Origin of the sequence: Aquidulcibacter paucihalophilus (assembly GCA_030285985.1) — a bacterium.
In the GTDB taxonomy this organism is placed as follows: domain Bacteria; phylum Pseudomonadota; class Alphaproteobacteria; order Caulobacterales; family Caulobacteraceae; genus Brevundimonas.
Window position 1 is genome coordinate 2,393,093 of the sequence record CP127384.1, and the last position, 57,671, is coordinate 2,450,763.

The following is a 57,671-nucleotide window of genomic DNA, read 5'->3' on the forward strand; positions in this document are numbered from 1 at the left end:
TGGCTGAGGTCGGTCTCATAGCGCGAGGCGCGGTCCACGACATCGCCTTCCATACGCGACACCCCGGCCGCGCCGCCGAAGCTCCACGGTCCGTTGGACACGCCATAGCCGCCGGCGAAGCCGCTGTGGCGGCTGTCGACGGTGGCCTGGCCGGGCTTCTTGCCTTCCAGTTCCTGGTCGCCGGTGAAGACCGACACCCAGCCCCCGCTCGCGCCGTTCATGGACGCGCCCGGATCATAGGCATTGAGCACGCCGGCCAGCTGGCTGGCCGGGCTGGCACGGTCGGCGGTCAACGACAGCTGGCTGGCGAAGCTGAGCGAGCCCGCGTTGTTGTCGCCGCGACCGCCCGAGGATTGAACGGTCTGCATGAAGTGGTCGTTGGCGGAGAACAGCGAGGTGGTCATGTCCGCCAGCGCCTCGCCGGAGACGCTGTCGAAGGCTGTGTTGCGTTCGGCATCGGACAGGCCCGAAAGGATCGAAAGGACTCCGGCGTAGTCGTCGGAGGCTTCGAGCTGGCCGCCGCTGAACGCGACGCCGACCGCACCCTGGTTGGCCGTCCCCGACTGGCCCGGATCGAAGTCCGTCAACTGACGCAGCTCGAGGACCGCGCTGTTGGGGGCGAGATCGTAGCGAACCCGCCAGAACAGGCCGTCCTGGGCTGCAGCCGTAAACGCCGAACCGTTGGAGAAGGTGCCCACCAAGCGGTTGGCCTGCAGGAAGAGATAGCGGGTCGAGAAGTCGAAGCCCGAGGCCGGCCCCTGGAAGAGCGGCGAGACCGTGCCGCCGGTCAGGGTGGCGGTGCCGAGCACCCGGATCTGGTCGATCAGGCTGCCGGCGGCTGTGCCGGTGACGTCAAGGTTCAGGCGACCGCCCGTGAGGTTGAGGCCGCCGACCGTGAAGCCGCCGATCCCGTTCAACTGACCCGCCAGACCCGGCGACAGAACGGCGCCATTCGACACCGTCAGGGCTCCGCCGATGGTGCCGGCACCCGTCAGGGTTCCACCGGTCACCGAAACAGCACCGGTTGTGGAGCCGAGGAAGCGCAGTTCACCCGACTGGTTGATGATGTTTGCGATCGTGTGGTCGCCGAGGAGGGTGAACAGGCCGCCGGCGTGCGCCAGCGTGCCCGCGCCGCTCAGCCGCCCGCCGAAGCCGGACTCGGCTCCGCCCAGCGTCAGGCGGCCGGTCGAGCCGATGCTCACATCGCCCATGCCATACAGGGAGCCGATCCGCTCCTGCCAGGCACCGACCGCCAGGGTCGCACCGGACGAGACCGAAACCGTCGCCGTGTCGGACAGTCGTTCGGAGGCACCCAGGCGAAGCGTCCCGCCCTGGACCGAAACCAGGTTCTGGGCCGCCGTTCCGTTCAGGATCGACTCCCCGGCCAGGTTGAAGAGACGCGCGCCTGCGAGATTGGCGTTTACCGTCGCGCCGCTCAGCTGGGTTTCCGCGGCCGTGAGCGTGCCGGTGCCGTTCAGCGTACCCGACAGACCGAACAGGCCGACGGTGTCGTTGAAGGCGTTCAGGTTCAGCACCGCACCACTGCCGACCACCACCGTGGCGGTGTCCGACAGACGGTTCGAAGCACCGAGGTCCAGCGTGCCGCCGACGATGCTGACCATCTGTGACCCCGAGGTCCCGTTCAGCGTCGAGACGCCGGAGATCTGGATCAGGTCCCCCGCGCCGAGGTTGGCGTTCACTGTCGCGCCGGTGAGCTGGTACGCGCCGGCGGTCAGCGTGCCGGTGCCGTTCAGCGTACCCGACAGACCGAACAGGCCGACGGTGTCGTTGAAGGCATTCAGGTTCAGCACCGCACCACTGCCGACCACCACCGTGGCGGTGTCCGACAGACGGTTCGAGGCACCGAGGGCCAAAGTGCCGCCTGCCATGGTCACCGCTTCAGAAGCGGCGGTGCCGTTCAGCGTCGAGATGCCCGAGATCTGGAACAGGTTTCCTGCGCCCAGGTTGGCGTTCACCGTCGCGGCGTTGAGCTGGTACTCGCTCGCCGTCAGCGTCCCCGTGCCGTTGAGCGTGCCGTTCAGTCCGGCCAGGCCGACCGTTTCATCGAAGGCCCCCAGGTCGAGCGTTCCGCCGGTGCCGATCAGGAGCGTGGCGGTATCGGACAGCCGATCCGCCGCGCCGAGGGACAACGTGCCACCGGCCACGGTCACGGCTTCCGAAGCCGAAGTCCCGTTCAGCGTGGAGACGCCCGAGACCTGGAACAGGTTTCCCGCGCCCAGGTTGGCGTTCAGCGTCGCGGCATTGAGCTGATACTCGCTCGCCGTCAGGGTACCCGTGCCGTTCAGCGTGCCGGACAGTCCGGCGATGCCGACCGCTTCATCGAAAGCACCGATATCCAGCGTGCCATCCGCACCGACCACGAGCGTGGCGGTATCGGACAAACGGTCAGCGGCACCGAGAGTCAGCGTGCCGCCGGCGATGGTGACCGCTTCGGACGCGGACGTGCCGTTCAGCCTCGAGACGCCCGAGACCTGGAACAGGTTTCCGGCACCGAGGTTGGCATTCACGGTCGCGCCGTTGAGCTGGTACTCGCCCGCGGTCAGTGTGCCGATTCCGTCCAGCGTGCCGGACAGTCCGGCGATGCCGACCGTTTCGTCGAAGGCACCGAGGTCCAGAACCCCGCTCGCACCGACCATCAGCGTAGCTGTGTCGGACAGACGGTCAGCGGCACCGAGAGTCAGCGTGCCGCCGGCGACGGTCACGGCTTCCGAGGCCGAGGTCCCGTTCAGCGTCGACATGCCCGAGACCTGGAACAGGTTTCCGGCACCGAGGTTGGCATTCACGGTCGCGCCGTTGAGCTGGTATTCGCCCGCGGTCAGCGTTCCCGTGCCGTTCAGCGTCCCCGACAGGCCGAGCAGGCCGATGGTGTCGTCGAAGGCGTTCAGGTTCAGGTCGGCGCCGCTGGCGACCACCACCGTGGCGGTGTCGGACAGACGGTCCGCGGTGCCGAGCGACAGCGTGCCGCCTGTGATGGCGACGGCTTCCGAGGCCGAAGCCCCGTTCAGCGTCGAGACGCCCGAGACCTGGAAGAGGTTTCCGGCGCCGAGGTTGGCGTTCACGGTCGCGGCGTTGAGCTGGTACTCGCCCGCCGTCAGCGTGCCCGTGCCGTTCAGCGTGCCCGACAGGGCCAGAATGCCGACCGTGTCATTGAAGGCGCCGAGGTCCAGGATCGCACCGGTCGCGACGTTGACGCCGGTCAGGTCCGACAGGACATCGGATGCGCCGAGAACCAGAGCGCCGCCCTCGATGGCGGTCACGCCCGTGTAGGTGTTGGTGCCGGACAGGGTGAGCGTGCCGCCGAGCAGGGTCAGACCGCCGGAGCCGCCGATGACGCCGGCATAGGCGCCGCCGTTCACGACACCGAGGGTATTGGCGCCGAGATCGACCTGGCCAGCACCGACCAGCGAGCCGATGGCTTCGTCGGACAGGAGCGCCAGAATGCCGTTTGCGCCGACCGTCACGGTGACATCATCGCCGATCGCCAGACCGCCAGAGGCCGTCAGGACACCGGCGTTGATCGTCCAGCCCGCGCTGGATGTGTCCGCCCCGGTCAGGGCGAAGACGCCCGCGCCCTGCATGGTGCGGCTCTCGAAATTCACGACGGTCCCGATATCGACCGTACCGACGCCACCGCCGTCCAGCACGAAGGCATCGAAGCCGTCGCCGCCGTCGAGGATGCCGCTGAAGCTGCCGGTGTCGAACAGGGTCACGGTGTCCGTCCCCGCGCCCGCGCCGACAGAGCCGGTGAGCAGGCCCGCCAGGGAGATCAGATCGTCGCCGCCGTCGGACAGCACCGAGCCCGTGGTCGTCGAACCGGTGAGGAAGGTCAGGGTGTCGTTGAACGCGCCGACGCTTTCAACGGCATTGCCGCCGCCGGAGATCGAACCCGAACTGGTCAGGTTGAGGCCCGCCAGCGAGCGAACCCCGACCAGGGCACCGGAGATGGAGCCGCTGTTGTCGACCAGGCCGCCGGCGTTGAGGTTCACGCCATGCGCCGTCGTGCCGACGATGGACCCGGCGTTGTTCACCGAGCCGGCCGCCGCAACGAAGGTGGCTCCGCTGAGTTGACCGGTGATCGAGCCACCGGCGAGGTTGGTCACCACGCCGCCGTTGCCCACGACGCCGGAGCCGACCAGGCCGATCAGGGTTCCGCTGTTGGTCAGCGCGCCGCCACTGCCGACAAGGCTCACGGCATTCGCGCCCCGGATCGTGCCGGCGTTCAGCACCGTGGAGCCGGTGCCGTCCAGATAGACGCCCGTGCCCGTTCCTGAGGTGTTGATCTCGCCGCCGGCCTGGTTGGTCACGATCGAGTTCGCGCCGAACAGCCGGATCGTCGAGGCGGCTCCACCGCCCCGGATCAGACCGCTGTTGGTCACCGAGCCCGTGCCCTGGGTGTAGATCGCGTTCGTGCCCGAGGTAATCGAGCCCGTGTTCAGGATCGTCCCGGTCCCGCCGGCATAGATGCCCGAGCTGTTGAAGTTGGCGACGGTCGCATCGATCGAACCGTTGTTCGTCAGATTCAGGTTCTGCAGCGCGCTGATTGCGAACAGACCGGTGATGCTGCCCGACGCACCGTTGGTCAGGGTCAGGTCCGCATTGGCGAACACGGCGGTAGCGGTGCCGCTGATCGTGCCCAGATTGTCGACGAAGCCATTGGCGGCCGTGACGAAGACCCCGGTGCCGTTCAGGCTCTGAACCACGCCGCCGCTCGCGACGTTCACGGTGGCATTCGCGCCGCTCATGACCACCGCATTGCCCGCCGTCAGGCTGACGTTCGACAGCGTCGCAACCGAACCGGCACCGACGTTCACCCCGTTCGTGGCGGTGATCGGGCCCGTCAAGGTCACGACGCCATTGATCACCACCGTGCCCGTGCCGCTCACGGCATTGTTGAACACCTGGTTGTCGCTACGCGCGAAGGCCAGGGTTCCGCCGTTGGCCAGCGTCACCGCTCCGAGGATCGAGCCGGTCGTTCCACCGGCACCGATCTGGAGACGGCCGGTGTCGATGGAAGTACCGCCGGTATAGGTGTTCCCGGCCGTCAGGATCAGCGTGCCGAGGTCGGTCCGCGCCAGCTGGCCTGCGCCCGTCAGTTCCGATCCGATCGTGGTCGTCCAGCCGGCACCCGCCAGGGTGCCGTTGCCGACGCGGATCGTCGTGGTCGCCGCCGCCAGGTTGATCGAGTCGCCCTGGATCGAATAGCCGTCGGCCGCGAACTGCATGCCCGTGACGCCGACTGCGCCGGCCACGTCATCGACCGTGATCAGGCCGCCCGTGCCCTGGAAGATGGCGAAGCCGGGTTGCGGCTCCATGGCACCGTTGAACAGACCGTTGGCATCGGTCCATTCCGAACCGGCCGCCGTCCAGACGCCCGCGCCGCCGTTGACGGCACCGTTGTCGTGCTGACCGCCGTTTCCGCCGTCCCAGAACAACAGGGTGGTCGGCGCGTGAATCACATTGATCTGGCCCGCGACGGAGGTCTGCACCGACACGCGCTGCGTGCCGCCCGGCGTGGTGCCGACGGTGAGGCCGTTGTCGGTCAGGACACCGCCGTAGGTCATCAGGCCGTAGACGCCGAAGCCATAGGCACCGCTGCTTGCGACGTTGAGCGTGCCGTCCAGCGTCAGGTCGTCGGAGATCGCGAACAGCGCGGGCCCACCGGCACCGCTGAAGGTCGCATTGATGATCGAGCCGGACGACAGGTTGAGCGCGCCGATGGCGAGGTCACTGCCTTGAGCGCCCGTCAGGATGCCGCCGTCGGCGATGGTAAGAGCACCGTTGATCGTGCCCGAGCCGCCCAGGGTGGCACCGCTGTTGACGAGGGTGTCAGCCGCGAGCGTGCCGTTAACCAGCAGCGTTCCGCCGTTGACGGTCGCGCCGTTCGTGAAGCCGCCCGCGCCGGTCAGGGTCAGCTGACCCGAGTTGTGCGCGAAGGTCTCGAAACCGGTGATTGCCGAAAGCGAGAGCGTCGCCACGCCGGCACCGCCGAGGGTCGAAGCGAAGCTGTCCGTACCGGTCCCGCCGTCCAGGACGCCGCTGACGCTGCCCCCCTGATAGGTGAACATGTCGGCGCCTGCGCCAAGGTTGGCCGAGGTCATGGACCCCGTGCTGGCCAGGGTCAGGATGTCGATGCCTGAGGTCGACCCAGCGTTGTAGGCACCGTTCAGCGTTCCGGCGATGGTCGCCGTGACGCCGCCGGCGGCGGCGACGCGGATATCGCCGTTGGTGGTCGAGCCCGCCTGCAGGTTGATGGTGGTCGCGCTTGAGCCGTCGATCAGGATCGAGCCCGCGCCGCCGATGACGCCGCCCGACTGGTTGGTGATGGTGACGGTGCCGGTGTTGGTGGCGTTCTGGATGCCATAGAAGCCGTTGCCGGTAATCGTGCCGGAGTTCGTCACCGAACCGCCGCCCCGGATCGCTACGCCCGCGTAGTTGGTGCCACTGATCGTGCCCGAGTTGGTCAGGATCAGACCCGCGGTCGAGGAGATGCCGTCGCCCAGACCGGAGATCGTGCCGGCATTGCCCAGCGTCAGCGCGCTTCCGGTGTTGCGGATACCCCAGCCATTGGTGCCGAGGCCGCTGATCGTGCCGCCCAGCGCATTGGTGAAGCTGCCGCCGTTGGACAGGTTCAGGCCGTCGCCACTGGATCCCGAAATGGTCCCCGCATTGGATCCGCTGATCGCGCCGACCGAGCGGACACCGAAGGTCGCGCCGGAAATGGAACCGCCGACCTGGTTGCTGAGCGCCAGCGCGCCGCCCCCCGCCTGGATGGCGGCCCCGGTCTGGGCCGTGATCGTCCCGGCGTTGACAATGGATGTCGAGCCGCCGTTCGCGAGGATACCGATCGCGCCTCCGGTGACCTGGCCGCCGGCCTGGTTGGCCAGGATCAGGGTGCCACCGGCGCTGGTGATGCCGTTGCCCGAGGCATCCGTCGATGAAATCACACCGGCGTTGGTGAAGTTCATGACGCCGCCGCCGACGATCCCGGTATACCGCCCCCGGATCAGGCCGGCCGCAAAGTTGTTGACCGTCAGGTTGCCGGCGCTGTTCTCGATCCCGTTATACAGGTTGCCGATCACGTTGCCGTAGTTGTTGACGACCAGGGTGTCCGTGCCGCCCTGGTGCCGGATGCCGGCGTTGCTGCCCTGGATCAATGAGCCCGCACCGGTGTCGGTCAGCGACCCGTTGTTGATCGTGGTGGTGCCGGAAGCACTCGAGACATAGACCGCCGCGCCGATCGTCCCATCAGCGCCCGTGCCGACATTGGTGATCGAGCCGAGGTTGTTCAGCGTCGAGCCCGTGCTCGCCAGACGCACCGCTATGAACTGTCCGCCCTGGATCGAGCCGGTGTTTGCGACCGAGAGATTGCCGGAATTGACCGTCACCGCGCTTGCGTTCGCACCGCTGACGGCGCCGCCCAGGGTAACGCTTGTGCCGACGCCCTGGACAACCACGCCCGAACCGGTGATCGACCCGTTGAGGGTCAGGGTACCGGCCAGGAACACCTGGGAGCCGCTGTTTCCGGTGATGTTGCTGCTGTTCACATAGCCGTCGTTCCGGTTGAACCAGACGTTGCTGTTGACCAGTGAGATCGGGCCAGTGATCGAGCCGGTCGTCCCGCCATTGCCGATCAGCAGATTGGAGAAGCCGTCGACCGTCGTCCCGCCGGTGAAGGTGTTGGTCCCCAGCAAGGTGACGGCGCCGCCGGACGTCATGCGCAACGAGCCTGTGCCGGATATGGCGGACGCAAAATTCCCCGCGCTACCCTGGCTGAATACCAGGGCACCGTTGTTGAGGACGCTGCCACCCGAAATGGTGGTCGTCAGGCCCTGAAGCGTCGTGCCGGAGTTGATCCGCGTCTGTCCGGTCCAGCTGTTCCCTGTGTTGGTGAGAACGAACGTCCCGGCATTGGCTACGCCATTCGCGTCCACGCTGCTGAAGACCAGCGGCTGGCCGGCGGTCGCCTGGGTGATGGCACCGCTGAGCGTGGCAATGATCCCGGTGCCGAAGGTCTGCAGATTGGTCGGATCGTTGACCGTGTCCGAGGCTGCCAGCGAGATCGCGTTCGTATAGGTTCCGCTCGCTCCGAACTGCAGCGTCGGATTGATCATGGTGATCAGGCCCGTGCCCAGGGCGGCGGCGTTCATGGCGCGAACGGTCGCGCCGTTGATGGTGATGCCGGCCGTCAGGCCGGTACCGTTCAGGATCAGCAGCCCGTCATTGCCGCCGCCGTCGCCGGCGTTGATCGTGGTGATGCCCGCGCCGTCGCCGGTCAGGGTCCAGGCGCCGAGGTCCAGCTTGTTCAGGATCGACGCGCCGGTGACCGAGCCGCCGCTGAGGTCATAGGTTCCGGCCGTTCCGTTGGCTGCCGTTCCGTCGCCAAGGCCCCGCAGTTGCAGCGTGTTGGTTCCGCCGCCCAGATCCGCCGTGCCGAATATGGCCGCGCCGAGGGTTCCGGCGTTCTGCAGGGTGATGCCCGAGGTCCCGTCGGTCGTCGCCAGACCGGCCGTGCCCCGCCCGCTGTAGACCGACAGGCTGTCATCGCCCGCTCCCGTCAGGATCGAGCCGGTCGTCGAGCCGGCATGCAGGTTGATGGTGGTCGCTGCGTCGGAGAACTGGCGGAAGCCTCCACCGACGGCCGCCCCGCCGATGGCGGTTCCGTAATTGTTGAACGTGGTGACACCGAATGTCTGGATCGCGTTGCCGAACGCGACGTCCGTGCCGCCCTCCAGCAGGCCGCCCGCAGCATTCGAGACCGTGCTGGCGCCACTGCTCAGGTTAATCGCCGCATAGGTCGGTTCGATACCCGTCCCTGCCCGGTCGGTGACGGTGATCGAGCCCGAGTTCAGGATCGTCGCGCCGAGCGCCCAGATGGCGTCCTGGGTGTTGGGGGCATAGCCCTGGCCGCCCCGGATCGCGCCGGTGTTGGTCAGGTTCAGCGTGCCGGCGTTGGAGAAGATCGCAGCGCCGCCGCCGCGGATCGTGCCGCTGTTGTTGATCGTGCCGCCGTTGGCGAGGTTGATCGCATAGCCGGTGCCGCCGAACGTGTAGACGCCCGCGCCGTCGACCGAGCCCGTGCCGATCAGACCGGCGTTGGTGATGATGGTCGTGCCAATGGTTGAGATCGCGGCGTCGCTGCCAACAATCTGACCCGAGAGATTGTTGGTGATCGAGACCGCGCCGCTGCCCGCCGCGACGATGCCGCCATTGGCGCCGCCTAGGATGCGGCCACTGTTGTTGAGCGTCAGACGCGACGAGCCGCCCGTAGCGATTGCGACAGCGCCGCTGATCTCAGCGCCCGCGGCGTTGGTCACCGAGAGCAGCCCGCCATAGTTCGTTGCGCCCTGCAGCGAACCGCTGATGATGCCACCGGCTCCACCGCTGATCGTGCCGGCGTTGTTGGTGACGGTGACGCCCGCGAGCCGCGACAGCACGCCGAAGCCCGTGGTGGCATTGTTGCCGCCCGTCAGGATGCCGGAGTTCGTGATCGTCGAAACGCCAAAGCCCGTGCCGAAGGCCGCGTCCGTGCCCGCCGTGATTGTACCGGTGTTCGTCGCCGTCAGCCCGCCGTTGGTGAGGAGACCGGTGTTCGAGCCGGTCACCGTGCCGGCGTTGCTGAAGGTGTGCCCGCCCCCGGTGTTAAACCAGACGCCCACAAAGGCGTTGAGCGTTGAACCGGTCAGGATCGACACCGTCGCCGGCGAACCATTGCCGTTCATGGTGATGCCGTACCCCGTCCCGGTCGTCACGGTGAGCGACCCGTCCAGCGTGAGGCTGGATCCGGGAACGAGAGTCCAGCCCGGGCCGGTAGCGCGGCTGCCCGTCAGGGTCAGGTTGCCCGACTGGTGGTTGTAGCTGTCGAAATTGCTGAGGTTTGAGAGGTTCAGCGAACCGCTGACTCCCTCGCCGAGGGCGCTGTTGAAGACGTCGCTAGAACCCGTGCCGGCGTTGATGACGCCACCGATCGTGCCGCCCTGCCAGTTGAACGTGTCATTGGCCGAACCAAAGGTCGCAGCCAGCATCGAACCGGTTGATGCAAGCGTGAAAGTCATCGCCCCTAGAGCAGAGGAGCCGTTGTAGTTACCCGTCATCGCCCCGGCGAGGGAGACCGTCGTGGTGCCGCTACCGTTGATCACGTTCACGCCGCCGGTGGTCGATCCTTCGCGCAGATCGAGAATATTGGCGCCGCTGCCCTGGTTGAACAGAGCGATCGCAGGCGTGCCGTTACCCCCGCCATTGCCGGTGATTGAGCCGCCGGACAGGTTGGTGATCGACGTCACATAGGCGCCGTTGCCCCCGGAGTAGATGCCAGCGCCGCCCGCCGCGATCGTACCGGAGTTGGTGATTGTCAGACCCGTATTGGCGGAAATGCCGATTGCGCTGCCGACGGTCGTGATCGAGCCGAAATTGGTGACGTTGCCCGCCTGCGCAAACTGGATGGCCGAGTTCGCGTTCGTGGTGGAATTGCTGATCGTGCCGTTGTTGACGACCACGCCATCGCCGGACTGCATCAGAATAGTGCGACCGTTGGTGCCACTGGCTGCGATCGTCGCGCCCGCCCCGACATTGATGGTGTAGCCTTGGCCGACCGTATTCACCGCAGCCAGCCCGCCGCCCGTAATGTCGGCGTTCAGGTTCAGGACGTTGCCGGTGGTCGCAGCACTGGACGAATAGATTGCGCTGCCGGTCGCGGTGATCGCCGCAGTGTTGGTCACCGAAACGATGCCGGCGCCGGCATTCGTCGCGCTCACGCCGGTCGCGAAGGCGGTCAGGTTGCCGATCGCGGCCCCCACCGTGACATTGACGGCGGCCGTTCCACCCGAACTGGACGCAATTATCCCGGTTCCGTTGCCCGCTACGTTGCTGTTGATCGTGCCGGCACCGCTGGTAGTGACATCCGCCCCGTCCGTGTTGGTGGTGTGGATGCCCGTCGGCGCGACGATCGCCGCCTGGGACTGGATGTTGCTGCGGCCGCCCGTGGCGTCCGCGCGGATCCCGGTCACCAGGGCATTGATCGACCCACCGGTCATCTCAATGAAGCTGCCGTAGAAATTGCTGGCGTTGATGCCGGTGTCGAAGCCCGAGATCGTGGACGTACCGAGCTGAATACCGGCGTTGACGCCGCTGACGGCATTGAATCCCGCGACATGGGTGCCGTTGGCCACGAACGACAGGCTCTGGCCGGACGCGTCGAACGATATGAAGCCCGACGGCGCCTGCAGGTTTATGCCGTAGCTGCCGGTGAAGGTGGACCCACTGGAGGTAATACCGACGCCCAGGTTGGCGTTGGTCGTGACGAACAGGGCAGAGCCGCCGTTGACCGTCGTCGTCAGGGTGCTCACGCCGGACAGGGTTACACCGGTCGAGTTCAGGCCACTGGTCGAGCCCACGACGCGCAAGGCGTCTGAAGTGGGCGAACCCGTCGTATTGTTGATGGTGACGCCGATGACGTTGGTCAGCGTCGACTGGGTCACATTGGTCAGCTGGACGCCGCCGCCAGACCCCGACTGGTCACTGACCGTAGGATTGCTACCGCCGGTCCGGCCGATGGTCCCTCCCCCGGCCGGGCTGGCGACCGTCGTCTGGGCGAAGGCACCGGACGCCGCCAGCGACGCCGCGACCAGTGCCGTCGAGGCCAGAAGGCCTGCGCGGACGCGGCGACGCGTGCGCTCGGAGGCTGCGTTGGACGACTGGGCGGCCGCGCCGGCGGCGCGTTTCGAGATCTTGCTGGTCATGTCGCCCACCTACCCGACCCCGTCCATCGGACAGGGTCGCCAAAAAACGGCGGACCAACGCGGACATGCCGTGGGGACCTACAACTCCCCAGTGCGGAACTAACACCGGTCTCCAAGGTGAGGAATGTCTGGGAATCTCAATGACTGAGACGTTCAGGCAAGGTTTCAGTAACCATGTCCGGTTGACATTTCCAGCTTCCGCCCGTCAGTGCCCCAGATGCTATCCAGGGCCAGAAACAGCCGATCGATCAGCGGCGTTGCCAGACGAAGTTCCGGAAATAGTTGAGTTTGTTGGGCCGTGGGACGGCACTCCATCCCTTGCGCGCATCATCGGGCCAAACGGCAGGGCCCGTCCTGCCCCCGGACTCGCAGGCATGCAGGCTTGCCGGGCACGGCACGAGCGACGAGTTGGTTACGCCGCCGGATCATCAACTATTACGTGCGATCCGTCAGCGGCAGACCCGCCATCACACCACTTAGCTTTCCGCACCTCAGCGCCGGCCAGGGCCGCCCGTGGAGGCGAGCGCGCGGCCCTGGCCGGCAACGCCGTCTCTGTGACCTGTCCTGAAAGACAGGCCATCGACCCCCGTTCTTGTCTGCCCGTCTCACCCCTTGAGACTCACAGGCAATATTTTGTATTCCTTGGCAGTTCGTTGGCAATTCAACGCGCACTAGGCCAATCGAACCCCTGTAGTCGTGTGAGGACCGTCCGACATTCCGGCGGTTGTATAGGGTTCTTGAGTTGCCGAGTTCGCGTACGCTTTCCTGGGATGTTTCGACCCGCACACTGCCCGACGCCTTTGAGCGCTATCTCGCGGGAATAGCGGACCTGTATGACGTTGCGGACGTCAGCGAGACAGATCGTCGGAACTTCTTCAACACCACAACGGCCACGCTGTCCCCCTCAGGCTCTATCGGCCAGGGCCGGTCCGTGCGCCAGACACTTGCCCGGGGTCCCACCACGCTGCGGCGGTCTGATGTCGACGGTCTCAACATATTCATCAACCGCACCGCCCTGATCGGGGACTGCGACGGCAGGCCGGTGGACGCCCAGCCTGGCGCCCTGCAGTTCCGTGACATGAGCCGACCATCCACCTCCCGCTTTGATTCCGTCGACGTCATGACCGTCCTGGTCCCGCGCCACATCGTCCCGCTGGTGTTGTTGAGACCCGACATTCATGGACTCGTCATCCCGCCAGAAAGTCCCGGGGTCCGACTGATCCAGGCCCAGATGATCACCTTGCTCGACCTGGCTGATGACCTCGGCGAGGCCGAACTGGAGACAGCAGTGCAAGCGCTTTTGCTCGTTGCGTCCCATATTGCGGGTGCCAGGGTCTCGGTCGGGGGACCCGAGCTTGCAGCGCTGCAAGGCGCTGTTCGCCGGGCCGCCGCCGAATACGTGGAGGGGCGCATCGACGCCCTGGACCTGCCCATCAACATCGATGCCGTCGCCCATGCCGGCGGCGTCTCACGCGCGACGCTCTATCGAGCCTTCGACGGCGAGGGTGGGGTCAACCGGTACATCCAGGATCGCCGCCTGCACCAGGCCCGGAGCGCCCTGCGCCGCCGCCGGGGGGCGAGCCCCACGATCGCGGAAATTTCCCACGACTACGGCTTCGCTTCCCCAAATCACTTCAGTCGGCTGTTCCGGACCCGCTACGGCTATTCACCGAGCGAGGTCAGCGGCCCGGAAGCGTCACCCGGCATCTCGATGTCGAGCGGGCCCATGCGGCACGACATCCTCGGCGCCTGGCTCAGGGACCCGCGCAAGGGTGACGGCCTCTGACGACAGGCCAGGGTGCCGGCCGGGCCTCAGGGCCCGGAACGCCACCGTGGCGAGCCCCCTTCCCTCGGCCTCAGAGCAACCGGAGGGCCGGCGTCAGCAGATGGAATTCGTGCAGGGCTGCAATCCCCCGGAACAGGGGGATGGCCAGAAGCATCACCGAACTGTCACGCAGGGTGGTCAGGAAATACTCGGGTGCCATCACCAGCGCAGGCTCGTCACGCCAGCCGGACCAGCGCGGCCAGAACCGCGGCGTCCTGTCGTGATAGCGTCGGTAGTCTTCGCCGAACGTCCCCGTCAGCCAAGCTTCCTCCCGCCGCACCGTGGCGAAAAACACGGTCATCGCGATGGCTGTGAACAGGCCAGCAAGTGTCAGGCTTCCGGTCTGCGCGCCCATGCCGAAGGCACCCAGGAAGCTGAAGACATAGAGGGGGTTCCGGGAGACTGAATACGGCCCCCGATCGACGATCTCCGCCTTCTTGCGGCCGCCGATATAGAGCGAGCACCAGGCGCGACCGACGATGGCCACCACAAGCACCATCACGCCGATACCGAGGATGATCGCGTGGGTGGCCGTCCCGGTGAGGACGGGGGCCGTCACCAGGGACAGGCCGATGACCGCGAGGATCGCGACCAGCAGCACCGCCTTGCGGATCCGCTGGACGCGCTGGATGGCACCGGGATCGGGCCGAACGTCGTTTGGCAGCACGGCCTCGATCACAGCCTTCTCTGCCGTTCCGGGTTCGGCGAGCAAGTCAGTCACAGGTGAGTCCTGACCTGGGCGAGGAGGGTACGGGCCTCGGCCTTCCGGCCGCGGTCGGCGGCCGCCCGGCCCGGGCGGGCCGGCGCTGCCAGCGCCCGTTCCAGCGAGCGCGCTGCGCCCGCGTAGTCATGCTCACGGTTGAGCAGATCTCCCATGAAGTAGTTGGCGTCGACGTCATTGGGGGCGATCGTCAGGGCGCGCTGGAGATAGGTGCGCGCCCGCGTACGATTGCCGAAGCCGATCGGCGCGCCGGGCACCTGCGCATAAAGCGATCCCAGCGAGGTGAGGGCGGCCCCGTTGAGCGCCCGCGGATTGATCGCCTCGGCGCGTTCCAGCAGGGTTCGGGCTTCCCGCGCGAGGCCGAGCCCGCCCAGACCGCCCCGCAGACCGGCTTCGGAGGCAGTGATGATGGCACTCCAGATCAGGGGCTCGGCGCGCCCCGGAGAGGCGGCGACGACGGCATCCGCCTGGGTGTTCAGCCGGGCCATCTCGGCCAGCCGCGTCCCCTGCGGAACCTCGTAATTGATGTGGTCCCAGCTTCGCTGAAGCACGGCGACACGGTCGTCCACCGCGTCGGCGCGAGCTGGCTGGACAGCGGCGAACGTCAGGACCGAGGTGAGGCCCAGGGCCAGGATCAGGCGTTTCATGGCGGTCTCCTTCAATGCGATTGTGAGGGGGTGAACAGGGCCCGGGCCTTCAGGTCATTGGCGCGCAGGGCACCGTCGATCAGACCGGGCGCGAAGCCGTTGAGGCGCACGAAGAGCGCCTCGGGGAAGCCGAGGTAGACGTCCTTGCGCCCGTCGCGGATGGCGCGGACGATGCGCCGGGCGATCGCTTCGGGTTCGTCCATCGTCATCCCGGTGAGCTTCGCCCAGGCATTGACGGCGTCACTGTTCAGGGGCGTCCGCACGGCGCGTGGGGCGACGTAGGTGACGCCAACCCCTGTCTGGATCAGTTCGCGGCGAAGCGCCTGGCTGAGCGCGCGAAGGCCCGCCTTGGAGCTGGAATAGGTCGCGAAATGGGCGAAGTTGATGGAGCCGAAGATCGAGCCGACATTGGCGATCTGTCCCCTGCCCCGCGCCTTCATGCCCGGCAGAACGGCCTGTGCCAGCCGCGCCGGCGCGACCAGATTGACCATATAGGTGGCGTGGAGATGCGCGGGGGTCTGGGCCTCGAGCGGCCCGAAATGCTGGATGCCCGCCAGATTGATCAGAATGTCCCAGGGCTCGGCGGCAACCCGGGCGCAGAGCGCATCCAGGCCCGCGGCGGTCGACAGGTCGCCGGCGATGAAGGTGCCGCCATCTTCCGGCGGATTGAGATCGACGATCGTGAGCTGTCCGCCTGCCTTGCGGATGTCGCGCGCGATCAGACGTCCCATGACGCCGGACCCGCCCGTCAGCAGCACGCGCCTGTCCTTAAACCGCATGGGACAGCTCCCGCGCGGCCGGGGCTTCGACGTAGTGGGGGATTGAGCGGAACAGGTCCCCGAAGAGACCGAACATGCGCCGTGCCATGTGGGTGATCGCCGCCCGGTCCTGGTCCGACGTCACCCCGTCCAGAACGGTCCTGAGGAAGGCGATGTGGTCCTGGTCGAGGGCCCCGTGCGACACCAGATAGGTAAAGGCCGCCGGCGGCAGGCCCAGCGAGCCGCGGACCGCATCCGCGCCTATGCTGGCCAGCTGGATGCTGACGCTCTCCAGCACGAACACCATACCGAAGAAGCCCATCGGCGAGACCCGGGTCACATAGTCATAGGCATAGGCGACCATCATTTCGGTCGCGGCGTTGGGGCCGTCCTGCACGGTCCTGTCGGGGTCACCGCCGGCGGCCCGGATGTCGTTCAGGATCCACTGCTCGTGACCCGTTTCCTCGGCGATATAGTCGTCGAGCACCTGCCGGTAGGCCTGATGACTGTCACCCAACCGGGCCTTGGTCGCCTGCATCAGCGGAACGGTGTGGCGGACATGGTGGTAGGCCTGGGCCAGATAGGCGACATAGGTCTCGCGGGAGATGCGCCCCTGAAGGCCGTCCCGGATCTGGGGGACGGCCGCGAAGGCGGCGCGCTCGGTCGCGGTGTCAGCCGCCAGCTGGTCGAAGAATGACATCGCGGGTCCTGTGGAAGGGATGGGATCGGGTTCGGCGACAAAATCGGCATAGGCGCTGAGCAGCGTGGCGCGGCGGGGCCGGCCGTTGGCGGTCACCTGGCCCGCGCGCGGATCGAACGGCGCTGTCAGGCGCCACCGGATGACGTGGGCATAGTCGGGCAGGCGCGCGTTGATCCGGGTCACGGCGTCCCTGATTTGCGCCTCGGTTCGGCCGGGCAGCGGGACGATCAGGGCCCCCAGACCGGCCTGGGCCTCACCGAACACCATGGCCTGCAGGATGTCCGGGTGAGCCAGCAGCTCGCTCTCGATCCATTCCGGCGAGATGTTCCGGCCAAAGGCGGTGATGATCAGGTTCGACTTGCGACCCTCGATCCGCAGGCGGCCGGCCTCGTCGAAGGAGCCGAGATCGCCGGTCCTGACCGGGCCGTCGTTGAAAGGGCCGCCGACATAGCCGAGGAAAGGCGATGGCCCGACGATGATCTCGCCATCATCCGCCACGCTGACATCGAGATGCGGCAGCGGCAGGCCGACGGTTCCGGGCGCGGCGTCGCCGGGCCGGTTCATCGCCACGACCGACGCGCATTCACTCAGACCGTAGCCCTCGACGACGGGGATCCCGGCGTCGGCCGCGGCGGACAGCAAGGCCGGCGAGACGCGGGCACCGCCGACAGCCACCAGATCAAGGGCGGGCGTGGCCGCGCCGGACATGATCTTGGCCGCGACCAGACCGCGGAGAAGCTCGGGGACCAGAATGAGGCTGGTCGCCTCGCTCGCGACCACCTCCGCCAGAAGCTGGCCGACATCCGGCAGGAAGGGGTTGGCGAAGCCGATCTCCGCCAGGCCGGGCGCGTGATAGCGGCCTCCCGCCAGCAGGATGGGATACAGGCCGGCGACATTCTCAAGCAGCACCGCCAGCGGCAGGACGGCCATGTGTACGCCGGCCCGCTCGCGTCCGAGGACCGCGACCAGGGCTTGGGCGACGGCCTCCATCTGTTGCAGCGACAGACACACGCCCTTGGGCTGGCCGGTCGAGCCCGAGGTGTAGGTGATCTTGGCGGTCCCGGGATGCAGCGGCCGTCGCGGCAGACCCGTCGGATCGAGCCGCACCCCGGCGTCGCCGGCCGAGATCAGCAGGCCGGCTCCGGCGTCAGCAAGGGCGTGCTGCCGCTGTTCCGCGGTGAAGAAGGGCGGGATGGGCACCGACACGCGGCCGGCCGCGATCAGGGCCAGATCGGCCACCACCCAGTCCGGGCCGTTGTCGAGTGCCACACCGACGGGGCTGTCATCACCCGTGAGCCTCGACGCCAACAGGTCGACCTGGGCCTCAAGGTCGGCCCAGCTCAGGGCGTCCCCGGCGGAGGTCACGACAATCCGTTGCGGCGTCTCGCGGGCCGCCCGCCGGACAGCGGCAAGCACCGCGCTCACGGACGCCCCCGGAAATGAAGCCGGGTCCGGACCGCGCGCGCGACCTCGGTTTCGTCGGCGAACCGTTCGAGGGGATCGCAGGCGGCGCGGATCGAACCCGCCAGAACCTCGGGATTGGCCTGGTAATAGGCACCCCAACTGAGGCCGTGATCGCCGAGGCGGTCCGGATTGGCTGTCGCCAGCTTGAGTGATCCCAGCCCCGCGCGATGAAAGATCCCGCGCAAGGCGTCCGTGGCTGTCGCGACCGCAAACTCCGCCCCGGACGCGAGGAGGTGACGAGCCAGGGCCGCGAACAGGAAGATCGTGGCACCGCGTCCGTTGGAGGCGAGGTTGCCGATCTCGACGACCGCGCCTCGACCGACAGACGCGCCGAGCAGGGTCGTCAGGGCGCTCTCAACCGGGGCATCGAGGTACTGCTCGAGAAAGAGGGGCTCCTCAGCGGCGCTACGGAAGCCGACGACGGCGTAGATTTCGCCACTCTCGTCCTGAACGCTCATCAGCGTGGGATAGTGGACGGTGATCCGGCTGCCGTAGGCGCTCGCATAGCTGTCCTCGATGAACGCCTCGACCCGCCGCCGTTCGGCTTGGTGGGGATCATCGAAGCGGATCACGCAGGGCAACAGGGCTCGTGGCCGGCGGGTCGTGCCCTTGGGCTCGGACGGAGGACTCACAACAGACGCAGAGGACAAGGCGACGTTTCCCGACAGGTGTTCGACAGTGAGACGTCGCGGACGCGCTCCCCTCTCAATCGAAGCCGAACTTTTTTTCGCCGCCCGTCTCCGCGCCGGTTGCCGCCAAACGCGACGCGGCCGACAACCGGAACAGGTCCGCCCCAAGGGGCCCGTCAGGTCAGAGGTTCGTCCGCGATGCAGCCGGACGCGAAAGCGGCGCTGTTGGAAATCTATCTCGAGCGGCGCGACGCCCTCGTGCGCTTCTTCGCACTCAGAACCGGGTCGGACGCCCAGGGCGAGGATGTGGTTCAGGACATCTGGCTGCGGCTGGAAGCGATGGCCCCCGAGGCAGCGGCGGAGGTCAGAAGTCCGGCGGCCTTCCTCTACCGGCTCGGCTCGAACCTGATGCTCGACCGGGTCCGGAGCCGCCGGCGGGGCAGCCAGCGCGACGACGCCTGGGCGCAGTCGCAGGTGGGGACCGTGGGCGGCGAGGTTGTGACGGAACAGCCGTCCGCAGAGGACGCGGTCTGGGCACGGCTCAAGCTGGGGCGCGTCATCGTCGCGCTGGAAAGCCTTCCGGAGAAGACGCGTGAGGCCTTCCGCCTGCACAAGCTGGAGGGGCTGAGCCACGCGGAGACGGCGGAGGCCATGGGCGTGTCCCGCAGCGCCGTCGAAAAATACGTCAGCGCCACCCTGAAGCACCTGCTGCGGGAGGTCGGTTGGCCATGATGCCCGGATTCCGCCATTTTCTCTTGAGGGGCTGCGCCGTCGGCGACGTCTCTCCCTCGAAGCGGCTCCTGCGCCGCCGCCACGAACCGTCATGACCCAGAACCCGCCGCACCCCGACGAACCGATGATCGAACAGGCCGCCGCCTGGGTCGCGCGTCTGCACGCCGATGACGTGTCGGAGGCAGACTGGCTTCGACTGGAAGCCTGGCTGGCCGCGGATGCCCGGCACCTCGCGGCCTATGAGGAAGCTGAAGGTCTCTGGTCGGCCCTGGGCAGCCAGCGCGAGGCGATCCGGCTTCGCCTCGAGGCCGGGCCGGTCGACAATCTGGTTGAGCTTGGAGCCCGCCGTGGGCCGCGTCGCACCTGGCGGCCCTGGGCGCTGGCGGCGGCGCCGTTGGCCGCAGCGGTGGCGGCCGGCCTTCTGCTGATCGGCCCGGCGCTGGACCAGCGCGTGGTCACCTACCAGACGGCACCGGGTGAAACCCGGGACGTGGTGCTGAAGGACGGCACCCGGATCGCGATGAACGGCGGCTCGCGCCTGACCGTTCAACTGACCGGCGATGTGCGCCAGGTGAAGATGGATCAGGCGCAGGCGGCCTTCGACGTCGCCCACGACAGCGACCGTCCGTTCCTCATCGATGTCGGCGAGAGTCAGGTCCGGGTGATCGGTACGGCGTTCGACATCCGCCGGGACGAAACCACGACGCGCGTCAGCGTCAGCCGGGGCGTGGTTCAGGTCTCCGACCTGCAAACCCCGTCGAGGGCCGTGCGGCTGACCGTGGGCCAGAGCGTGGCGCGCGACGATGCGACGGACACCGCCGTGGTCTCTTCGGTCGATCCTGGCGCGGCTGACGGATGGCGGCATGGCCGCCTGACCTATCAGGACCGGCCGCTGGCGGAGGTCGCCACGGATCTGGGCCGCGCGTTCGGCACGCCCGTCGTCGTCTCCGCAAGCGCCGCTGACCTGCGGTTTACGGGCGTGCTGGAACTGGATGACGAGCGCCGCGTCATCGCCCGGCTGGAAGCCTTCCTTCCCGTCACCGCCACTCGTGCGAACGGTCAGGTTAGGCTAGACAGGCGTCCGGGTTGATCGGATCGGGACAGGCGCGTGTATCGAGGTGTGGCGTGCGTCGGCCTGATCTGGGGCCTTTGCGGACCCGCCGCGGCTGAGCCGACCGTCTTTTCGATCCCGTCCCAGCCCCTGCCCCAGGCGGTCGTCGCCTTCGGCCTCCAGTCCGGCGTCTCCATCGGATCCGGCGCGGCGGCTTCATGCGGTCGTTCGCGCGCATTGCGGGGACGGTTCGAGACAGAAGCCGGCCTGACGCGACTGCTCGCCGGAACCGGCTGCACCTGGCGGCGGATCGACGGCCGGGCCTATGTGATCGAGCGTGCCGCCCGGCCTGCGCGACCCGTGGTCACCCGCCCCCGCGCTGTCCCCCGGCCGACAGGATCCGGCGATCCGGGACCCGAGGTGCTGGACGAGGTCATTGTCACGGCGACCCGGCGCGACATCACCCTCGCCGAAGCGCCCTATGCCCTGACGGCGATCGACGGCGCCGTCTTCGATCAGGCGACCCGGCGCGACACCGCGGATCTTGCGTCCCGCGTCGCCGGCCTGACCGTCACCAACCTTGGCCCCGGTCGCAACAAGCTGTTCGTGCGCGGCCTGGCCGACAGCCCCCTGACGGGGCAGACCCAGGCGGTGGTCGGTCAGTATCTCGATGACACCCGACTGACCTATGACGCCCCGGATCCTGACCTGCGGCTGGTGGATATCGCCCACATCGAGCTGCTGCGTGGGCCGCAGGGCACGCTGTATGGCGCAGGGTCGATCGGCGGAATCCTCAAGCTGGTGACCACGCCGCCCGACCTGAGCACCTATGGCACCGAGGTCTTCGCCGGCCTCAACGCCACCGAAGGTGCCGGCACGGGCCGCTCGGTCGATCTGGTGCTCAATGCGCCCATCCTCCGCGATCGCCTCGGCGTCCGACTGGTCGCCTATAGCGAGGTCGTCGCGGGGTCGATCGACGACCCTGCGCTGGGGATCGTCAACACCGGCGACACCGTGCGCGAGGGCGCGCGGCTGGGTCTGGCGTGGAACATCCGGCCCGGATGGGACCTCCGGCTCGGCTATATCGCCCAGACCCTGAACTCGGACGACAGCCAGTACGGCTTCTCCCGGCTCGGCGGTGACCGGCGCGCCCTTGCGCTGCGCGAACCTAGCCGCAACGATTTCGACGGTCTGTCGGCGACGCTTTCGGGCGATCTGGGGTGGGGGCGGCTGAGGCTGACCACCGCCATGCAGAGCCATGGGCTGGACCGGCGGTATGACGCGACCGTGGCCGCAGGCCGTTTCGGCGGCATTGGGCCCACCGCCTATGACGAAAGCGACCGGATCGACGGCCTGATCACCGAGGCGACCCTGACCTCGCCCTCCGGTGGCCGGCTCAACTGGCTGATCGGTGCCTTTGCCACAGAGTACAGCCACGACCGCACCGGCGTGATCACCCAACGCGATCCGCAGGACATCCTCTACGCCGCCGGCCGGCGTGACCACACGGACGAGACCGCCCTCTACGGCGAAGCCGCCTGGGCCTTCACGGACCGGCTTCGTGTGACGGCGGGCGCACGGCTGTTCCGGCTGGGCGTTGAAACGGAAGCGACCGCCCGATCCCACGGCGTGATCTCGGACGCGTTCGAGGGAGACCGAAGCGACAGCGGCTTCGCGCCGAAACTGGTCATCGAATACGATCTGACCGACACCGTCCTGATCTATGCCCAGGCGAGTGAAGGCTACCGGGCGGGCGGCTTCAATACCGGTGCACGCCCCGGCCAGAGCTATGGCGTCTCGGCGGGCGACCCTCAGCCCCGGCGCGCTTTCCGCTCCGATGAGCTTCTGAGCTATGAGGCCGGTGCCCGCATTCGCGGCTGGGACGACCGGCTGAGCCTCCGACTGGCCGCCTTCGCTATCGACTGGCGCAACATCCAGTCTGACCGGGTCGCGGACGACGGTCTGCCGTTCACCGCCAATATCGGAGACGGGACCAATTTCGGACTGGAGGCCGAAGGCGTCTGGTCGGACGGTCCCTGGCGGATCGACGCCAATCTGCTGTTGAACGACCCTGAGATATCGGAACCGGATCCCGGCTTCCCCCTGCCCGACGACCGCCATCTGCCGGGTGTGCCAGACGCCATCGGCAACCTGTCCATCCACCGTGATCTCGTCATCTGGAGGGAGGCGGGCTGGATCAGCGGCAGCCTCGGCTACGTCGGTCGCTCCGACCTCACACCGTCTGGCGGTGTTTCGGCGGCCATGGGCGGTTATTTCACCTCGGATCTGGCGGCGGGCGTCGAACTCGGTGACTGGCGCGCGACCGTGAGGCTCGACAATGTTCTCGGACAGCACGGCGACACCTTCGCCTATGGCAATCCATTCCTGGTCGGTGTCGAGGATGTCGAAACCCCGCAGCGGCCGCGCTCGCTGTCTTTCGCGCTAAGCCGGACGTTCTGACCGTCGTCCAAACGGGCGGGGCGAGCACAGACGCAACCAGCCTGCCATCTGCTCTCAGGCCGCCCACCCTCCGGCGCGCGTGGATGACACTGTCTTCCCTGGAGCCCCGCAGCAGAAAGCCGGCGGTAACATGGGTCCCGCCGGATACCTTGTCAGTCAGTGGTGATCCTGTCCGGGGCCCTGGTCCCGGGGCTATCAAGGTCCTCGTCGTCGATCAGGATGCGCTCGGCCGCGCCCTTGATGTCCTCGTACTGACCCGCACGCAGGGTCCAGACGAAGGCACCGACGGCCAGCAGACCAAGGGCAACGGAAAAGGGGGCCAGCAGGAAGATGATGTTCATCGCCGGTTCCTCACACGCAGCGCATTGAGCGTCACGACCAGCGAAGAGCCGGACATCGCCAGGGCGGCGACGAAGGGGTTCACCAGACCAAGCATGGCGGCGGGCGCAGCGACCAGATTATAGAGCGCCGCAAAGCTGAAATTCTCGAGTGCGCGATGGCGGGCGGAACGCGCCACATCGATGGCTTCAACGACCGCCATCAGGGCGTCGCCGGTGAGCACGAGATCGGCGGCGTTCTGGCTGGCCGCCAGCGCCGTACCGGGGGCGATCGCCGCATGGGCGCGCGCGAGGGCCGCGGCGTCATTCAGCCCGTCGCCGATCATCAGGACCTTCCGCCCGGCAGCGGCGAGGCTGTCGATCGCCCCGGATTTCTCCTCGGGCAGGAGGCCGGCACGCCAGTCGTCGACCCCGAGCGTTTTGGCCACGGACCGGACCGCGCCGGACTGATCGCCGGACAGGATACTGACGGTCATGCCCCGCGCCTTGAGCGCCGCGATCGTTTCCCCGGCGTCGGGCCGCAGAACGTCCGAGAACTGCAGCCGAACCTTGGACTCGCCTTCAAATCCGAACCAGAGTTCCGTTTCGCCGGAGCGCTCGGTCGGGACACCGACGAATGCCGCGCGGCCCAGCCGGGCGCGGCGGCCGTCGATCAGCCCCTCCACCCCCAGCCCGGGGTGTTCGGTGACCTCGGTGGCGAGAGGCCCCTCTCCTGCCGCACGGGCGACGGCGCGGGCCATCGGGTGGCTGGAGGTCCGTGCCAGCGGCGCCGCGAGGGCGATGATCGTCGGCGATGCCCCGACCAGGGCGGGCCGGCCTTCGGTCAGGACGCCGGTTTTGTCGAAGACGACATGATCGATCTCGGCCAGCCGTTCGAGCGCCGCGCCCGATTTGACGAGGACGCCCCGCCTGAAGAGCCGGGCCGAGGCGACGACCTGCACCGCGGGAACGGCCAGTCCGAGGGCGCAGGGGCAGGTTACGATCAGCACCGCGACGGCGCGGATGAGCGCCTCACGCGGGTCGAGGCCGAGGGCCCAGCCGCCGGCGAAGGTCGCCAGGGCGGCCGCATGGACCACGGGGACGTAGAGCGCCGCCGCACGATCGGCGAGGCGGACATAGCGCGAGCGGGACTGGGTCCCGGCGTCCACGAGGCGGGCGATGGCCGCGAGGCTCGAGTCTTCGGATCGGGCGCGGGCCCTGAGCGTCAGCAGTCCCGAGGTGTTGACCGCGCCCGCGCGGCACAGTTGGCCCGGACCGACCCGTTCGGGTGCGCTCTCGCCGGTCAGCAGGCTGTTGTCGAGCAAGGCCTCGCCGGCCTCGAGGGTGGCGTCGACCGGGATGCGGTCGCCCGGCCGGACGCGCAGGACATCACCGGGCTGGACATCCGAAAGCGGGATGGACCGCTCACGGCAGGCCGAGTCGATCACGCAGACCGCCGGGGCCTGGAGCGCCAGCAGATCGCCTGCGGCGCTGCGCGCCTTGGCCCGCAGGACATGGTCCAGCCAACGCCCGATCAGCAGCAGGAACAGCAGCGAGACGGCGGCGTCGAAATAGGCGTCGCGACCGTTCAGGATGGTCTCCGAGAAGCTGATCGCCAGCGTCAGGATCACCCCGATCGAGATCGGAACGTCCATGTTCGCCCGCCCTGCCCGCAGCGACCGCCAGGCCGACTGGAAGAAGGTCATCCCGGCGAAGATGGCGCAGGGCGCGCCGACGGCGGCCGACATCCACATCATCATCGAACGGGTCGCGGGCCCGAGTTCCTGATCGAACAGTCCGGCCCAGATCGGGACGGAGAACATCATGGCGTTCATCGCGCCGAAGCCGGCGACCGCCAGGGCGAGGATCAGCCGACGTCCCTCGCGGTCCCGCTGCACGAATGCGGTGCCAGGGTCGTACGGGGTGGCCGGATAGCCGAGCCGCTCGAGGGCGGCGATGATGCGGCCCGGATCGACGCCCGCATTCTCAAGCCCAAGCGAGAGGCGGCCGGTGGACAGGTTCAGACGCGCCGACCCCACACCCGGAAGAGCCCCCATCTCGCGCTCGATCTTCGAAATGCAACCGGCGCAGCGCGCGCCGGTCACCAGCAGATCGAGCCGCGCCTGGCCGTCGTCCGTCCTGCGCAGGAAGGCGGACATGTCGGGCTGGCTGGCCGCCTCGAAGGTCACGGCCACGTCAGCCTCCGCTCTGCGACAAACGAGGGGCCGGAGCCCAGGGCTTCGACACGGGCGTCCCACGCGCCGGACAGGCCGGGCCTGGCACCGACGTACTGGCCCGGACCGGCTTCCGTCAGGGTCACGACCGTGCGTCCCTGTTCGGTTGCCGGTCGCAACAGGGTGGCCGTGACCCTGAGGCCGCTCAACGGTTTGCCGTCGCGATCCTGAAGCAGGACCGCCACGCCATCCGCCCGGGCCTCGACCGCCGCGCGCCAGCCCAGGCCCTCCTGCGCCCGCTGGCGCTCAAGCTCCGCGTTGTAGATCAGGCCCGCCTCATAGGGCCGCGCCGCGACCTGCCCCGGGTGGGTGCGATAGGCCAGGGTAAGGAAGACCCCATCGACCCCGATCACGATGGCGAAAAAGGCCACCACGCCGGCCGCGACGTGCCAGCCCTTGACCGTGAACGGAACGCGCGGCGGAGACGAGGACGCGGTCATCAGCGGAGTTCTCCATACTCAAAGGCCGTCCGGACCGTCTGCCGCTCATCGCCCGAGCGGACATCGAAAGACGCAGGCCGGCTGCCTTCGGCGACATCGGACGCGGGGGCGGTGACGAACACCCGGACCGACGTCACCCGGTTCGGGTCGACCCGCAGGGTCAGCGGATCAGACGCCGGCCGCCCGGGACTCCTCAGGGTCGCGCCGGGAACGCCGTCGTAACGGACTTCCACGGTCGCCGCTTCAAAGCCGTGGTTGGCGATCTTCAGGGTGTAACCGTTGCGGACGGCCCCGTCGTGGAGCCGCACGGACGCCGGATTCCGGTCGCGCAGGGCATGGACGTCGAGCGTCTTGCGGGTGCTGAAGCCCCAGATCATCAGCCCACTGACGATGAGCAGGGCGACGCCGTAGTACAGCGTCCGCGGTCGGATCATGCGGTGTTGCGGCTTCTGACCACAGCTTCGCGCGGCCACGGCTGAATCGGTGTCATAGGCGATCAGCCCGCGCGGGCGGCCGACCTTTTCCATGACCTCGTTGCAGGCGTCGATGCACAGGCCGCAGTTGATGCATTCCAGCTGGGCTCCGTCGCGAATGTCGATGCCCATCGGGCAGACCACAACACACTGGTTGCAGTCGATACAGTCGCCCCGGCCTTCCCAGGACTCCGTCTTCTTGTGCGGCCCGCGCGGCTCGCCGCGGTCGTAGCGATAGGTGACCTGGAAGGACTGATCGTCCAGCATCGCGCCCTGGATGCGCGGCCACGGGCACATATAGGTGCAGACCTGCTCGCGCATGTGGCCGGCGAAGACATAGGTGGTGAAGGTCAGGATGGCGCAGGAGACATAGGCCGTCATCGGCGCCGTCCCGACCCAGAAGGTGCGGATCAGCTGGGGCGCATCATGGAAATAGAAGATCCACGCGCCGCCGGTGCCAAAGGCGACGCCGATCCAGACCGCGTGCTTGCCCGCCTTGCGCCAGAGCTTGTTGAATGACGTCGGCGCTGCGTCGAGACGCATCCGCGCATTGCGGTCGCCCTCGAACATCCGTTCGACGTAGATATAGAGATCGGTCCACACCGTCTGGGGACAGGCGTAGCCGCACCAGAGCCGGCCGAACAGCGACGTCACAAGGAACAGGGCCAGCGCGGAAAGCACCAGCAGGCCGGTGATGAAATACACCTCCTGCGGCCACAGCTGGATCATGAAGAAGTAGAACCGGCCGCCGTCGAAATCGACGAGAACCGCCTGGTCCGGCAGCGCGCCCGGCCGGTCCCAGCGGATCCACGGGGTGATGTAATAGATCGCCAGCATGACGATCAGCAGCGCCCATTTGATCCACCGCCACTGGCCATGGACCAGTTTGGGATAGATCGGCACGCGCGCCTTGTAGAGACCTTGCGGGCGGTCCTTTTCCCGCTGCTTTTCGGCGATCGAGACCGGTCCGGTCGCCTTGGAGCGATCGCGGCTACGGTCGATGATGATGGTCATGGCGCGACTGTGACGGCTCCGGACGCCTCGCCGCCCCCGGCGTTGACGTGGATGTAGACGGCGAGCGCCTTGATGACGCCGGGCGAGAAGCGGCCCTCCCAGGTCGGCATGACGCCGTTGCGGCCGTTGTGAATCTGGCCGCGGATGGACTCGCGGTCGGACCCGTAGAGCCACTCCCGATCCGTCAGGTTGGGCGCCCCGACCGCACGATCGCCGACGCCGGTCGGCGTATGACAGGCTGCGCAGTTATCAGCATAGAGCTGCTGCGCACGGCCCACCGCCGCGGCGTTCGCGGGACGGCCCGAAAGCCTCACGACGTATTCGGTCAGGTCGGACACCTGGGCGGCTGTGAGCATGTTCTCACGACCGAAGGCCGGCATCTGCGAGGTACGGGTCTCGGGATGGGCCGAGCGGACACCGACGCGCAGGGTGTGCTCGATCTCCTCGAGTGCGCCGCCCCACAGCCAGACGTCGTCGCGCAGGTTGGGATAGCCGCGGTTCCCGCCACCCCCGGCACCGTGGCAGGTGGCGCAGTTGTCGCCGAAGACCGATTGCCCGACCGAAAGCGCATGCGCCTGGAGAGCCGGATCCGCCTCGATCTGCTGCAGGCTGGCCGTGGCCAGCATCGCCTCACCGCGGCCGCGCTGGGCCTGCAGCGCCTGCAGGTCCTGAGCCACGGCGGCGCGGTCCGACTGTTTTAGAATGCCGGGCGTATAGCCGTTCAGACCAGGCCAGGCGGGCATCAGCACCCAGTAGACGATGGCCACCACGATACAGCCGTAGAAGATCCACAGCCACCAGCGCGGGAGCGGGTTGTCCAGCTCGCGGATACCGTCCCAGACATGCCCGGTCGTCTCGACGCCGGAATGTTCGTCGCGCTCGGGTTCAGACATGCTCGTCCTCGTCGTTTTCGAGCGGAAGATGTGAAAGGCGCTTGAACGCCTCGCGGTTTTTCGGCCACAGCGCGTAGACGACACCGGCGATGAAGACGGCGCCGAAGTAGAGGGTGCCGCCCTGCTGGGCGAACTTCGCCACGGTTTCGTAGTCGAGGCCGCTCATCGCATGTTCTCCGGGTCTTCAGCCTGGTAGGTGCGGAAGTCGACCTGGGTGCCGAGCTGCTGCAGATAGGCGATCAGCGCGTCCATCTTGGTCAGCCGGTCGGGGTTGCCGTCGAAGTCGCCCTGGGCGATCCGCGGGCCGTATCGGCTGCGAAGGTCCGAGGTCGCGCTGGCGAAGGGATCAACCTGGGCGTTCAGGTCCGCCGCGGCATTCTCGATCTGGTCCGCGGTATAGGGAACGCCGACCGCTACCATGGTCCTCAGCTTGGCCTGGATGGCATGCTGGTCGAGATCCTGGTCCGCGAGGAAGCGGTAGGGAGGCATGTTGGACTCTGGCACCACCGAGCGGGGGTCTGTCAGGTGCTCGACGTGCCAGTCGTTCGAGTATTTGCCGCCGACACGGGCCAGGTCGGGCCCCGTCCGCTTCGATCCCCACTGGAACGGGTGGTCGTACATACTCTCGGCGGCAAGGCTGTAGTGGCCATAGCGCTCGACCTCGTCACGAAGGGGGCGGACCATCTGCGAGTGGCAGCCGTAGCAACCCTCGCCGATATAGATGTCGCGCCCGGCCAGCTCGAGCGGGGTGTAGGGACGCACGCCCTCGACCTCCTCGATCGTGCTCTCGACCCAGAACAGGGGGGCGATCTCGACGATGCCGCCGATAGACACCACCCCGATGATGCCGAGGACGAGAACGAGCGAATGGCGCTCGAACCTGTGATGCTGCTTCCACATGATCTGATCCTCACTCGGCCGGCAGGAGTTGCGGCTGGATCGTCGTCGCCGGTAGGGCCGAGCTGTTCGGCACGGACGGCATGCGGATCGTTCGCCACAGGTTGTAGGACATGATGAGCGTGCCGCTCAGGAACATCAGGCCGCCGACTGTGCGGATGACGTTCTGGATGTGTTTGGCGGACACGGTCTCGATGAAGCTGTTCGCGAGGAAGCCGTCGGGCGTGTATTCGCGCCACATCAGGCCTTCCATGATGCCGGAGACCCACATCGCGGTGATGTAGAGAACGATGCCGGTCGTCGCGATCCAGAAATGCCACTCGACGAGGGCGTTCGAATACAGCCGCTCCTTCTTCCACAGCCAGGGCACCAGGCAGTAGATGGCCCCAAAGCTGATGAAGCCGACCCAGCCGAGGGCACCGGAGTGGACGTGGCCGATGGTCCAGTCGGTGTAGTGCGACAGGGCGTTGACCGTCCGGATGGACATCAGCGGGCCTTCGAAGGTCGACATGCCGTAGAAGGCGATGGCCACCACCATCATGCGAACGACCGGGTCGGTCCGCAGCTTGTCCCACGCCCCCGACAGGGTCATCAGGCCGTTGATCATCCCGCCCCAGGACGGCATCCACAGCATGATCGAGAACGTCATGCCGAGCGTCTGCGCCCACTGCGGGAGGGCCGTGTAGTGCAGATGGTGCGGACCGGCCCAGATGTAGATGAAGATCAGCGACCAGAAGTGGACGATCGACAGACGGTAGGAATAGACCGGCCGCTCAACCCGCTTCGGCACGAAATAGTACATGATCGCCAGGAAGCCGGCGGTCAGGAAGAAGCCCACGGCGTTGTGACCGTACCACCACTGGACCAGCGCATCCTGCACCCCGCCGAAGGCCGAATAGCTGCGCGCTTCCAGCAGGCCCACCGGCACCGCGGCGTTGTTGACCAGGTGCAGCAGGGCGACGGTGACGATGAAGGCCAGGTAGAACCAGTTGGCCACGTAGATGTGGGGTTCCTTGCGCTTCCAGATCGTGCCGAGGAAGACCAGCAGATAGGCGACCCAGACGATGGTCAGCCAGATATCGACGTACCATTCGGGCTCGGCGTACTCGCGCGACTGGGTGATGCCCGAGACATAGCCCGTCGCGGCCAGGACGATGAACAGCTGGTAGCCCCAGAACACGAACCAGGGCCAGATCCCGCCGGCCAGCCGCGCCTTGCAGGTGCGCTGCACCACCCAGAAGGAGGTGCAGATCAGGGCGTTGCCGCCAAAGGCGAATATCACACCCGAGGTATGCAGGGGCCGCAATCGGCCGAAGTTCAGCCAGCCGTGCTCAGGGAAGTAGAAGATCTCGGGCCACGACAGCTGGGCGGCGATGAAGACGCCGACCGTCATGCCGATGACGCCCCAGAACATGGTGGCGATCACGCCCGCGCGAATCACGCCGTCCTGGTAGCGGTTGGGGTCAGCGCGGAACTTCCCGTGGGCGAAGCCGATGGTCAGGGCGCTGAGGGCCAGAACCGAGGCGGCCATCAGGATGTATCCATGAAACCGGAACGCTGCGTCGTCGGTCATGCCGGTCGCAAACAGCGCCAGGACCGCGGCTACGCCGAGAAACAGAAACAGGGCGACGACGTCTGACGGCGTGTCGGCGTCGGGCTTTGCTATGGACGGCATTCGGATAGACCCCTCGATCAGAGGATCTCTCCGTGCCCGGCGTTCGCGACTCGCGCCTTGCGCTGGCGCAAAGCCCGCGACGCAAAATGCGGGTCTTGTGCGTTTGAGGAGATTCAAGATGCGAATTCAGGACATTCAGGACCGGCAAATTCTGGGCGCCGCCCTTGTCGTGCTCGGCCTTGCCTTGGGGGGTGCGGCGGCGATCGCCGGACTGCTGGCTGTTGATCACATGGCTTTCACGGGGCCGATGTGCGGGCCGACCCTGGGCCATTGCGTACGCTGCGTGGCCGCCGTGGCCCTGCTGGTCGCCGCCCTGGCGGTATCCGGAACAGGCGCCTGGATGCTGAAGTCGCGGACCGCCCTCAGCCCTGCGACCTGAAGGCGTCTCTCAGCCCTGTCGCGCCAGCGCCTTGCGAACGGTCGTGAGCAGGGCGTCGGTCAGAAGCGGCTTTTCGACGATCGGCACGCCGGCGGCCGCCGCACGGTCTCGCAAGGCGGCTCTTGGATTGGTCGTTATCAGGATCGCCGGAAGGCCGACTCCGGCCGCCCGCAGACGTTCGAGAAGCGCCAGACCGTCCATGCCCGGAAGATTGTGATCCAGGATCAGACAGCCCTTTCGCGGCAGATCGTCCGCGGCCAGCAGGCTCTCGCCATCCAGGAAGCTGCGAACGTCCAGCCCCTCCAGGTCGAACGAGAATTGCATCGCATGGGTCACGGCGGGGTCATCGTCCACAAGGATGACGGCGGGCCTTGAGGCTTGGATGACGGTCGTCGCCATCACGCGCACATGCCCTCCAGCCGGCGACGCTGCAGCAGGCGCACATGACGGGATGAGCGGGCCTCGACCATGCCCTGTGCCTGGAGCTGGGACAGGGTCCGCGAGACCGTGTGAATGGTCAGGCCGACATGGTCGGCAATGTCCTGACGCGTCATGGGCAGGTCCATGATTTCCGGCCATCCCATGCGGTCGGCGAAGTCCAGCAGGAAGGCCGCGACGCGCTCGGTGGCACCCTGCCGAGCGAGCAGCAGGGCGTGGTCCTCGCTGCGGCGGAAGGCGCGGACGGTCACCTGCCACAGGGCCCTTGCCAGATCCACGTCGGTCACGGCGCGTCCGGCGAGCTCGGTGCGCTCCATCGCCAGGGCGTCGACTCGGCTCAGCGCCTCTGTCGTGGTCGCGTGCTCGACGCCGGCTTCGAGACCCAGGAAGTCGCCCGGCAGATGGAAGCCCGTGACCTGACGTCGGCCATCGCTCAGCAGCCGGTAGCTGATCACGGCACCGCTCAGGATCCGGTACACGAGCCGGACCGGCTCACCCTGCCGGAAGAGAAGCGCGCCGGGTGCAAACGGCGACCGGGGCGCCGTCGTCGCGCTGACGAAGGCACCGCAGAGCGCGCAATCCGGCGTGGCGTCCATGGACGGAGCGGCCGCTTCCCGGGGTTCGCAATAACGTAGGGCGGGCATCCGATCCTCCAGTCACGGTCGATGCCGCAAGCTAGGACCGGGTTCGGTTCGCCGGTATTCGGGTCTGCCCCCTAAGGGGTTTCCCTGATGTCGGCCGCGGCCCTGTCAGACCGCCCGGGCGTGTCGCCGCTCGACCGGAGCGAGACCGGCGTCGAAACAGGCGGCGACGACCCGCATCATTCGGAAGGCCTCGTCCGGGATGGTCACCGTGCGGCCCTCGACCCGGCACAGCCCGTCGGCCTCAAGCGCCGTCGCGGCAGCCACTGACCCGTCCAGCGCCGCAGGTTCGAACCCGCGATCCCGGCACTCCGCGCCGACGTCGACGGTCAGGTCACACATCAAACGTTCAATGACCCCGGCGCGCAGTTCATCCTCCGCCGTCACCGGAAGGCTCCGCGCGACGGGCAGGCGGCCGGCCTCGACAGCACGGCACCAGACATCGGTCGCCGCGGCGTTCTGGATGAAGCCCGCGGCCAGCCGACCGATCGAGGACGGGCCGACCGGAACCAGCACCGGTGCCGGATCATCCGTATAGCCCTGAAAATTCCGCCGCAGCTTCCCTGCAGCCGCGGCCAACGCCAGCCGGTCTCCGGGCAGGGCGTAGTGGTCCAGTCCGATCCGCAGATAGCCCGCGTCCCGCAGAACCGAATCGGCCGCCTCCGCCTGGGCCCAGCGGCCGTCGCCATCCGCGAGATCGCCTTCCCCGATCATGACCTGGTGCTTCTTCATCCAGGGCACATGGGCGTAGCCGAAGACCGCCACGCGATCCGGCCGCAGCGTCAGGGCCGCCTCGGTCGACGTCGCAACATTCTCCGGCGTCTGGCCCGGGAGTCCGTACATCAGGTCGAAATTGACGGCGCCGACGCCGACCTTGCGCAGGCGGTCGGTGGCGGCGGCCACCTGGTCGAAGGACTGGACCCGGTTGACCCGCGCCTGCACCTCGCGGTCGAAGGTCTGCACGCCAAGGCTGGCACGGGTCACCCCCGCCTCGCCCGCCGCGTCGATGAAAGCGTCGGACAGCATGCCCGGGTCCAGTTCGACGGCCACCTCGGCACCCGGCCGCAGGGCGAACCGGTCGGCCATGCGGCGGACGAGGGCCAGGAAATGCTCGGGCGAAAGGGCGTTGGGGCTGCCGCCGCCGAAATGCAGGTGGGCCGCACCGGCGTGTGCCGGCAGGGCGTCCGCCCAAAGGTCCACCTCGCGCATCAGGGTCCCGAAGAAGGCCTCGACCCGCTGGTAGTCATGGACGACGCTGGTGTGGCAACCGCAATACCAGCACAGCCGCCGACAGAAGGGCACATGGACATAGGCGGAGATCGTCTGATCCGCCCCGATGGCCGACAGCCAGCGCCGGACCTCCGCGTCGCCCTCGACCGGTGCGAAGGCGACCGCGGTCGGGTAGCTGGTGTAACGCGGAAGACTGCGTGCGGCATGCGACCGCCAGGCCGGAGGCAGCCCTCCCGACCGCGTCGCGAAACCCTGGCAGTCCTGGTCATTGTGCAGCATGCGCCGACCTAGCGTCTCGATGCGGCTGGTGGAATTCGGGGGTATCACCTACGGGTTGTTGCGGAGGCCAGAATGACGACTACCCCCCCGCAGGCGATCGAGGCCCGACGTATCCGGGACTGGATGCTGGCGGCGAGACATACCCGTCTCGGCATTGCGACAGCTGTCCTGCTCACCGCCGTCGGCTTCATGCAGCGCCCGATCATGTCGGCGCCGCTTGAGGAGCGGATGGCCTTCCTGATCTTCATGCCGGCGGTCATCGGTGCGGCGGCGTTCGGCGGCGCGCCGGCCGGTGCGCTGGCGATCCTGCTGGGCCTGGCAGGCGGCCTCTATGTCGCGGGCGGCGCCGATGGCCTGACAGGCGGCGATCTGATCGGCGGACTGATGTTCCTGCTGATCGGGGCGGCGATCACGGCCGGCGGGGAAGCCTTCCAGATCATGCGGTCCCGCGCCGAGGCGGTGAATCGCGACCTGCTCGCCCGTGAAGCGCACCTTCAGTCCATCCTCGCCACCGTACCGGACGCCATGGTGGTCATCACCGAACACGGGATCATGCAGTCCTTCAGTGTCGCAGCGGAACGCCTGTTCGGCTGGACAGCGGACGAGGTGATCGGAAAGAACGTGAAGATGCTGATGCCCGACTCCTACCGGGAACAGCACGACGGCTATCTCAACCGCTATCTGACAACGGGCGAGCGTCGCATCATCGGTGTCGGCCGGGTCGTCGTCGGCGAACGCCGTGATGGCTCGACCTTTCCCATGGAGCTGTCTGTCGGAGAGATGATTTCCGGGGACCAGCGCTACTTCACCGGCTTCATCCGCGACCTCAGCGAGCGGCAGGACACGGAGCAGAGGCTTCAGGAGCTGCAGTCCGAACTCGTGCACATGTCTCGCCTCACGGCCATGGGTGAGATGGCCTCCGCCCTGGCCCACGAACTGAATCAGCCGCTGTCCGCCATCGCCAACTACCTGAAAGGTTCATCGCGACTGCTGGCCACCGAACCGGTGCCGCGCGAGCGTCTGCTGGAAGCCATAGAGAAGGCCGGCGACCAGGCTTTGCGCGCCGGCGAGATCATCCGTCGCCTGCGCGACTTTGTCGCTCGCGGCGAGGCCGAACGACGGGTTGAAAGCCTGCCCAAACTGATCGAGGAAGCCAGCGCGCTTGCCCTCGTCGGAGCCAAGGAGCACGGCGTCCGCGTCCAGTTCAAATTCGCCCCGGGCATCGACTTCGTCCTGGCCGACAAGGTCCAGATTCAGCAAGTAACGCTCAATCTGATACGCAACGCCATGGAGGCCATGGAATCCGTGGCGAAGAGGGTCCTCGAAGTCCGGATTGATCCCGCCGAGGATGATCACGCCCAGGTGTCGGTGGTCGATACGGGGTCCGGAATCAGTCCGGACATCGCCGGCCAGCTGTTCCAGCCCTTTGTAACGACGAAGCGGACGGGCATGGGGGTGGGCCTGTCAATCTCGCGCACCATCATCGAGGCGCACGGCGGGCGCATCTGGATGGAGCCAAACCCGGGTGGAGGCACCCGGTTCTGTTTTACACTACGCGCCGTAGGCGAGGAGGATCTGAGCGATGCAGAATGAGCCGGTCGTCCATGTGGTCGATGATGATGCCGCGATCCGGGATTCCCTGGCCTTCCTGCTGGACACGGCAAACCTCGTTTCAAGGACCTATGAGTCCGCGGCGGCTCTTCTGGCCCGCGCCGCGCAACTGGAGCCGGGCTGCATCGTCACCGATGTACGCATGCCGGACATGAGCGGGCTGGAGATGGTGCGACGGCTGGCCGAGATGGGCGTGCGCCATCCCGTCATCGTCATGACCGGCCATGCCGACGTGCCTCTGGCGATCGAGGCGGTTCGCGCCGGGGTGAAGGATTTCATCGAAAAGCCCTTCGATGACGACGCCCTGCTGGCTTCAATCCGACTTGCGGTCGCCGAACAGACCCAGGCTGCGGAAATCTCCGGGCAGGGCGCCGAAGTGCGCAGCCGGCTCGCAACCCTCTCGGCCCGGGAGCGTCAGGTGCTCGAAGGACTGGTCGCCGGCCACGCCAACAAGGTCATCGCCTTCGATCTCGAGATCAGTCCCCGGACGGTCGAGGTCTACCGCGCCAATGTCATGACCAAGATGCAGGCCCGCAGCCTGTCGGAACTCGTGCGTATGACAATCCTCGCCCAGCGCCCCTGACCTCCCGCCTTCAGGGGTTTTCCGGAGGTGACCCGGACGCTCGCGGGTGGGCATGGTCAGGCTCGTCACGAGGTCCGTCCCATGTTCGACTACCAGGCCGCATTCCAGACCGCTGTTGAGCAGGTCAAGGGCGAGGGGCGCTATCGCGTCTTTGCGGACCTCAAGCGCGTGCGCGGTGAGTTCCCGCTGGCGAAGCGGCGTCGCGAGGACGGGACCGAGCAGGACGTCGTCGTCTGGTGCTCAAACGACTATCTGGGCATGGGCCAGCATCCGGCGGTGCTGGAGGCCATGCAGACCGAGATCGATACGGTCGGTGCCGGTGCCGGCGGCACGCGCAACATTTCGGGCACGACGCGGTCGGCGGTCGATCTGGAGGCCGAGCTGGCGAGCTGGCACCAGAAGGAAGCGGCCCTGCTGTTCACCTCGGGCTATGTGGCCAATGAGGCGACCCTGACCACCCTGCAGCGGATCCTGCCGGGCCTGATCATCTTCTCCGACAGCCTGAACCACGCCTCCATGATCGCCGGCATCCGCAACGGCGGCTGCGAGCGGCACATCTTCGCCCACAATGATCTGGAACACCTCGAGGCCCTGCTGGCGGCGGCCCCGGCCGATGCGCCCAAGCTGATCGCCTTCGAGAGCGTCTATTCGATGGACGGCGACATCGCCGACCTGGCCGGGACCATTGCCCTGGCTCGCCAATACAATGCCCTGACCTATCTCGACGAGGTCCATGCGGTCGGCCTGTACGGCGCGACCGGGGCGGGCGTGGCCGAGCGCGACGGGGTGCTGGACGGGATCGACATCGTCGAATGCACCCTCGGCAAGGCGATCGGCGTCATGGGCGGCTATATCGCGGCCGACGCGGTGATCATCGATGCGGTGCGCAGCTGGGCCGCGGGCTTCATCTTCACAACCAGCCTGCCGCCGGCCCTGACCGCCGGGGCCCTGGCCTCGGTGCGCTGGCTCAAGGCCCATCCGGAGCTGCGCGACGCCCACCAGGAGCGCGCCGCCACGCTCAAGGCCCGCTTCCGGGCCGCGGGCATCCCGGTGATGGACTCGGTCAGTCACATCGTGCCGGTGTTCGTCGGCAATCCGGTCCACGCCAAGATGATCTCGGACATGCTGCTGGAAGAGCACGGCGTCTATGTCCAGCCGATCAACTACCCGACCGTGCCCAAGGGCACCGAGCGGCTGCGCTTCACCCCGTCGCCCAACCACACCGACGCCATGATGGACGATCTGGTGGCGGCGATGGACAGGCTCTGGACCCGTTGCAATGTGGCGCGGATGCCCGTCGCTGCCTGATCGACCCCGGGCCCTCGTGGCGTGACATTTCCGGTTACCGTTCAGGCCTGACGGAAACGTCGCATTGTCGCGGCGTTCAAGGTTCTGCAAGTTGGTACCGGAACCCCATGCCCCTGCCCGCAGACCCTCACCTTTCGCGCCGCTTCAGTGCGGTTCTGCACCCGACGCCGGACGGCCTGTGGTGCCCGGGCGGAGCCTTCTTCATTGATCCGCCGCGCCCGGTTGACCGGGCGGTCATCACCCACGGCCACGCCGACCACGCGCGGGCAGGACACGGCTCGGTGCTTGCGACGCCGGAAACCCTGGCGATCATGGGCGAACGTTACGGCCCGGCGTTCGCCGCCCATACCCAGCCGCTGGCCTATGGCGAACGGATCAGGGTCGGGGACATCGAACTGTCTCTGGCCCCGGCCGGCCATGTGCTGGGTTCGGCGCAGGCAACGGTCCGCCAAGGTGGCCTGACCATCACCGCCTCGGGCGACTACAAGCGCCGCCGCGACCCGACCTGCGACCTGTTCGAGCCCGTGCCGAGCGATGTCTTCATCACCGAAGCGACCTTCGGCCTGCCCGTGTTCCGCCATCCGCCGGATACGCAGGAGATCGCGCGGCTGCTGCGCTCGGTCCAGCAGTTTCCCGAGCGCGCCCATCTGGTCGGGGCCTATGCCCTGGGCAAGGCGCAGCGGGTGATCCGGTTGTTGCGTGAGGCCGGATACGACGAGACGATCTATGTGCACGGCGCACTGGAGCGGCTGAACCGGCTCTACGAACATTTCGGCGTCGATCTCGGGCCACTGGCACCGGCGACCGGATCGAAGGCGGATTTCGCCGGGCGGATCATCATCGCCCCGCCTTCCGCCCTGGCCGATCGCTGGAGCCGGCGCTTCCCCGATCCGGTCACGGCCTTCGCCTCAGGATGGATGAGCGTACGGGCCCGCGCCCGGCAGCGCGGCGTCGAGCTGCCCCTCGTCCTGTCGGACCACGCCGACTGGGACGAACTGACCGACACCCTGAGCGAACTGTCGCCGCAGGAGGTCTGGATCACCCATGGCCGCGACGACGCCCTGCGCCGCTGGGCCGAGTTGAACGGCCTGACGGCGCGCGCCCTGCATCTGGTTGGCTATGAGGATGAGGACGACGACTGATGCGCGCCTTCGCCGCCCTGCTCGATCGTCTGTCACTGACGGCCTCGCGAAATGCCAAACTCCGCCTGATCCGCGACCATCTGGCCGACACGCCGGACCCGGCTCGTGGCTGGGCCCTCGCCGCCCTCACCGGGGCCCTGTCGTTCACCGCCGCGAAGCCCGCCATGATCCGCCGGGCCGTCGAGGCGCGGGTCGATCCCGAGCTGTTCCGCCTGTCCTACGACTATGTGGGCGACATCGCCGAGACCGTCGCCCTGATCTGGCCCGCCCGCCACGGTGCCAACCGCGAGCCCGACCTGTCCGAGGTGATCGATGGCCTGACGCAGGCGAAACGCGGTGAGGTGCAGGGGCTGCTGGAGGGCTGGCTGGATGCCCTCGACGCAGACGGCCGCTGGGCCCTGCTGAAACTGGTGACCGGCGGCCTGCGCGTCGGTGTCTCCGCGCGGCTGGCCTGGCAGGCGGCGGCGGACTTCGGCGGCGTCGAGGTGCCGGACATCCAGGAGGTCTGGCACGCCCAGTCACCGCCCTACGCCGATCTTCTGGCCTGGCTGGACGGTCGGGCGGAGCGACCTTCGGCCGATGCACACGGCCGTTTCAGGCCCGTCATGCTGGCCCAGCCGATCGATGAAGCGGAGATGCCGAGACTGGACCCGACGGCCTATGCCGCCGAATGGAAATGGGACGGCATCCGGGTGCAGGCCGTCAGCGAGAGCGGGGTCAGGCGCCTCTACAGCCGCACCGGTGAGGACATCTCCCCGACCTTCCCGGACGTGCTGGCGGCCCTGACCTATGAGGGCGTGATCGACGGCGAGCTCATGGTGCTGCGGGACGGACGGGTCGGGTCGTTCGGAGACCTGCAGCAGCGGCTGAACCGCAAGACGGCGGATGCCAGGCTCATGGCGGCGCACCCCGCCGGCATTCGCGCCTATGACCTGCTGGCCGCCGACGGCGTCGATCTGCGCAAGCTGAGCTTTGTGGAGCGGCGGGCGCGGCTTGAGACGCTGGTTGCGTCGCTCGGCGGTGACCGGATCGACCTGTCGCCGCTCCAGCCCTTCACGTCCTGGGACGCCCTGGCGGCCCTGCGCGCGACACCGCCCGTCGGCGATCCGGAGGCGGCGGAGGGCCTGATGTTGAAGCGGCTCGACAGCGTCTATGAGGCGGGCCGGCCCAAGGGGCCGTGGTTGAAGTGGAAGAAGGACCCGCATCTGGTCGACGCCGTGCTGATGTACGCCCAGCGGGGTCACGGCAAACGGTCCAGCTTCTACTCAGACTTCACCTTCGGGGTCTGGACCGAGGATGTGGACGGCAGTCACGCCCTGACCCCGGTGGGCAAGGCCTATTTCGGCTTCACCGACGAGGAGCTGAAGCAGCTGGACAAATTCGTGCGCGACAACACGGTCGAGCGTTTCGGCCCCGTGCGATCCGTGAAGGCGAGCCGCGAGTTCGGGCTGGTGCTCGAGGTGGCGTTCGAGGGCCTGCAACGCTCGAAACGTCACAAGTCCGGCGTGGCCATGCGCTTTCCCCGGATCAGCCGCATCCGCTGGGACAAGCCGGCGAAGGAAGCGGATGAGCTTGCGACCCTGGAGGGGATGCTGGATCGCGCCGAACGGGGATCATGAAGAACCCGCCGACGCGCGCCCTCAGCGCCGGCTGAACCGTTCGATCCGGAACGGTTTGAGATCGATCGCGGGCTCCACGCCCTGCGCCAGTGACGCCGTCAGTTCCGAGGTAATCGCCGACATCGTCAGGCCGAGGTGCTGGTGGCCAAAGGCGTAGAGGATGCGCGGGTCGCGCTCCAGCCGGCCGATGGCAGGCAGATAGTCGGGCAGGGTCGGTCGCGGCCCGACCCAGCGGTCCGGCTCGGGCGAGAAGCGGATGCCGAGGTCAGCCAGCCGCTGCTCCAGCACCCGCCATTTGCGCGGGTCGCCGGGTGCATCGGGCGATCCGAACTCGACGAAGCTGGAAGCGCGCAGGCCGCTGGTAAAGCGCGACACCACCATCGAATGCTCCTCGAACACGGTCGGCGGCAGGCTCTCATCCCAGCTGTGGTCGGCGCTCTGCACGGAATAGCCGCGCTCGCCGATCACCGGGGCGTCGACACCCAGACTCCGCATCAGCCGACCGGCCCACGCCCCCGCCGCAACCAGCGCACCATCGGCTTCACAGAGGGCACCACCGTCCAGGTGAGCGGCCACGCGCTTCCCGGTGGACAGACCCGCGACCCGGGCATGGAGCACCGCCCCACCGTGCGCCTTGAACGCGGCCATCAAGGCGTCGCGCGCGGCCTGGGGTTCGCTGACCTGGGCGGTACCGGAAAAGCGGATGCCGGCAACGGGCGCACGGCTCATCACAGCGGCATAGGGCGCGAGGTCGTCAGAACCCATCGCTTGAAAGGAGGCGCTTCCCGTTGCGGCACGCTCCCAGCCCTTGAGACCTTTATCCGCCGCCCCGTCCGACATCCAGACCACCGCGTGGCCGTCACGGCCGACGATGCCCGGAGCGCCTGAAAATGCGGCCAGCCGCCGCCAGGCCGGCAGGGCATGGGACAGGATGGCGGCCAGGGCGACCTGCCCCGCGGCGTGCCGCGTCGGGTGCGAGGCCGCGATGAACCGCATCGCCCACGGCCCCCACAGCCCGGCGTCCCGCCAGCGGAAATCCAGCGCCCCGCCGAGGCCGAACAGCCGTCCCGGAAACGTCCGCAGGCTCTCATAGGACGCCAGCGGCGACACCTGTTCGGCGGCGATATGGCCGATGTTGCCGAATGAGGCCGCGCGGCGCGGATCGCCCGGGTCGATCAAGGTCACCGCAAAGCCCGCCGCCTGCAGCCGCAGCGCCGAGGCGGCCCCGACCAGACCCCCGCCAATGACAAGATAGGACTTGGGCTGCATCGGACTCCCGTTGCCTCGAACTCAGGATCGTATACGATAATGACTTAAGCTGACAGAAGCGAGGACCCGATGTCGATTTCCTGGGAGGGCGTGATCCCCGCCGCCACGACGCAGTTTGCGGCGGATTTCTCGATCGATTTCGACTCCACCGCGAAGGTCCAGGATGGGCTGATCCGCGACGGTGTGCACGGCCTGATCGTCATGGGCACAGTGGGCGAGAACAACTCGCTCGACGCCGACGAGAAGCGCGCCATGCTGGCCGCGACGGTGAAGACGGTGGCCGGGCGCGTGCCCGTGATCGCGGGCGTCGCCGAGCTGGACACCCGCCGCGCCGCCGCCTTCGCCCGTGATGCCGAGGCCATCGGTGCCGACGGCCTGATGGTCCTGCCGGCCATGGTCTATGTCCCGACCCAGGCCGAGCTCGCCGCCCATTTCCGCACGGTGGCCGAGTCCACGGCCCTGCCGATCATGCTGTACAACAACCCGCCGGCCTATCGGGTCAGCATCGGCTTCGAGGCCCTGCATGCCCTGTCGGACCTGCCCAATATCGTCGCCCTCAAGGAGAGCGCGCCGGACACCCGCCGCTTCACCGACCTGATGAACGAGTTCGGCGACCGTTACGTCCTGTTCGCCGGCCTCGACGACGTCGCGCTGGAAGGGCTGATGCTGGGCGCGCAGGGTTGGGTGTCGGGCCTGACCAACGCCTTCCCGAAGGAATCGCTGGCCCTCTGGAACGCCTTCAAGCGCGGCGACATGGCCAAGGCGCTCGCCATCTATCGCTGGTTCATGCCCCTGCTGCACCTCGATGCCGACCATGACCTGGTGCAGTCGATCAAGATCGCCGAACAGGTCATGGGACGCGGCCATGAACGGGTCCGCCCGCCGCGGCATCCGCTGGTCGGTGCCCGCAGGGCCGAGGTGATCGCCATGGTCGAAAAGGCCGCCGCCACCCGCCCGGTCCTCTAGCCATGGCGCGGCACGTCTTCCGCTGCATCGACGGCCACACCGCCGGCAATCCCGTGCGCCTTGTGATCGAGGGCGGGCCCGAGCTGACCGGCGACAGCATGAGCGCGCGGCGTCAGGACTTCATGGCCCGCTACGACTGGATTCGCACCGGTCTCTGCTTCGAGCCACGCGGCCACGACATGATGAGTGGCGGCTTCCTCTACCCGCCGACGACGCCAGAGGCCGATGTCGGCATCCTGTTCATCGAGACCAGCGGCTGCCTGCCGATGTGCGGGCACGGGACGATCGGCATCATCACCTTTGCGCTGGAGCACGGGCTGGTCAAACCCCGCACCCCGGGCAAGGTCATCGCCGAGGTCCCGGCGGGCGTGATCGAACTGGACTATGTGCAGGACGGCCCCCGCGTGCGCTCGGTCCGCATCCGCAATGTGCCGTCGTATCTGGCGCAGCAGGGCATCGAGATCGACGTCCCCGACTTCGGCCCCCTGACCATTGACGTCGCCTATGGCGGAAATTTCTACGCCATCATCGAACCGCAGGGTGCCTATGCCGGACTCGACGCCCTCGGCGCCGCCCGCATCCTGCAGCTTTCGCCGGTCATCCGGACGCTGGTGCGCGAGGCCTTTACCCCGGTGCATCCGCTCGACCCGACCATCACGGGCGTCTCCCACCTGCTCTGGGCCGACAGGCCGAAGGGGGAAGGCGCGGACGGCCGCAATGCCGTCTTCTACGGCGACAAGGCCATCGACCGCAGCCCCTGCGGCACCGGCACCTCGTCACGACTGGCCCATCTGCACGCCACCGGCCGTCTGCCGGTCGGCCAGAGCTTCGTCCACGAGAGCTACATCGGCAGCCGCTTCATCGGCCGCGTCGAGGCCGAGACCGAGGTCGGCGGCCGGGCCGCCATCATTCCCTCGGTCGAGGGCTCAGCCATCGCCACGGGCCTGAACGAGATCTGGATCGACGACGAGGACGTCTTCGCACACGGATTCCAGGTGGTCTGAGGATGACGACCCGCGCGCCGCGTCTGCTGCCCGATCAGCTCTTCGCCGAGGCCCGTGAGCGCATCCTCTCCGGCCGCCTGCCTGCCGACGCGCCGATCCGACAGGACGCGCTCGCGCTGGAACTGGGCGTCAGCAAAATCCCCCTGCGCGAGGCCCTCGCGCGGCTGGAGAGCGAAGGGCTGGTCGTCTCCCACCCCAACCGCGGCTTCATCGTCCGCCCCCTGTCGCGCGCCGACGCCGAGGACGTCTTCGACCTGCGCCTGCGCATCGAGCCGAACGCCTGTGTGCTGGGGGCGCAGCAGGCGGACGGCACCGCGCAGGAAGCCGCCCGGACCGCCTTCGCCTCACTGGACGCTGCCCTGCGCAATGGCCTCGCCGACGTCGGCCGGCGCAATCGCGAATTCCACCTGGCACTGGTCCGGCCGTCCGGTCGGGGCGTCACCATCGAAACGGTGGACCGGCTGCTGGCGCTTTCCGAGCGCTATGTGCGGGTCCATCTCGGCGAGCATCGCCGACTGGACCGGGCCAGTCATGAGCATGAGACCCTGCTCCGGGCCTGGCTGGACCGCCGGACCGAAACCGTTCGGAGGGAAGCCCGCGCGCACATCCGCGCGACCCTGTTCGACCTGCGGGCCCAGCTGCCGGAGGCCTAGGCGGCTGACCAGACCGGTGCGTTTGCGAACGGCTCATCGAGGCTGTGCTGCGGCTGGGTGAACCACGCCGGCCCGGTGTCGGTCATGTGGAAATGGTCTTCCAGACGCACGCCGAACCGCCCGGGCACGACGATCATCGGCTCATTGGAAAAGCACATGCCGGTCGCCAGCGGTGTCGCATCCCCCTTCACCAGATAAGGGCCTTCATGGATGTCGAGACCGATGCCGTGGCCGGTGCGGTGCGGCAGGCCCGGCAGGCTGTAGCCCGGACCGAAACCGTCGGCCTCAAGCGACCGCCGGGCCGCTGCGTCGACCGCCTCGCAGGGCACGCCGGGCCGGGCCGCCTCGAAGGCCGCCGCCTGCGCCCGCTTCTCGGCCTCCCAGACGCGCCGCACATCAGGGCTCGCTTCGCCGAACACATAGGTGCGGGTGATATCCGAGCTGTAGCCATCGATCCGGGTTCCGGTGTCGATCAGCACCACATCCCCCTGGGCCAGCACCCGGTCCCCTTCGCCGCCGTGCGGCAGGGAGGTGTCCTCGCCGAAGGAGACGATGCAGAAGGAGTTGCCGGAACCGCCCAGCGCCCGATGCTGGTCGTCGATGAAGCGGGCGACCTCCGAGGCGCGCTGGCCGGCCCGAAGCTGATCATGGGCGCGGCGGTGGACCTCGATGGTGATGGCCTTGGCGTGGGACATCAGGGCGATCTCGGTCGGAGACTTGCGGCTGCGCAGCGGATGTATCAGCGGCGCGCCGTCGGCGAGGCGGGCATCGTCGATCTCGGCGCGCAGGCTGCGGTACATGGCCAGGGCCATCCGCTCATCGACCGCCATCCGCCCGGCGGGGCCGATCCGGTCGGCGACGAGCCGCCAGGGGCTCTGATCCTCTTCCCAGCTCAGGATCTCGCCCGGCAGGCCGATCAGTCCCTCGATCTTCTCCAGCTCGAACTGCGGCGTGATGTAGTCCAGCCCGCCGGAGGCGTGGACGAGCGCGCCCACGAGACGCTCGGAAGCATACCAGTCGATGCCGGTGAAATAGCGCAGGCTTGAGGTCGAACCGAGCAGCACCGTCGCGACGCCCGCCGCGTCCATTCGGCTGCGAAGGCCCGTCAGCCGCGCCTGCCGCTCGACTGCGCCGATCGGCGCCGGAACCGGTGTTGAACTGCTCGTCATGGCCTGCTCCGCGCGCCGCCGGATTGAGTATCGTATACGATCGTGCTCAGTTGGGCACCGAACGACAAGGGGGGAAGACCTTGGTCCTTACAATTCTGCTCACGGCGCTGGCCTTGCTGGCCACGGCCTTCGTCGTTGTGCTGGGCCGCACGGCCCTTAAGCGCGGGACACGGCCGCCCGGACCGGAGTCCGTCATCCTCGGTGCCGTCGCCAATTTCTTCGACACCCTGGGTATCGGCTCCTTCGCACCGACCACCGCCTGGCTGCGGTTCCGCAAGATGACGCCCGACAGCTTCATCCCCGCGACCCTGAACGTCGGCCACGCCCTGCCGACCATGGTTCAATCGGCGGTCTTCCTCGTGCTGCTGGGCGTGCACGTCGATCCGATGCTGCTCGTGTCCTGCATCCTCGCAGCGGTGGCAGGGGCCGTGGTCGGAGCGCCGCTGATGGTTCGCGCGCCCGTGCGGGTGGTGCAGGGGATCGTCGGCGTCGCCCTGCTGATCGCCGCAGCGCTCTACGCCATGAGCAATCTGGACCTGATGCCGATCGGCGGAACCGCCACCGCACTGGAACCCCGCCTGATGTGGATCGCCGTCGCCGGCCATTTCATCATGGGCATGCTGATGTCTTTCGGGATCGGCCTCTACGCCCCGGCCCTGATCCTGCTCAGCCTGCTGGGCCTCGACCCGCGCCTGGCCTTCCCGATCATGGCCAGCGCCTGCGCCTTCCTGATGCCGACCACCGGTTTCCGCTACATCAACGCCGAGCGCATCGACCTGCGGATCGTCATCGGCATCGCGCTGGGCGGCATACCCGCCGTTCTGGTTGCGGCCTTCGTGGTCAAGGAAATGCCGATCGAGCCGCTCCGCTGGGCGGTCGTGGTCGTGGTCCTCTACGCCGCCGCCCTGCTGCTGCGGGCAGCGGCCAGGGGGGATGCCGCGAAGGCCTAGTGCCGGACGCGGACGTAGTCGCCCGGAGCAGCCGCGCCGGCCTTCAGCTTGCCTGACCCGACCTTGCGCGCCTTGACCTTGTCGTCGGCCGCGGCCGCGTCGAGCCAGCCCTGCCACTCGGGCCACCACGAACCGGGCTTCTGCCCGGCGCCGGCCAGCCAGGCCTCTGCGTCGGCCGGGGCCTCGTCATTGGCCCAGTAGCCGTGCTTGTTGGCCGCCGGCGGATTGATCATCCCGGCATTGTGGCCCGAGCCGCCCAGCAGGAAGCGCGTCGGTCCGCCGAAGAAGTGGCGACCGGCATAGGTGTTCTTCCAGGCCGAGACATGGTCGTCCTTGAGCGCCACGATCATCACCGGCGTCTCGATCGCCTTGAGGTCCAGCGTCACGCCGTCGATCGCGACACCACCGTCCTTTAGCTGGTTTCCACGAAGGATCTGGCGGCCGTATTCCTTGAGCATCCGCGCCGGGATGCGCGAACCGTCGTCGAACCACCACAGCAGGTCGGAAGCGCGAACCTCGTCGCCGAGCAGATAGTGGTTCACCACCGACGACCAGATCAGGTCGTTGGCGCGCACCGCCGAGAACAGCTTGGTCAGGTCGTGCGCCTCGACATAGCCCTTCTCATCCAGATAGCGGTCGAAGGCGTTCAGATCGTCTTCGCTCGTGAACACCGACCATTCGCCCATGTCGCCGAAGTCGACCAGGGTCGCGATCAGGGTGGCCGAGGCGATGCGATCAGCGCGACCGGTCTGTGCGAGATACGCCAGCGTCATGGCCGAGAGCGTGCCGCCCAGGCAGTAGGACACCAGATCGGCGTCTGCTTCGCCCGTCGCGGCCCCGACCGCGTCCAGCGCCGCGATGACGCCGTCCTTCACATAGGCGTCCATGCCCGTATCGGCGTGGCTCTCGTCCGGGTTGGCCCAGGAGATGACGAACACCGTGTGGCCCTGATCCACCAGCCATTTCAGATAGCTGGCCTTGGGCGTCAGGTCGAAGAGGTAGTATTTGTTGACCAGCGGCGGCACGAACAGCAGCGGGCGGCGATAGACCTTGTCGGTCGTCGGCGCGTACTGGATCAGCTCCATCAGGTCGTTCCTGAACACCACCGCGCCCGGGGTGGCAGCGACATTGACGCCGAGTTCGAAATCGTTCGGCGCGCGGCGGCTGACCAGTCCCTGCCCCTTGCCGACGTCTTCCAGCAGGTTCGACAGGCCGGTCATCAGGCTCAGGCCGCCGCTCTCGATCGTCCGGCGGGCGACCTGCGGATTGGTGTGGGGGAAGTTGGTCGGCGCCAGGGCGTTCATCATCTGGCGGCTGGCGAAGTCGACCTGGGCGCGGGTCGCGTCATCGACCGGGGCGGCGGCGACGAATTCCTGCAGCTGGTGCGCGGCCAGCAGATAGGCCTGTTTCAGGTAGTCATAGACCGGCTCGTCACTCCAGGCGGGATCGGAGAAGCGCCGATCGCCCTTGGCCGGGGACGCGACCGGGGCGGTCTCCTGGCCCATGGCCCGCTCGCCCATGGTGCGCCACAGGGCGGTCCAGTCGTTCCAGTTCTTCGCCTGGGCCTCGAACAGGGCTGCCGGCCGGATCATCACCGCGGTGTTGAACTCGATCATCGCCCGGGTCAGCGTCGTCGGGTCATAGGGCAGCGCCTGGGGCATGGCGGCCTGCACCATGGTCGTGCGCACCGCCGCGGCGGCGTTCTGCATCAGGGTGGTCAGGGCTTCGGCCACGACGGTCGGATCGGGCAGCTGGGGAACCGGCGGCGGTGAGGCGGTCATGGGCAGGCTTTCCGCTTACAGCGAGACGAGGACGTCCACGGCCGCGCAATCCCGCGGGGCCACGTACAGCAACGCCAGGGCGCGATCCGGGTTCTCGGCCGCCCACATCGGGCAGGGAGCGTCGAACGCATCGATCAGCGCGGCTGTCGGCGTCGGAATAGCGGTCCGGATGGCGGGCGTATAGGCGGCGGAGTCGAAGGCCATGACGGTGTCCTCGGAACGGAGACGTTCGGATGACGGCGATATGCCATGGCTTTTCTGTTCTGACGATGCCAAGATTTGCGCAATCGTTGTGCATTTTTGCACAGGAGCGGATCGTGGCCGACTTCAACTGGAACGACCTGCGCGCCTTTCTGGCCGTCGCCCGAACCGGTCGCCTCACGACGGCGGCGGCGCGCGTCGGGATGGACCATACGACGGTGGCCCGGCGCATCGCAGCGCTTGAGGACGGACTGGGTGCCCGGCTGTTCGACCGCAGCCCCCAGGGCTACGCCCTGACGCCCCATGGCGAGCGGCTGATGCCGACCGCCGAGAAGATCGAGAGCCTGACCTTGCTCGCCGCCAGCGAGCTGGGCGAGTCCGACCAGGCCCTGTCCGGCACGGTGCGGATCGGCGCGCCTGAAGGGTTCGGAAGCTATGTCCTCGCGCCCCTGATGGCGAAACTGGCGGACCGGCATCCCGGACTGGACATCCAGCTTGTGGCCATTTCCGGCGTGCTCAGCCTGTCGAAGCGCGAGGCCGATATCGCCGTCACCCTGAGCGCGCCGCGCGAGGGGCGGCTGATCTCGCGCAAACTTACCGACTACGGCCTCAGCCTCTACGCTGCGCCGGCCTACCTCGACGCCCGCCCGCCGATCCGGACCCGCGCCGACATGGCTGGTCAGCGCTTCATCGGCTATATCGGCGACCTGCTCTATGCGCCCGAGCTCGACTATATGCAGGCGCCGGACGTCGACATTCATGTCGCCTTGCAGAGCTCCAACCTGATCGCCCAGCTCCAGGCCGCCCTCGCCGGCGCGGGCCTGTGCGTCCTTCCGGATTTTATCGCAGCGCGGGAGGCCGGGCTGAGGCGCGTGCTGCCGGACGCCGTCCATCTGGACCGCAGCCTGTGGCTGGTGACCCATGCGGATCTCAAGCCCCTGGCCCGCATCCGGGCGGTCACGGCGATGATCGTCGAGGCGGTGAAGGCGGACCGGGCCATGTTCACGGGCGGCTGACGCTGGACAACCGGACGGAGTTGTTTCAAGCTTAAAATATGTCGTTGAACAGCGCCGTCAGAAGCATCGCCGTGGTGGGCGCGGGTCCGGGCGGCCTGTATCTCGCCATCTCCCTGAAGCTGCGCGATCCGTCGCTTGAGGTCGTCGTCCACGAGCGCAACCGGCCGGACGATACCTTCGGCTGGGGCGTGGTCTTTTCCGACCAGACGCTCGCCAATCTCAAGGCCAACGATCCCGAGACCGCGGCCGTCATCGAGGCGGCCTTCGTCCATTGGGACGACATCGACGTCCATATCCACGGCCAGACCGTCCGCTCGGGCGGCCATGGCTTCGCGGGCATCGGGCGGCAGCGGCTGCTGACCATCCTGCAGGAGCGTGCCCGCTCGCTCGGCGTCGAACTGCGGTTCGAGGATGAGGTCGCCGACATCCGCGCCCTGCCCGCCGATGTCATCGTCGCCGCCGACGGCCTGAACAGCCGGATCCGCAACGACAACCCGGAGGTCTTCGGCGTCGATATCGATGTCCGGACCAACAAATACATCTGGCTGGGCACGAAACAGTCGTTCGACGCCTTCACCTTCGCCTTCGTCGAGACCCCCCACGGCTGGATCTGGGCCCACGCCTACCAGTTCGAACCGGGAGCATCGACCTTCATCGTCGAGTGCTCCGAGGCGACATGGCGGGGCCTCGGCTTCGAGGCCATGGACCAGGACCAGACCTGCCGCGCGGCCGAAGCGCTGTTCGCCGACTGGCTGGGCGGCCACGCCCTGATGAGCAATGCCCGGCACCTGCGCGGCTCGGCCTGGCTGAACTTCCCGCGCGTCGCCTGTTCGAACTGGCGTGACGGCAAGGTCATCCTGCTGGGCGACGCCGCGCACACGGCCCATTTCTCCATCGGCTCTGGGACGAAGCTGGCCTTCGAGGATGCCATCCGCCTGGCCGAGACCCTGACCGAGGCCGATGATCTGGACGCGGGTCTCGCCGCCTATGAGACGGAGCGCCGGATCGAGGTGCTCAAGCTGCAGAGCGCCGCCCGGAACTCCACGGAATGGTTCGAGACGGTGGACCGCTATGTCGGTCTCGACCCCCTGCAGTTCACCTACAGCCTGCTGACCCGCAGCCAGCGCGTCAGCCATGAAAACCTCCGCCTGCGCGACGGGCCCTTCCTGACCGGCGTTGAGCGTTGGTTTGCCGCCAACGCCGGTGCTCCGTCCACGGACAATCCTCCACCGCCCATGTTCGCGCCGTTGAAGCTGCGCGGCCTGACCCTGCCCAACCGCGTCGTCGTCTCGCCCATGTGCATGTACTCGGCCGAGGACGGGCTGGTGGGTGATTTCCACCTGGTCCATCTCGGCAGCCGGGCCCTCGGCGGCGCTGGCCTTGTCTTCACCGAAATGACCGACGTCTCCGCGGACGCCCGCATCACGCCCGGCTGCGCGGGCATGTACCGGCCGGAACACCGCGACGCCTGGAAGCGGATCGTGGACTTCGTTCATGGCCAGGGATCACGGATCGCCATCCAGCTGGCCCACGCAGGTCGCAAGGGATCGGTGGAGCGGCCGTGGGGTCCGCGCGCCGACAAGCCTCTCAAGGACGGCTGGGCGTTGATCGCCCCCTCCCCTCTTCCGTGGTCGGAAGAAGACCAGACACCACGCGAAATGAACCGCGCCGACATGGACCGCGTTCGCGATGCCTTCGTTCAGGCCACGCGCTGGGCCGATGAAGCGGGCTTCGACATGGTCGAACTTCACTGCGCCCATGGCTATCTGCTATCGTCCTTCCTGACGCCCGTCTCCAACCATCGCACCGACGACTACGGCGGTTCGGTCGAGAACCGGCTGCGCTTCCCGCTTGAGGTTTTCGCCGCCATGCGCGCCGCCTGGCCGCAAGACAGGCCCATGTCGGTCCGCCTTTCCGCAACCGACTGGGTCGAGGAAGGCCTGACGGCCGAGGACTCCGTCATCATCGCCCGCGCCTTCGCCGAGGCCGGCTGCGACCTGATCGACGTCTCGGCCGGGTCCACCACGCCCGAAGCGCAGCCGATCTACGGCCGCATGTTCCAGACCCCGTTCAGCGACCGCATCCGCAACGAGGCGGGCGTGGCCACGATGGCCGTCGGCAACATCTATGAGACCGACCACGTCAACAGCATCCTAGCCGCCGGCCGGGCCGATCTGTGCGCCCTCGCCCGGCCGCATCTGGCTGATCCCAACTGGAGCCTGCGCGCTGCGGCCGAGCTCGGCTGGCGCGGGCAGATGCCGCCGGTCCAGTATCTCGCCGGCTTCGGCCAGCTGGCCCGCAACCTCGAAAAGCAGCAGCAGACGGGACCCGTATGAGACTGACGGGACATCACGCCGTGGTCACAGGCGCCGGCTCGGGCATCGGCCGGGCGACGGCTGAACGGCTGGCCGAAGCCGGCTGTCAGGTCACCCTGATAGGCCGCCATATCGGCCGCCTGACCGAGACCGCCGACCGCATCGGCGACCTCGCTTTTGCGGCCCCCGCTGACGTCACCGACCCCGACATGCTGGCCGCCGCCATCGAGGTTGGCCGCGACCGGTTCGGGCCGATCGATATTCTGGTCAACAATGCCGGCGCGGCCACCTCGGCCCCCTTCCTCAAGACCGACGCCGACGCCTTCCGCGCCATGCTGGCCCTGAACCTCGAAGCGCCCGCCGAGGCCGCGCGTCTGGTCCTGCCGGGCATGCTGACCCGTCGCTGGGGCCGGATCGTCAATGTCGCCTCGACCGCTGGGCTGAAGGGCTACCCCTATGTCTCGGCCTATGTCGCCGCCAAGCACGGCCTCGTCGGCCTGACCCGCGCCCTGGCTCTGGAGGTCGCCTCGAAGGGCGTCACCGTCAACGCCGTCTGCCCCGGCTTCACCGACACGGACCTGGTCGCCCGATCGGTCGAGGCGATCACCGGCAAGACCGGCCGCAGCGAGGAAGAAGCCCGCGCGGCCCTCGCCGCTTCCAACCCCCAGGGGCGGCTGATCACCCCGGACGAGGTCGCACAGACCATCGTCTGGCTGTGCGGCGAGGGTGCCTCGGGCCTCAACGGGGCAGCGGTCCCCGTCGCCGGCGGCGAGCTGTGAGCGCCGCCGTCGCCTCGCTGCCGGATCGGCTGGGCGGTGCTCCGGACGGCAAGCGGTCGCTGAGGCTATGGCTGCGGTTGCTGACCTGCTCGACCCGGATCGAACAGACCGTATCCCAGCGGCTCCGCGACGAATTCGGCTCCACCCTGCCGCGCTTCGACATGCTGTCTGCACTCGACCGCGCGGGTGATGCCGGCCTGACCATGGGCGAGGCCGCGGGCATGCTGATGGTGTCCAATGGCAACGTCACCGGCCTCGCCGCCCGGCTCAAGGCCGACGGCCTGATCGAGGCCATGGCCGGCGCCGATCGACGCGTTCAGCGCGTCCGCCTGACGCCGCTGGGCCAGACCCGTTTCACCGCCATGGCCTGTGCGCATGAGCGCTGGATCGAAGCCCTGTTCGCCGACCTGAGCACCACCGAGGCCGACGACCTGACCCGCCTGCTGGAGCGTACAAAGCGGTCGCTCCACGCCACCACCCACGAGGAGCTGAACGGATGAAGGCGCGTGACTACAAGGCGGCCCATTTCCTCTGGTCGGTCGATGACGACGGCGTCGCGACCCTGACCTTGAACCGGCCCGAGCGAAAGAACCCGCTGACGTTCGAATCCTATGCCGAGATGCGCGATCTGTTCCGCGCCCTGATCCACGCCGACGACTGCAAGGTTGTGATCGTCACGGGCGCGGGCGGCAATTTCTCGTCCGGCGGCGATGTGCATGAGATCATCGGCCCGTTGACCGAAATGGACATGCCGGCCCTGCTGAACTTCACCCGCATGACCGGTGATCTGGTCAAGGCGATGCGCGCCTGCCCCCAGCCTGTCATCGCGGCGCTGGACGGCGTCTGTGTCGGGGCCGGTGCCATCATGGCCATGGCCTCGGACCTGCGCATCGCCACGCCGCGGACGAAGACGGCCTTCCTGTTCACCCGGGTCGGCCTGGCCGGCTGCGACATGGGGGCCTGCGCCATCCTTCCCCGCCAGATCGGTCAGGGCCGGGCGTCGGAGCTGCTGTTCACCGGCCGGGTCATGACCGCCGATGAAGGCGAGCGCTGGGGCTTCCACAATCGCGTCGTCGAGGGCGAGGCCCTGATGGAGACGGCGGTGGAACTGGCCCGTTCGCTGGCGAAGGGGCCCACCTTCGCCCACGGCATCACCAAGAACCAGCTCAACGTGGAATGGGACATGAGCCTGGACGCCGCCATCGAGTCCGAGGCCCAGGCCCAGGCCATCTGCATGAAGACGAACGACTTCCGCCGCGCCTATGAGGCCTTCGCCGCCAGGCGCGAGCCGGTGTTCGAGGGGAACTGAGATGGGCGACCGGACCTTCCTCGACTGGCCCTTTTTCGACGACCACCACCGCGCCTTTGCGGCCGGGCTGGACGCGTGGGTCAGCGACACGGACGCCATGGGCCTGCACGGCGACCACGACCTCGACGGCGATTGCCGCACGATCCTGAAGGCGCTGGCCGAGGGCGGCTGGCTGAACAACGCGGTGCCCGACGCGAACGGCAAGCTGGACGTCCGAACCCTGTGCCTGACGCGCGAGACCCTCTCCCGACGCTCCGGTCTGGCCGACTTCGTCTTCGCCATGCAGGGTCTCGGCTCCGGCCCGATCAGCCTGTTCGGCACGGAGGCCCAGAAAGCCCGCTGGCTGCCGGGCGTGGCCGCGGGCGAAACCATCGCCGCCTTCGCCCTGTCCGAGCCCGATGCCGGTTCGGACGTCGCCGCCCTGTCGACCAGCGCGCGCCGGGACGGCGACGGCTGGGTGCTGGACGGAACCAAGACCTTCATCTCCAACGGCGGTCTGGCCGATCGCTACACCGTCTTCGCCCGCACCGGTGAGGGGCCTGGTGCCAGGGGGCTGAGCGCCTTCGTGGTCGATGCGGACACGCCCGGTTTCGAGGTCGTCGAGCGCATCCCCCTGATGGCCCCTCATCCGCTGGCGACCATCCGCTTCAACGCCTGCCGCCTCGACGGCGACCGCCTGCTGGGACAGCCGGGCGACGGCTTCCGCATCGCCATGGCCACGCTGGACGTGTTCCGCTCGACCGTCGCCGCCGCCGCCCTCGGCTTCTCCCGCCGCGCCTTCGACGAGGCCGCGAGCCGCACGGTCTCCCGCCAGCTGTTCGGCGCACCGATGAGCGACCTGCAGCTGGTGCAGGCGTCGCTGGCGGACATGGCCTTGAAGATCGATGCCTCGGCCCTGCTGATCTACCGCGCCGCCTGGCTCAAGGATCAGGGCGCGCCGCGGGTCACCCGCGAGGCCGCCATGGCCAAGCTCTACGCCACCGACGAGGCGCAGGCCGTCATCGACGCCGCCGTCCAGCTGTTCGGCGGCCTCGGCGTGGTTTCGGGCCACCCGGTCGAGCGGCTCTATCGCGAGGTCCGCGCCCTGCGGATCTATGAAGGCGCGTCCGAGGTGCAGAAGATCGTCATCGCCCGGCAGGCGCTGGCGGCCATGGCGGGCGGTGCCCATGGGTGAGACGTCCCACATCGACCGGTTCGTACTCGATCACCTGCCGCCGCTGGAGCAGCAACCCGACCTGATCTTCAACCTGCCGGAACTCGCCTATCCCGAGCGCCTCAACGCCGCCGCCGAATTGCTGCGCCGGGCCATCCAGACCGCCGGGTCCGACGCGCGCGCCCTGATCGATTCCGATCACGAATTCTCCTGGGCCCGGGTCGACGCCATTTCAGGCCGGATGGCCCAGGTGCTGGTCGAACAGATGGGGCTGGTGCCCGGTAATCGCGTCCTGCTGCACGGCCCGAACTCGGCCTGGACCGTGCTGGCATGGTTTGCGATCCTGAAAGCCGGCGGCGTGGTCGTGGCCACCATGCCGATGCTCCGCGCCGCCGAACTGGCGACCGTGATCGACAAGGCGAAGATCAGCCATGCCCTGGTCTATGCCTCACTGGCCGAAGCCGTGACCGAAGCCCGGGCCGCGACGCCATCGCTGACGCAGGTCATGGACTCAGCCGCCCTGCAGAAGGCCGCACAGGCCCTGCCACAGGGCTTCCGCTTCGACGCGGTCGACACGGCCGCCGAGGATCCCGCCCTGATCGCCTTCACCTCGGGCACCACCGGCAAGCCCAAGGGCTGCATCCATTTCCATCGCGACATCCTCGCCATGGCCGACACCTTCGCCCGCCACGTCGTCGGCCTGACCAAGGATGACGTCGCCGTCGGCACGCCGCCGATCGCCTTCACCTTCGGCCTCGGCGGGCTGGTGGTCTTCCCCGCCGCCGTCGGCGCTACAACCGCTTTTGCCCCCCGGCCCGGCTTCGACGCCCTGGCCGAGACCATCGTCCGTCACAAGGCGACCGCCCTGTTCACCGCCCCGACCGGCTACCGCGCGCTGCTGAAGCTGACGGGCGAGCACGACCTCTCGAGCCTGCGCACCTGCGTCTCGGCCGGCGAGACCCTGCCCGCAGCAACCTCGGACGCCTGGCACGCAGCAACCGGCGTCCGGATCATCGACGGGATCGGCTCGACCGAGATGATCCACGTCTTCATCTCGGCCAGCGGGGACGCCATCCGGCCCGGTGCCACCGGCAGGGCCGTGCCCGGCTATGAAGCGCGCATTATCGACGCCGAAGGCCGCCCCCTCCCGGCGGGCGAAACCGGCCGCCTGGCGGTCCGCGGACCGACCGGCTGCCGCTATCTCGCCGACGGCCGGCAGGCCGCCTATGTCCAGGACGGCTGGAACCTGACCGGCGACGTCTACCGGCTCGATGAGGACGGCTATTTCTGGTTCGTGGCCCGCGCCGACGACATGATCATCTCGTCCGGCTACAACATCGGTGCGCCCGAGGTGGAGAACGCCCTGCTTCGCCACCCCGCCGTGGCCGAGGCGGCGGTCATCGGCGCCCCCGATCCCGAACGGGGCCAGATCGTGAAGGCCTTTGTGATCCTGAACGCCGGCCACGCCGCCTCGGACAACCTGAGAACCGCGCTGCAGGACCATGTGAAGACCGTGATCGCCCCCTACAAATACCCGCGCGCCCTCGATTTCGTGGACGCCCTGCCCAAGACCCAGACCGGCAAGCTGCAGCGCTTCCGCCTGAAGGCCGACGCATGAGCGGCCGGATCTTTACCACCGAACGGCGCGTGCGCTTTGCCGACTGCGACGCCGCCGGGATCGTCTTCTTCCCGCGCTATTTCGAGATGCTGAACGGCGTGGTCGAGGACTGGTTCGCCGGGCCGCTGGACGCCTCCTTCCGCGAACTGCACGTCAACCGCCATGTCAGCGTCCCGACCGCCGCCGTCGAGGCCCGCTTCATCGCCCCGTCACGGCTGGAAGACGAACTGACCTTCGCCCTGACCGTCACGAAACTGGGCGGTGCCTCCTGCGGCCTTCGCCACCGGATCGCCGGCGGCGGCGCCCTGCGGTTCGAGGCGACCCAGACGATCGTCTACGTCGGTGCCTCGCTGAAGCCCGAGCCCTGGCCAGACGCCCTGCGCGCCCGCATCGCGCCCTATCTGGAGACCGCCGAATGAACCGCGTCCTGCTGCCGGAAGGCTGGCCGCGCCCGAAGGGCTATTCCAACGGCGTCGAGGCGACCGGCCGAATGGTCTTCGTCGCCGGCCAGATCGGCTGGACGCCCGAAGGGGTTTTTGTCGAGACGGGGTTCGCCGGCCAGTTCCGCCAGACCATCGAGAATACCCTTGCCGTCCTCGCAGAGGCCGGTGCCGGCCCCGCGCACATCGTCCGGATGACCTGGTACGTCGTCGACAAGCGCGAATACCTCGCCGCCCTGCGCGAAATCGGCGCGGCCTGGCGCGAGCTGATCGGACCACACTACCCCGCCATGGCGGTGGTCGAGGTCAAGGGATTGATCGAGGACGCCGCCCGGATCGAGATCGAGACCACCGCCGTCGTCCCCGCGTGAGACTTGGCGCCGCGCGATTCCGGGGCCACAGCTAGACGATGCGGCTGCACGACGACGTCCTCGGCTCTCTCGAAGCCGAGGCCATTCACATCTTCCGGGAGGTCGTCGCCGAATGCGAGCGGCCGGTGATGCTGTTCTCAGGCGGCAAGGACTCCGCCGTCCTGTTGCATCTGGCGCGAAAGGCCTTCTTCCCGGCTCCGCCGCCCTTCCCCCTCCTGCACGTCGATACGACGTGGAAATTCCGCGAGATGTACGCCTTCAGGGATCAGGCCGCAGCGGCGGCAGGCATGCCCCTGCTGGTCCATCGCAATCCCGAAGCCGAGGCCGACGGGATCAATCCGTTCGATCACGGTGCGAGCGTCCATACCGATCTGTGGAAGACCCAGGGGCTGAAACAGGCACTGGACGCCGGCCGGTTCGATGCGGCCTTCGGCGGCGCACGGCGCGACGAGGAGAAGAGCCGGGCCAAGGAGCGGATCGTCTCGGTCCGGACGGCGGCGCACGGCTGGGATCCCAAACGACAGCGGCCCGAGCTCTGGAGCCTCTACAATACCCGCCTGAATACGGGTGAGTCCGTGCGGGTCTTCCCCTTGTCGAACTGGATTGAACTGGACGTCTGGCGTTACATCCAGCGCGAAAACATCGCCCTGCCTTCCCTCTATTTCGCGGCGGATCGGCCGGTGATCGAGCGTGACGGGGCGCTGCTCATGCTCGATGACGACCGTATGCCGTTGAGACCCGGCGAACAGGCGCAGATGCGC

At 67.9% G+C, this 57,671-nt stretch carries 45 protein-coding genes (2 of these 45 running past the window's edge); 24 read left to right on the top strand and 21 right to left on the bottom strand.

Translation table 11 applies throughout. The features are described 5' to 3' along the window. Positions 1 to 11,756 carry the 5' portion of a hypothetical protein gene (locus tag KB221_11780; protein ID WIY68759.1) on the bottom strand. The gene continues 628 nt to the left of window position 1, outside the view, so only the first 11,756 of its 12,384 coding nucleotides appear in the window; the start codon lies at positions 11,754 to 11,756; the stop codon falls past the left edge of the window. Positions 11,757 to 12,480: 724 nt separating this feature from the next. On the opposite strand from KB221_11780, the gene KB221_11785 reads away from it, so the two are divergent. Beyond that, on the top strand, positions 12,481 to 13,542 hold the full coding sequence (locus tag KB221_11785; protein ID WIY68760.1) for a helix-turn-helix transcriptional regulator: 1,062 nt from the start codon (positions 12,481 to 12,483) through the stop codon (positions 13,540 to 13,542). Between the two features lie 70 nt (positions 13,543 to 13,612). Here KB221_11785 and KB221_11790 read toward each other — a convergent pair whose 3' ends face one another. The 5 genes from KB221_11790 to KB221_11810 are packed head-to-tail and all read right to left on the bottom strand — an operon-like array spanning position 13,613 to position 18,443. After that, entirely contained in the window at positions 13,613 to 14,302 is a 690-nt protein-coding gene (locus KB221_11790; protein WIY68761.1) for an isoprenylcysteine carboxylmethyltransferase family protein, read from the bottom strand. Further along, a complete protein-coding gene (locus KB221_11795; GenBank protein ID WIY68762.1) occupies positions 14,299 to 14,949 on the bottom strand; it encodes a hypothetical protein in 651 nt (216 codons plus the stop codon). The genes KB221_11790 and KB221_11795 overlap by 4 nt, the downstream gene beginning before the upstream one ends. Positions 14,950 to 14,960: 11 nt before the next feature. Next, entirely contained in the window at positions 14,961 to 15,728 is a 768-nt protein-coding gene (locus tag KB221_11800; GenBank protein WIY68763.1) for an SDR family NAD(P)-dependent oxidoreductase, read from the bottom strand. Continuing rightward, complete coding sequence (locus tag KB221_11805; GenBank protein WIY68764.1) at positions 15,718 to 17,832, bottom strand: AMP-binding protein; 2,115 nt, start codon at positions 17,830 to 17,832, stop codon at positions 15,718 to 15,720. Before KB221_11805 ends, KB221_11800 begins: the two co-directional genes overlap by 11 nt. Beyond that, positions 17,829 to 18,443: a thermostable hemolysin gene (locus tag KB221_11810; protein WIY68765.1), complete on the bottom strand. Its 615-nt coding sequence runs from the start codon at positions 18,441 to 18,443 to the stop codon at positions 17,829 to 17,831. The genes KB221_11805 and KB221_11810 overlap by 4 nt, the downstream gene beginning before the upstream one ends. 282 nt (positions 18,444 to 18,725) lie before the next feature. On the opposite strand from KB221_11810, the gene KB221_11815 reads away from it, so the two are divergent. The 3 genes from KB221_11815 to KB221_11825 all read left to right on the top strand — a co-directional run bounded on the left by KB221_11815 (position 18,726) and on the right by KB221_11825 (position 22,743). Next, positions 18,726 to 19,232 carry an RNA polymerase sigma factor gene (locus tag KB221_11815; protein ID WIY68766.1) on the top strand — a complete coding sequence of 169 codons (507 nt, stop codon included), beginning with the start codon at positions 18,726 to 18,728 and terminating at the stop codon, positions 19,230 to 19,232. A 91-nt stretch (positions 19,233 to 19,323) separates the two neighbouring features. Continuing rightward, a complete protein-coding gene (locus KB221_11820) occupies positions 19,324 to 20,322 on the top strand; it encodes a FecR domain-containing protein (GenBank protein WIY68767.1) in 999 nt (332 codons plus the stop codon). 18 nt (positions 20,323 to 20,340) lie between these two features. Continuing rightward, entirely contained in the window at positions 20,341 to 22,743 is a 2,403-nt protein-coding gene (locus KB221_11825; GenBank protein ID WIY68768.1) for a TonB-dependent receptor, read from the top strand. A 152-nt stretch (positions 22,744 to 22,895) separates the two neighbouring features. Here KB221_11825 and ccoS read toward each other — a convergent pair whose 3' ends face one another. Genes ccoS through ccoN form a run of 8 tightly spaced genes read right to left on the bottom strand, consistent with a single transcriptional unit; the run spans position 22,896 to position 30,584 of the window. Then, a complete protein-coding gene (gene ccoS, locus KB221_11830; protein WIY68769.1) occupies positions 22,896 to 23,084 on the bottom strand; it encodes a cbb3-type cytochrome oxidase assembly protein CcoS in 189 nt (62 codons plus the stop codon). Further along, positions 23,081 to 25,219 (bottom strand): heavy metal translocating P-type ATPase, encoded by a 2,139-nt coding sequence (locus tag KB221_11835; protein ID WIY70918.1) that lies wholly within the window; start codon positions 25,217 to 25,219, stop codon positions 23,081 to 23,083. Before KB221_11835 ends, ccoS begins: the two co-directional genes overlap by 4 nt. Before the next feature lie 26 nt (positions 25,220 to 25,245). Then, entirely contained in the window at positions 25,246 to 25,734 is a 489-nt protein-coding gene (locus KB221_11840) for a FixH family protein (protein ID WIY68770.1), read from the bottom strand. Beyond that, positions 25,734 to 27,221 (bottom strand): cytochrome c oxidase accessory protein CcoG, encoded by a 1,488-nt coding sequence (ccoG, locus tag KB221_11845; GenBank protein ID WIY68771.1) that lies wholly within the window; start codon positions 27,219 to 27,221, stop codon positions 25,734 to 25,736. Before ccoG ends, KB221_11840 begins: the two co-directional genes overlap by 1 nt. After that, complete coding sequence (gene ccoP / locus KB221_11850) at positions 27,218 to 28,114, bottom strand: cytochrome-c oxidase, cbb3-type subunit III (protein ID WIY68772.1); 897 nt, start codon at positions 28,112 to 28,114, stop codon at positions 27,218 to 27,220. Before ccoP ends, ccoG begins: the two co-directional genes overlap by 4 nt. Further along, positions 28,107 to 28,280, bottom strand: coding sequence for a cbb3-type cytochrome c oxidase subunit 3 (locus KB221_11855; protein ID WIY68773.1), 174 nt, complete (start codon positions 28,278 to 28,280; stop codon positions 28,107 to 28,109). Before KB221_11855 ends, ccoP begins: the two co-directional genes overlap by 8 nt. Next, positions 28,277 to 29,014 carry a cytochrome-c oxidase, cbb3-type subunit II gene (gene ccoO, locus KB221_11860; protein WIY68774.1) on the bottom strand — a complete coding sequence of 246 codons (738 nt, stop codon included), beginning with the start codon at positions 29,012 to 29,014 and terminating at the stop codon, positions 28,277 to 28,279. Before ccoO ends, KB221_11855 begins: the two co-directional genes overlap by 4 nt. A gap of 10 nt (positions 29,015 to 29,024) precedes the next feature. Beyond that, the gene (gene ccoN, locus KB221_11865) at positions 29,025 to 30,584 is read right to left on the bottom strand and encodes a cytochrome-c oxidase, cbb3-type subunit I (protein WIY70919.1); all 1,560 of its coding nucleotides are present in this window, start codon (positions 30,582 to 30,584) and stop codon (positions 29,025 to 29,027) included. 220 nt (positions 30,585 to 30,804) lie between these two features. Here ccoN and KB221_11870 point away from each other — a divergent pair, with 220 nt between their 5' ends. Beyond that, on the top strand, positions 30,805 to 31,065 hold the full coding sequence (locus KB221_11870) for a hypothetical protein (GenBank protein ID WIY68775.1): 261 nt from the start codon (positions 30,805 to 30,807) through the stop codon (positions 31,063 to 31,065). Positions 31,066 to 31,074: 9 nt separating this feature from the next. Here the strand turns inward: KB221_11870 and KB221_11875 are convergent, their stop codons facing one another. From KB221_11875 to hemN, 3 genes are all read right to left on the bottom strand, one after another. Beyond that, positions 31,075 to 31,464, bottom strand: a complete 390-nt coding sequence (locus tag KB221_11875; GenBank protein WIY68776.1) for a response regulator — start codon at positions 31,462 to 31,464, stop codon at positions 31,075 to 31,077. Then, the gene (locus tag KB221_11880; GenBank protein ID WIY68777.1) at positions 31,464 to 32,147 is read right to left on the bottom strand and encodes a helix-turn-helix domain-containing protein; all 684 of its coding nucleotides are present in this window, start codon (positions 32,145 to 32,147) and stop codon (positions 31,464 to 31,466) included. The genes KB221_11875 and KB221_11880 overlap by 1 nt, the downstream gene beginning before the upstream one ends. 105 nt (positions 32,148 to 32,252) lie before the next feature. After that, the gene (gene hemN / locus KB221_11885) at positions 32,253 to 33,653 is read right to left on the bottom strand and encodes an oxygen-independent coproporphyrinogen III oxidase (GenBank protein WIY68778.1); all 1,401 of its coding nucleotides are present in this window, start codon (positions 33,651 to 33,653) and stop codon (positions 32,253 to 32,255) included. Positions 33,654 to 33,725: 72 nt separating this feature from the next. On the opposite strand from hemN, the gene KB221_11890 reads away from it, so the two are divergent. The 5 genes from KB221_11890 (at position 33,726) to KB221_11910 (ending at position 39,916) form a co-directional block, all read left to right on the top strand. Next, positions 33,726 to 35,246, top strand: coding sequence for a PAS domain S-box protein (locus tag KB221_11890; protein WIY68779.1), 1,521 nt, complete (start codon positions 33,726 to 33,728; stop codon positions 35,244 to 35,246). Next, positions 35,236 to 35,847 carry a response regulator FixJ gene (gene fixJ / locus KB221_11895; GenBank protein ID WIY68780.1) on the top strand — a complete coding sequence of 204 codons (612 nt, stop codon included), beginning with the start codon at positions 35,236 to 35,238 and terminating at the stop codon, positions 35,845 to 35,847. The genes KB221_11890 and fixJ overlap by 11 nt, the downstream gene beginning before the upstream one ends. Before the next feature lie 81 nt (positions 35,848 to 35,928). Beyond that, a complete protein-coding gene (gene hemA / locus KB221_11900) occupies positions 35,929 to 37,155 on the top strand; it encodes a 5-aminolevulinate synthase (protein ID WIY68781.1) in 1,227 nt (408 codons plus the stop codon). 107 nt (positions 37,156 to 37,262) lie between these two features. After that, positions 37,263 to 38,297, top strand: coding sequence for a ligase-associated DNA damage response exonuclease (locus KB221_11905; GenBank protein WIY68782.1), 1,035 nt, complete (start codon positions 37,263 to 37,265; stop codon positions 38,295 to 38,297). After that, the gene (locus tag KB221_11910; GenBank protein ID WIY68783.1) at positions 38,297 to 39,916 is read left to right on the top strand and encodes a cisplatin damage response ATP-dependent DNA ligase; all 1,620 of its coding nucleotides are present in this window, start codon (positions 38,297 to 38,299) and stop codon (positions 39,914 to 39,916) included. The genes KB221_11905 and KB221_11910 overlap by 1 nt, the downstream gene beginning before the upstream one ends. Positions 39,917 to 39,937: 21 nt before the next feature. Here the strand turns inward: KB221_11910 and KB221_11915 are convergent, their stop codons facing one another. Beyond that, entirely contained in the window at positions 39,938 to 41,185 is a 1,248-nt protein-coding gene (locus tag KB221_11915) for an FAD-binding oxidoreductase (protein ID WIY68784.1), read from the bottom strand. 69 nt (positions 41,186 to 41,254) lie between these two features. Here KB221_11915 and KB221_11920 point away from each other — a divergent pair, with 69 nt between their 5' ends. From KB221_11920 to KB221_11930, 3 genes are read left to right on the top strand one after another with little or no spacing between them, the layout of a single operon-like run. Then, positions 41,255 to 42,151: a dihydrodipicolinate synthase family protein gene (locus KB221_11920; protein ID WIY68785.1), complete on the top strand. Its 897-nt coding sequence runs from the start codon at positions 41,255 to 41,257 to the stop codon at positions 42,149 to 42,151. A 2-nt stretch (positions 42,152 to 42,153) separates the two neighbouring features. Further along, on the top strand, positions 42,154 to 43,155 hold the full coding sequence (locus tag KB221_11925; protein ID WIY68786.1) for a 4-hydroxyproline epimerase: 1,002 nt from the start codon (positions 42,154 to 42,156) through the stop codon (positions 43,153 to 43,155). 2 nt (positions 43,156 to 43,157) lie between these two features. Beyond that, positions 43,158 to 43,808: a GntR family transcriptional regulator gene (locus KB221_11930; protein ID WIY68787.1), complete on the top strand. Its 651-nt coding sequence runs from the start codon at positions 43,158 to 43,160 to the stop codon at positions 43,806 to 43,808. On the opposite strand, the gene KB221_11935 is transcribed toward KB221_11930, so the two are convergent. Further along, positions 43,805 to 44,977 (bottom strand): Xaa-Pro peptidase family protein, encoded by a 1,173-nt coding sequence (locus KB221_11935; protein ID WIY68788.1) that lies wholly within the window; start codon positions 44,975 to 44,977, stop codon positions 43,805 to 43,807. The genes KB221_11930 and KB221_11935 overlap by 4 nt on opposite strands. An 80-nt stretch (positions 44,978 to 45,057) precedes the next feature. On the opposite strand from KB221_11935, the gene KB221_11940 reads away from it, so the two are divergent. Then, on the top strand, positions 45,058 to 45,927 hold the full coding sequence (locus tag KB221_11940) for a TSUP family transporter (GenBank protein ID WIY68789.1): 870 nt from the start codon (positions 45,058 to 45,060) through the stop codon (positions 45,925 to 45,927). Here KB221_11940 and phaC read toward each other — a convergent pair. After that, entirely contained in the window at positions 45,924 to 47,708 is a 1,785-nt protein-coding gene (gene phaC, locus KB221_11945; GenBank protein WIY68790.1) for a class I poly(R)-hydroxyalkanoic acid synthase, read from the bottom strand. The genes KB221_11940 and phaC overlap by 4 nt on opposite strands. Before the next feature lie 15 nt (positions 47,709 to 47,723). Further along, complete coding sequence (locus tag KB221_11950; GenBank protein ID WIY68791.1) at positions 47,724 to 47,912, bottom strand: hypothetical protein; 189 nt, start codon at positions 47,910 to 47,912, stop codon at positions 47,724 to 47,726. Positions 47,913 to 48,025: 113 nt separating this feature from the next. Here KB221_11950 and KB221_11955 point away from each other — a divergent pair, with 113 nt between their 5' ends. The 10 genes in view from KB221_11955 to cysD are tightly spaced (at most 44 nt apart) and all read left to right on the top strand, a layout consistent with a single transcriptional unit that may run on beyond the window. Then, entirely contained in the window at positions 48,026 to 48,925 is a 900-nt protein-coding gene (locus KB221_11955) for a LysR family transcriptional regulator (GenBank protein ID WIY68792.1), read from the top strand. Positions 48,926 to 48,969: 44 nt separating this feature from the next. Next, on the top strand, positions 48,970 to 51,261 hold the full coding sequence (locus tag KB221_11960) for a bifunctional salicylyl-CoA 5-hydroxylase/oxidoreductase (protein WIY68793.1): 2,292 nt from the start codon (positions 48,970 to 48,972) through the stop codon (positions 51,259 to 51,261). Next, a complete protein-coding gene (locus KB221_11965) occupies positions 51,258 to 52,019 on the top strand; it encodes an SDR family oxidoreductase (protein ID WIY68794.1) in 762 nt (253 codons plus the stop codon). Before KB221_11960 ends, KB221_11965 begins: the two co-directional genes overlap by 4 nt. Continuing rightward, positions 52,016 to 52,519, top strand: a complete 504-nt coding sequence (locus KB221_11970; GenBank protein WIY68795.1) for a MarR family transcriptional regulator — start codon at positions 52,016 to 52,018, stop codon at positions 52,517 to 52,519. Before KB221_11965 ends, KB221_11970 begins: the two co-directional genes overlap by 4 nt. Next, on the top strand, positions 52,516 to 53,328 hold the full coding sequence (locus KB221_11975; protein ID WIY68796.1) for an enoyl-CoA hydratase family protein: 813 nt from the start codon (positions 52,516 to 52,518) through the stop codon (positions 53,326 to 53,328). The genes KB221_11970 and KB221_11975 overlap by 4 nt, the downstream gene beginning before the upstream one ends. Position 53,329: 1 nt before the next feature. Beyond that, a complete protein-coding gene (locus KB221_11980; GenBank protein ID WIY68797.1) occupies positions 53,330 to 54,502 on the top strand; it encodes an acyl-CoA dehydrogenase family protein in 1,173 nt (390 codons plus the stop codon). Then, positions 54,495 to 56,099, top strand: coding sequence for an AMP-binding protein (locus KB221_11985; protein ID WIY68798.1), 1,605 nt, complete (start codon positions 54,495 to 54,497; stop codon positions 56,097 to 56,099). Before KB221_11980 ends, KB221_11985 begins: the two co-directional genes overlap by 8 nt. Continuing rightward, a complete protein-coding gene (locus KB221_11990; GenBank protein WIY68799.1) occupies positions 56,096 to 56,518 on the top strand; it encodes a thioesterase family protein in 423 nt (140 codons plus the stop codon). Before KB221_11985 ends, KB221_11990 begins: the two co-directional genes overlap by 4 nt. Continuing rightward, positions 56,515 to 56,910 carry a RidA family protein gene (locus KB221_11995; protein ID WIY68800.1) on the top strand — a complete coding sequence of 132 codons (396 nt, stop codon included), beginning with the start codon at positions 56,515 to 56,517 and terminating at the stop codon, positions 56,908 to 56,910. Before KB221_11990 ends, KB221_11995 begins: the two co-directional genes overlap by 4 nt. A gap of 38 nt (positions 56,911 to 56,948) precedes the next feature. Next, a protein-coding gene (gene cysD, locus KB221_12000) for a sulfate adenylyltransferase subunit CysD (GenBank protein ID WIY68801.1) crosses the window boundary here: on the top strand, positions 56,949 to 57,671 show its 5' portion. 183 nt of this gene lie beyond the right edge of the window; 723 of the gene's 906 nt are visible here — the first part of the coding sequence; the start codon lies at positions 56,949 to 56,951; its stop codon lies beyond the right edge, outside the window.

What these genes read in the sequence shown, in the direction of transcription:
- KB221_11795 (WIY68762.1), bottom strand. Translation starts at nt 14,949, where the DNA reads ATGAAACGCCTGATCCTGGCCCTGGGCCTCACCTCGGTCCTGACGTTC.
- KB221_11800 (WIY68763.1), bottom strand. Translation starts at nt 15,728, where the DNA reads ATGCGGTTTAAGGACAGGCGCGTGCTGCTGACGGGCGGGTCCGGCGTC.
- KB221_11820 (WIY68767.1), top strand. Translation starts at nt 19,324, where the DNA reads ATGACCCAGAACCCGCCGCACCCCGACGAACCGATGATCGAACAGGCC.
- ccoS (WIY68769.1), bottom strand. Translation starts at nt 23,084, where the DNA reads ATGAACATCATCTTCCTGCTGGCCCCCTTTTCCGTTGCCCTTGGTCTG.
- KB221_11835 (WIY70918.1), bottom strand. Translation starts at nt 25,219, where the DNA reads ATGTCCGCCTTCCTGCGCAGGACGGACGACGGCCAGGCGCGGCTCGAT.
- KB221_11840 (WIY68770.1), bottom strand. Translation starts at nt 25,734, where the DNA reads ATGACCGCGTCCTCGTCTCCGCCGCGCGTTCCGTTCACGGTCAAGGGC.
- ccoG (WIY68771.1), bottom strand. Translation starts at nt 27,221, where the DNA reads ATGACCATCATCATCGACCGTAGCCGCGATCGCTCCAAGGCGACCGGA.
- ccoP (WIY68772.1), bottom strand. Translation starts at nt 28,114, where the DNA reads ATGTCTGAACCCGAGCGCGACGAACATTCCGGCGTCGAGACGACCGGG.
- KB221_11855 (WIY68773.1), bottom strand. Translation starts at nt 28,280, where the DNA reads ATGAGCGGCCTCGACTACGAAACCGTGGCGAAGTTCGCCCAGCAGGGC.
- ccoO (WIY68774.1), bottom strand. Translation starts at nt 29,014, where the DNA reads ATGTGGAAGCAGCATCACAGGTTCGAGCGCCATTCGCTCGTTCTCGTC.
- ccoN (WIY70919.1), bottom strand. Translation starts at nt 30,584, where the DNA reads ATGACCGACGACGCAGCGTTCCGGTTTCATGGATACATCCTGATGGCC.
- KB221_11870 (WIY68775.1), top strand. Translation starts at nt 30,805, where the DNA reads ATGCGAATTCAGGACATTCAGGACCGGCAAATTCTGGGCGCCGCCCTT.
- KB221_11875 (WIY68776.1), bottom strand. Translation starts at nt 31,464, where the DNA reads ATGGCGACGACCGTCATCCAAGCCTCAAGGCCCGCCGTCATCCTTGTG.
- KB221_11880 (WIY68777.1), bottom strand. Translation starts at nt 32,147, where the DNA reads ATGCCCGCCCTACGTTATTGCGAACCCCGGGAAGCGGCCGCTCCGTCC.
- hemN (WIY68778.1), bottom strand. Translation starts at nt 33,653, where the DNA reads ATGCTGCACAATGACCAGGACTGCCAGGGTTTCGCGACGCGGTCGGGA.
- KB221_11890 (WIY68779.1), top strand. Translation starts at nt 33,726, where the DNA reads ATGACGACTACCCCCCCGCAGGCGATCGAGGCCCGACGTATCCGGGAC.
- fixJ (WIY68780.1), top strand. Translation starts at nt 35,236, where the DNA reads ATGCAGAATGAGCCGGTCGTCCATGTGGTCGATGATGATGCCGCGATC.
- hemA (WIY68781.1), top strand. Translation starts at nt 35,929, where the DNA reads ATGTTCGACTACCAGGCCGCATTCCAGACCGCTGTTGAGCAGGTCAAG.
- KB221_11905 (WIY68782.1), top strand. Translation starts at nt 37,263, where the DNA reads ATGCCCCTGCCCGCAGACCCTCACCTTTCGCGCCGCTTCAGTGCGGTT.
- KB221_11910 (WIY68783.1), top strand. Translation starts at nt 38,297, where the DNA reads ATGCGCGCCTTCGCCGCCCTGCTCGATCGTCTGTCACTGACGGCCTCG.
- KB221_11915 (WIY68784.1), bottom strand. Translation starts at nt 41,185, where the DNA reads ATGCAGCCCAAGTCCTATCTTGTCATTGGCGGGGGTCTGGTCGGGGCC.
- KB221_11920 (WIY68785.1), top strand. Translation starts at nt 41,255, where the DNA reads ATGTCGATTTCCTGGGAGGGCGTGATCCCCGCCGCCACGACGCAGTTT.
- KB221_11925 (WIY68786.1), top strand. Translation starts at nt 42,154, where the DNA reads ATGGCGCGGCACGTCTTCCGCTGCATCGACGGCCACACCGCCGGCAAT.
- KB221_11930 (WIY68787.1), top strand. Translation starts at nt 43,158, where the DNA reads ATGACGACCCGCGCGCCGCGTCTGCTGCCCGATCAGCTCTTCGCCGAG.
- KB221_11935 (WIY68788.1), bottom strand. Translation starts at nt 44,977, where the DNA reads ATGACGAGCAGTTCAACACCGGTTCCGGCGCCGATCGGCGCAGTCGAG.
- phaC (WIY68790.1), bottom strand. Translation starts at nt 47,708, where the DNA reads ATGACCGCCTCACCGCCGCCGGTTCCCCAGCTGCCCGATCCGACCGTC.
- KB221_11950 (WIY68791.1), bottom strand. Translation starts at nt 47,912, where the DNA reads ATGGCCTTCGACTCCGCCGCCTATACGCCCGCCATCCGGACCGCTATT.
- KB221_11965 (WIY68794.1), top strand. Translation starts at nt 51,258, where the DNA reads ATGAGACTGACGGGACATCACGCCGTGGTCACAGGCGCCGGCTCGGGC.
- KB221_11975 (WIY68796.1), top strand. Translation starts at nt 52,516, where the DNA reads ATGAAGGCGCGTGACTACAAGGCGGCCCATTTCCTCTGGTCGGTCGAT.
- KB221_11980 (WIY68797.1), top strand. Translation starts at nt 53,330, where the DNA reads ATGGGCGACCGGACCTTCCTCGACTGGCCCTTTTTCGACGACCACCAC.
- KB221_11985 (WIY68798.1), top strand. Translation starts at nt 54,495, where the DNA reads ATGGGTGAGACGTCCCACATCGACCGGTTCGTACTCGATCACCTGCCG.
- KB221_11990 (WIY68799.1), top strand. Translation starts at nt 56,096, where the DNA reads ATGAGCGGCCGGATCTTTACCACCGAACGGCGCGTGCGCTTTGCCGAC.
- KB221_11995 (WIY68800.1), top strand. Translation starts at nt 56,515, where the DNA reads ATGAACCGCGTCCTGCTGCCGGAAGGCTGGCCGCGCCCGAAGGGCTAT.